The sequence below is a fragment of the Streptomyces sp. CNT360 genome (genome assembly GCF_000424785.1).
On record NZ_KE384245.1, the window covers coordinates 320,812 to 365,178 of the forward strand.

The 44,367-nt window shown below is 72.3% G+C and carries 45 protein-coding genes and 2 pseudogenes (1 of these 47 only partly in view); 32 read left to right on the forward strand and 15 right to left on the reverse strand.

What is annotated here, in order from left to right; translation table 11 throughout:
• The 3 genes in view from H297_RS0130710 to H297_RS39300 are tightly spaced (each overlapping or abutting the next) and all read left to right on the forward strand, a layout consistent with a single transcriptional unit that may run on beyond the window.
• Positions 1-716: the 3' portion of a Nif3-like dinuclear metal center hexameric protein gene (locus H297_RS0130710; RefSeq protein ID WP_027740184.1), read on the forward strand. It extends 214 nt beyond the left edge of the window; the window shows 716 of its 930 coding nt (coding positions 215-930); its start codon lies off the left edge, out of view; it ends in the stop codon at positions 714-716.
• Positions 713-1,456 carry a CT398-like coiled coil hairpin domain-containing protein gene (locus H297_RS43860; RefSeq protein WP_027740185.1) on the forward strand — a complete coding sequence of 248 codons (744 nt, stop codon included), beginning with the start codon at positions 713-715 and terminating at the stop codon, positions 1,454-1,456. Before H297_RS0130710 ends, H297_RS43860 begins: the two co-directional genes overlap by 4 nt.
• Positions 1,453-2,739, forward strand: a complete 1,287-nt coding sequence (locus H297_RS39300; RefSeq protein ID WP_051352304.1) for a bifunctional RNase H/acid phosphatase — start codon at positions 1,453-1,455, stop codon at positions 2,737-2,739. The genes H297_RS43860 and H297_RS39300 overlap by 4 nt, the downstream gene beginning before the upstream one ends.
• Before the next feature lie 12 nt (positions 2,740-2,751).
• On the opposite strand, the gene eda is transcribed toward H297_RS39300, so the two are convergent.
• The 3 genes from eda to H297_RS39305 form a co-directional block, all read right to left on the reverse strand.
• Positions 2,752-3,387 carry a bifunctional 4-hydroxy-2-oxoglutarate aldolase/2-dehydro-3-deoxy-phosphogluconate aldolase gene (eda, locus tag H297_RS0130725; protein ID WP_027740186.1) on the reverse strand — a complete coding sequence of 212 codons (636 nt, stop codon included), beginning with the start codon at positions 3,385-3,387 and terminating at the stop codon, positions 2,752-2,754.
• 67 nt (positions 3,388-3,454) lie between these two features.
• Positions 3,455-4,270 carry a peroxide stress protein YaaA gene (yaaA, locus tag H297_RS0130730; protein WP_027740187.1) on the reverse strand — a complete coding sequence of 272 codons (816 nt, stop codon included), beginning with the start codon at positions 4,268-4,270 and terminating at the stop codon, positions 3,455-3,457.
• Between the two features lie 181 nt (positions 4,271-4,451).
• Positions 4,452-5,921 carry an FAD-binding oxidoreductase gene (locus H297_RS39305; RefSeq protein WP_037795734.1) on the reverse strand — a complete coding sequence of 490 codons (1,470 nt, stop codon included), beginning with the start codon at positions 5,919-5,921 and terminating at the stop codon, positions 4,452-4,454.
• 209 nt (positions 5,922-6,130) lie between these two features.
• Between H297_RS39305 and H297_RS0130740 the strand changes: the two genes are divergently transcribed.
• Positions 6,131-6,700: a Uma2 family endonuclease gene (locus tag H297_RS0130740; protein WP_027740188.1), complete on the forward strand. Its 570-nt coding sequence runs from the start codon at positions 6,131-6,133 to the stop codon at positions 6,698-6,700.
• 79 nt (positions 6,701-6,779) lie between these two features.
• Positions 6,780-7,298: a DinB family protein gene (locus tag H297_RS0130745; protein ID WP_027740189.1), complete on the forward strand. Its 519-nt coding sequence runs from the start codon at positions 6,780-6,782 to the stop codon at positions 7,296-7,298.
• Positions 7,299-7,456: 158 nt separating this feature from the next.
• Here H297_RS0130745 and H297_RS0130750 read toward each other — a convergent pair whose 3' ends face one another.
• Both H297_RS0130750 and H297_RS0130755 read right to left on the reverse strand, forming a co-directional pair.
• Positions 7,457-8,836: a radical SAM protein gene (locus H297_RS0130750; protein ID WP_027740190.1), complete on the reverse strand. Its 1,380-nt coding sequence runs from the start codon at positions 8,834-8,836 to the stop codon at positions 7,457-7,459.
• 173 nt (positions 8,837-9,009) lie between these two features.
• A complete protein-coding gene (locus tag H297_RS0130755; RefSeq protein ID WP_027740191.1) occupies positions 9,010-9,213 on the reverse strand; it encodes a hypothetical protein in 204 nt (67 codons plus the stop codon).
• Positions 9,214-9,467: 254 nt separating this feature from the next.
• Here H297_RS0130755 and H297_RS40605 point away from each other — a divergent pair, with 254 nt between their 5' ends.
• From H297_RS40605 to H297_RS39320, 4 genes are all read left to right on the forward strand, one after another.
• Positions 9,468-10,067: a hypothetical protein gene (locus H297_RS40605; protein WP_027740192.1), complete on the forward strand. Its 600-nt coding sequence runs from the start codon at positions 9,468-9,470 to the stop codon at positions 10,065-10,067.
• Positions 10,068-10,471: 404 nt separating this feature from the next.
• Positions 10,472-11,320, forward strand: a complete 849-nt coding sequence (gene erm, locus H297_RS39315; protein WP_051352305.1) for a 23S ribosomal RNA methyltransferase Erm — start codon at positions 10,472-10,474, stop codon at positions 11,318-11,320.
• Positions 11,321-11,470: 150 nt separating this feature from the next.
• Entirely contained in the window at positions 11,471-11,884 is a 414-nt protein-coding gene (locus H297_RS0130770; protein ID WP_027740193.1) for a nitroreductase/quinone reductase family protein, read from the forward strand.
• Between the two features lie 141 nt (positions 11,885-12,025).
• Positions 12,026-12,544 (forward strand): phosphatase domain-containing protein, encoded by a 519-nt coding sequence (locus tag H297_RS39320; protein ID WP_199787284.1) that lies wholly within the window; start codon positions 12,026-12,028, stop codon positions 12,542-12,544.
• 203 nt (positions 12,545-12,747) lie between these two features.
• Here H297_RS39320 and H297_RS0130780 read toward each other — a convergent pair whose 3' ends face one another.
• A complete protein-coding gene (locus H297_RS0130780) occupies positions 12,748-13,185 on the reverse strand; it encodes a cytidine deaminase (protein ID WP_027740194.1) in 438 nt (145 codons plus the stop codon).
• Positions 13,186-13,198: 13 nt separating this feature from the next.
• Between H297_RS0130780 and H297_RS39325 the strand changes: the two genes are divergently transcribed.
• Complete coding sequence (locus tag H297_RS39325; protein WP_051352306.1) at positions 13,199-15,088, forward strand: hypothetical protein; 1,890 nt, start codon at positions 13,199-13,201, stop codon at positions 15,086-15,088.
• On the opposite strand, the gene H297_RS39330 is transcribed toward H297_RS39325, so the two are convergent.
• Positions 15,051-16,880, reverse strand: a complete 1,830-nt coding sequence (locus H297_RS39330; protein WP_037795735.1) for a hypothetical protein — start codon at positions 16,878-16,880, stop codon at positions 15,051-15,053. The two genes, H297_RS39325 and H297_RS39330, sit on opposite strands and share 38 nt — an antisense overlap.
• A 262-nt stretch (positions 16,881-17,142) precedes the next feature.
• Between H297_RS39330 and H297_RS43035 the strand changes: the two genes are divergently transcribed.
• The 3 genes from H297_RS43035 to H297_RS0130805 all read left to right on the forward strand — a co-directional run bounded on the left by H297_RS43035 (position 17,143) and on the right by H297_RS0130805 (position 19,751).
• Positions 17,143-17,460, forward strand: coding sequence for a hypothetical protein (locus H297_RS43035; RefSeq protein WP_158693775.1), 318 nt, complete (start codon positions 17,143-17,145; stop codon positions 17,458-17,460).
• A gap of 141 nt (positions 17,461-17,601) precedes the next feature.
• Entirely contained in the window at positions 17,602-18,384 is a 783-nt protein-coding gene (locus tag H297_RS0130800) for a helix-turn-helix domain-containing protein (RefSeq protein WP_027740196.1), read from the forward strand.
• Positions 18,385-18,575: 191 nt separating this feature from the next.
• Positions 18,576-19,751, forward strand: coding sequence for a 4-hydroxybenzoate 3-monooxygenase (locus H297_RS0130805; protein WP_027740197.1), 1,176 nt, complete (start codon positions 18,576-18,578; stop codon positions 19,749-19,751).
• Between the two features lie 58 nt (positions 19,752-19,809).
• Here the strand turns inward: H297_RS0130805 and H297_RS0130810 are convergent, their stop codons facing one another.
• The 3 genes from H297_RS0130810 to H297_RS0130820 all read right to left on the reverse strand — a co-directional run bounded on the left by H297_RS0130810 (position 19,810) and on the right by H297_RS0130820 (position 23,291).
• Positions 19,810-21,216: an FtsW/RodA/SpoVE family cell cycle protein gene (locus H297_RS0130810; RefSeq protein WP_027740198.1), complete on the reverse strand. Its 1,407-nt coding sequence runs from the start codon at positions 21,214-21,216 to the stop codon at positions 19,810-19,812.
• 281 nt (positions 21,217-21,497) lie between these two features.
• Complete coding sequence (locus H297_RS0130815) at positions 21,498-22,262, reverse strand: GNAT family N-acetyltransferase (protein ID WP_027740199.1); 765 nt, start codon at positions 22,260-22,262, stop codon at positions 21,498-21,500.
• A 258-nt stretch (positions 22,263-22,520) separates the two neighbouring features.
• Positions 22,521-23,291, reverse strand: a complete 771-nt coding sequence (locus H297_RS0130820; protein WP_027740200.1) for a TetR/AcrR family transcriptional regulator C-terminal domain-containing protein — start codon at positions 23,289-23,291, stop codon at positions 22,521-22,523.
• A gap of 120 nt (positions 23,292-23,411) precedes the next feature.
• On the opposite strand from H297_RS0130820, the gene H297_RS39335 reads away from it, so the two are divergent.
• The 7 genes from H297_RS39335 (at position 23,412) to H297_RS0130850 (ending at position 29,285) form a co-directional block, all read left to right on the forward strand.
• Positions 23,412-24,923: an MFS transporter gene (locus tag H297_RS39335; protein WP_051352307.1), complete on the forward strand. Its 1,512-nt coding sequence runs from the start codon at positions 23,412-23,414 to the stop codon at positions 24,921-24,923.
• Positions 24,924-25,208: 285 nt separating this feature from the next.
• Positions 25,209-25,544 carry a metalloregulator ArsR/SmtB family transcription factor gene (locus tag H297_RS0130830; protein WP_027740201.1) on the forward strand — a complete coding sequence of 112 codons (336 nt, stop codon included), beginning with the start codon at positions 25,209-25,211 and terminating at the stop codon, positions 25,542-25,544.
• Positions 25,544-26,284, forward strand: a complete 741-nt coding sequence (locus tag H297_RS0130835; RefSeq protein ID WP_037795736.1) for a cation efflux transmembrane domain-containing protein — start codon at positions 25,544-25,546, stop codon at positions 26,282-26,284. Before H297_RS0130830 ends, H297_RS0130835 begins: the two co-directional genes overlap by 1 nt.
• A 168-nt stretch (positions 26,285-26,452) precedes the next feature.
• Entirely contained in the window at positions 26,453-26,698 is a 246-nt protein-coding gene (locus H297_RS44690) for a class I SAM-dependent methyltransferase (protein WP_486589734.1), read from the forward strand.
• Positions 26,685-27,035 (forward strand): class I SAM-dependent methyltransferase, encoded by a 351-nt coding sequence (locus tag H297_RS44695; protein ID WP_486589735.1) that lies wholly within the window; start codon positions 26,685-26,687, stop codon positions 27,033-27,035. Before H297_RS44690 ends, H297_RS44695 begins: the two co-directional genes overlap by 14 nt.
• A 578-nt stretch (positions 27,036-27,613) precedes the next feature.
• Complete coding sequence (locus H297_RS0130845) at positions 27,614-27,832, forward strand: hypothetical protein (RefSeq protein WP_027740203.1); 219 nt, start codon at positions 27,614-27,616, stop codon at positions 27,830-27,832.
• Positions 27,833-27,839: 7 nt separating this feature from the next.
• Positions 27,840-29,285 carry a helix-turn-helix domain-containing protein gene (locus tag H297_RS0130850; protein WP_027740204.1) on the forward strand — a complete coding sequence of 482 codons (1,446 nt, stop codon included), beginning with the start codon at positions 27,840-27,842 and terminating at the stop codon, positions 29,283-29,285.
• A 64-nt stretch (positions 29,286-29,349) separates the two neighbouring features.
• Here H297_RS0130850 and H297_RS0130855 read toward each other — a convergent pair whose 3' ends face one another.
• Positions 29,350-30,708 (reverse strand): sulfatase family protein, encoded by a 1,359-nt coding sequence (locus tag H297_RS0130855; protein WP_051352308.1) that lies wholly within the window; start codon positions 30,706-30,708, stop codon positions 29,350-29,352.
• Positions 30,709-30,781: 73 nt separating this feature from the next.
• Entirely contained in the window at positions 30,782-32,176 is a 1,395-nt protein-coding gene (locus H297_RS39345) for an MFS transporter (RefSeq protein ID WP_051352309.1), read from the reverse strand.
• Positions 32,177-32,381: 205 nt separating this feature from the next.
• Between H297_RS39345 and H297_RS39350 the strand changes: the two genes are divergently transcribed.
• The 3 genes from H297_RS39350 (at position 32,382) to H297_RS0130875 (ending at position 34,812) form a co-directional block, all read left to right on the forward strand.
• Complete coding sequence (locus tag H297_RS39350; RefSeq protein ID WP_051352310.1) at positions 32,382-33,656, forward strand: ROK family protein; 1,275 nt, start codon at positions 32,382-32,384, stop codon at positions 33,654-33,656.
• Between the two features lie 166 nt (positions 33,657-33,822).
• Positions 33,823-34,173: a hypothetical protein gene (locus H297_RS0130870; RefSeq protein ID WP_027740206.1), complete on the forward strand. Its 351-nt coding sequence runs from the start codon at positions 33,823-33,825 to the stop codon at positions 34,171-34,173.
• A gap of 402 nt (positions 34,174-34,575) precedes the next feature.
• Positions 34,576-34,812 (forward strand): hypothetical protein, encoded by a 237-nt coding sequence (locus tag H297_RS0130875; protein ID WP_027740207.1) that lies wholly within the window; start codon positions 34,576-34,578, stop codon positions 34,810-34,812.
• Positions 34,813-35,159: 347 nt separating this feature from the next.
• Here H297_RS0130875 and H297_RS0130880 read toward each other — a convergent pair whose 3' ends face one another.
• Positions 35,160-35,633, reverse strand: a complete 474-nt coding sequence (locus H297_RS0130880) for a hypothetical protein (RefSeq protein WP_158693776.1) — start codon at positions 35,631-35,633, stop codon at positions 35,160-35,162.
• A gap of 166 nt (positions 35,634-35,799) precedes the next feature.
• On the opposite strand from H297_RS0130880, the gene H297_RS42285 reads away from it, so the two are divergent.
• From H297_RS42285 to H297_RS43470, 4 genes are all read left to right on the forward strand, one after another.
• A protein-coding gene (locus tag H297_RS42285; protein WP_106959731.1) for an IS5 family transposase occupies positions 35,800-36,610 on the forward strand; the annotation gives its coding sequence in 2 pieces (ribosomal slippage) (positions 35,800-36,225 and positions 36,227-36,610; 810 coding nt in all).
• A 100-nt stretch (positions 36,611-36,710) separates the two neighbouring features.
• Positions 36,711-37,130 carry a hypothetical protein gene (locus tag H297_RS0130895; RefSeq protein ID WP_027740210.1) on the forward strand — a complete coding sequence of 140 codons (420 nt, stop codon included), beginning with the start codon at positions 36,711-36,713 and terminating at the stop codon, positions 37,128-37,130.
• A 350-nt stretch (positions 37,131-37,480) separates the two neighbouring features.
• Complete coding sequence (locus tag H297_RS43865) at positions 37,481-38,005, forward strand: hypothetical protein (RefSeq protein WP_037795737.1); 525 nt, start codon at positions 37,481-37,483, stop codon at positions 38,003-38,005.
• Between the two features lie 55 nt (positions 38,006-38,060).
• A complete protein-coding gene (locus H297_RS43470; protein ID WP_158693777.1) occupies positions 38,061-38,222 on the forward strand; it encodes a hypothetical protein in 162 nt (53 codons plus the stop codon).
• Positions 38,223-38,290: 68 nt separating this feature from the next.
• Here the strand turns inward: H297_RS43470 and H297_RS40615 are convergent, their stop codons facing one another.
• Both H297_RS40615 and H297_RS0130915 read right to left on the reverse strand, forming a co-directional pair.
• On the reverse strand, positions 38,291-38,920 hold the full coding sequence (locus H297_RS40615) for a hypothetical protein (protein WP_051352311.1): 630 nt from the start codon (positions 38,918-38,920) through the stop codon (positions 38,291-38,293).
• Positions 38,921-39,551: 631 nt separating this feature from the next.
• Complete coding sequence (locus tag H297_RS0130915; RefSeq protein ID WP_027740212.1) at positions 39,552-40,241, reverse strand: hypothetical protein; 690 nt, start codon at positions 40,239-40,241, stop codon at positions 39,552-39,554.
• A gap of 262 nt (positions 40,242-40,503) precedes the next feature.
• Between H297_RS0130915 and H297_RS0130920 the strand changes: the two genes are divergently transcribed.
• From H297_RS0130920 to H297_RS0130940, 5 genes and pseudogenes are all read left to right on the forward strand, one after another.
• A complete protein-coding gene (locus tag H297_RS0130920) occupies positions 40,504-40,767 on the forward strand; it encodes a hypothetical protein (protein ID WP_027740213.1) in 264 nt (87 codons plus the stop codon).
• A 550-nt stretch (positions 40,768-41,317) separates the two neighbouring features.
• Entirely contained in the window at positions 41,318-41,449 is a 132-nt protein-coding gene (locus H297_RS44700; RefSeq protein ID WP_486589736.1) for a hypothetical protein, read from the forward strand.
• Positions 41,442-42,562: pseudogene (locus tag H297_RS39370) on the forward strand (response regulator). Before H297_RS44700 ends, H297_RS39370 begins: the two are co-directional and overlap by 8 nt.
• A gap of 136 nt (positions 42,563-42,698) precedes the next feature.
• Positions 42,699-43,985 (forward strand): annotated as a pseudogene (locus H297_RS39375) (serine/threonine-protein kinase); the annotation flags it as partial.
• Between the two features lie 80 nt (positions 43,986-44,065).
• Positions 44,066-44,367: IS5 family transposase (locus H297_RS0130940; protein ID WP_027740214.1), on the forward strand; the 302-nt coding region annotated here is incomplete at its 3' end.

Consider the following 44,367-nt stretch of genomic DNA (forward strand, 5'->3'; position numbering starts at 1 on the left):
ACCCCCTCTATCTGCGCGGCACGACCACCGTCGCCGCCGACACCTTCAAGGGCCGCGTCGTCCACACCCTGATCCGCGCCGGGGTGGCCCTGCATGTCGCCCACACCAACGCCGACACCGCCGACCCGGGCGTCTCCGACGCGCTCGCCTCGGCGCTCGGACTGCGCGTGCTGCGCCCCCTCGTTCCCGACCCGAGCGACCCCGCGGGCCGCCGCGGACTGGGCCGGGTCTGCGCGCTCGACCGCCCGCTCGCCCTCGGCGACCTGGTCGAGCAGGCCGCCGCCTCGCTGCCGGTCACCGCGCAGGGCATCCGCGCCGCGGGCGACCCCGCCGCGACCGTGCGCACCCTGGCGGTGTGCGGCGGCTCGGGCGACAGCCTCTTCGACGCCGTACGCGCCGCGGGGGCCGACGCCTACCTCACCGCCGACCTGCGCCACCACCCCGCCTCCGAGGCCCGCGAACAGGCGCCGCTGGCCCTCCTGGACGCGGCACACTTCGCCACCGAGTGGCCCTGGTGCGAGCAGGCCGCCGCCCAGCTCGACGCGGTCGCCGCGCGCGAGGGCTGGGACCTGCGCACCCAGGTCTCGCGCACCGTCACCGATCCGTGGACCGCGCACGCCCCCTCGCTGCCCGCGGCCTCCCCGCTCGCCGCGCAGGACACGGCCCAGCAGACCGCACCGACCCACCACGACCTCACCCCGGGAGCCCCCAACTGAACGCCGCGCCCGCCGACCAGATCCGCCTGCTCGACGTCCAGGCACTCGACACCCGCCTCGCGCAGCTCGCGCACAGGCGCAAGACGCTGCCCGAGCACGAGGAGCTCCAGAAGCTGGAGGCCGACCACCTCCAGCTCCGCGACCTCCTCGTGGCCGCGCAGACCGAGGAGAGCGACACCGCGCGCGAGCAGACCAAGGCCGAGCAGGACGTCGACCAGGTCCGCCAGCGCGCCGCCCGTGACCAGCAGCGCCTCGACTCGGGCGCCGTCACCAACCCCAAGGACCTGGAGAACCTGCAGAGCGAGATCGCCTCGCTGGCCAAGCGCCAGGGCGACCTGGAGGACGTCGTCCTGGAGGTCATGGAGCGCCGCGAGTCCGCCGCCGGGCGCGCCGCCGAACTGGGCGAGCGGGTCGAGTCCGTGGCCGCCGCAGTCCAGGACACCACCGCGCGGCGGGACGCAGCCCTGAGCGAGATCGACTCCGAGCTGGACAGCGTCCGCAAGGAGCGCGAGACCGTCGCCGCCGCCGTCCCCGCCGACCTGATCAAGCTCTACGACAAGATCCGCGAGCGGGAGGGCGGCGTCGGCGCCGCCAAGCTCTTCCAGCGCCGCTGCGAGGGCTGCCGCCTGGAGTTGAACATCACCGAGCTCAACGACGTGCGCGAGGCCCCCGCCGACACGGTGGTGCGGTGCGAGAACTGCCGCCGGATCCTGGTGCGGACCCCGGAGTCCGGTCTGTGAGGGGAAGCACCTCCGACGGCGGGGCCGCACCGCCCCGCCGTACCTTCGTCGTCGAAGCCGACGGCGGCTCCCGGGGCAACCCCGGTCCGGCCGGTTACGGTGCCGTCGTCCGCGACGCCGCCACCGGTGAAACCCTGCGCGAGACCGCGGAGTTCCTCGGCCAGGCGACCAACAACGTCGCCGAGTACCGCGGTCTGCTGGCCGGGCTGCGTGCCGCCCGCGAACTGGACGCGCACGCCGCGGTGCTGGTGCGGATGGACTCCAAGCTCGTCGTCGAGCAGATGTCCGGCCGCTGGAAGATCAAGCACCCGGACATGCGGCCGCTCGCCATGGAGGCCTCGGCCGTCTTCCCGCCGGACGCCGTGACCTACGAGTGGATCCCCCGCGAGAAGAACAAGCACGCCGACCGGCTCGCCAACGAGGCCATGGACGCCGGCAAGCACGGCCGGCACTGGGAGCCGGCCGCCTCCACCGCGGAGCTGGACACCCGCGCGGGGCCGGGCTCCTCCGCGGGGCCGGACCACGGCTCGGAGCCGGGTGCCGGTTCCGAGCAGCGGGGCGCGGGCTCCGGGGCCGAGGCCGCTTGCGCAGGGCCCGCCGGTACCGAGCCGGGACCCACCGCGCCTGCTGTGCGGGCCGGTTGGGGGCCGGACCTGGGTCCCCCCACCACCCTCGTGCTGCTGCGGCACGGCGAGACGGTGCTCACCCCCGAGAAACGGTTCTCCGGCAGCGGCGGCTCCGACCCCGAACTCTCCGCCGTGGGGCGGCGACAGGCCGCGGCCGTCGCCGAGGCGCTCGCCGCGCGGGGCACCGTCCAGGCGGTGGTCGCCTCACCGCTGCGCCGCTGCCAGGAGACCGCCGCCGCCGTCGCCGGACGCCTCGGCATCGGCGTCCACACCGAAGAGGGCCTGCGCGAGACGGACTTCGGCGCCTGGGAGGGGCTCACCTTCGCCGAGGTCCGCGAGCGGTACCCGGACGACCTGGAGGCGTGGCTGGGGTCGGCCTCCGCCCGGCCCACCGGAGGGGGCGAGTCCTTCGAGGCCGTCGCCCGGCGCGTGGCCCGCTCCCGTGACGAGCTGCTGACCCGTTACGCGGGCCGCACCGTGCTGGTCGTCACCCATGTCACCCCCGTCAAGACGCTGGTCCGCCTCGCTCTCGGGGCGCCCCCGCAGTCCCTGTTCCGGATGGAGCTCGCCGCCGCCTCCCTCTCGGCCGTCGCCTACTGGGCCGACGGCAACGCCTCGCTCCGGCTCCTCAACGACACGGGGCACCTGCGCCGGTAGCGGCGGAGACGGTCAGCGGGCCGTCGCCGCAGCGGCCTCCGCGGCCAGGTCGCGGACCCGGTCCCAGTCCCTGGCCGCCAGCGCGGCCTTCGGCAGCATCCAGGTGCCGCCCACGCAGGCGACGTTGGGAAGGGCGAGGTAGTCGCCGGCGTTCTGTGCCGTGACGCCCCCCGTGGGGCAGAAACGGGCCCGCGGCAGGGGCGAGACGAGCGACTTCAGATAGGCGGTGCCGCCGGCCGCCTCGGCGGGGAAGAACTTCATCTGCGTCACCCCGCGCTCCAGCAGGGCCACGACCTCGGAGGCCGTCGAGACGCCCGGGAGGAACGGCACGCCGGAGGCGTGCATGGCCGACAGCAGGGTCTCCGTCCAGCCGGGGCTGACCAGGAAGCGGGCGCCCGCGCCGACCGCTGTGCGCACATCGTCCGGGGTCAGGACGGTACCGGCGCCGACCACGGCCTCGGGAACCGCGTCGGCGATCGCGCGGATCGCCGCGGGCGCCGCCGGGGTACGCAGCGTCACCTCGATCGCCGGCAGCCCGCCGGCCACCAGCGCCCGTGCGAGCGGTACGGCGTCCTCGGCGTCGTCGAGGACGACGACGGGAACGACCGGGGCGAGATCGAGGACGGAGGAGGCGGCGGGGCTGCTCATGCCCGTATGCTGCCCCGCCTGCGCACGCCACGCAACAGGCGTTGCGCGGTCTGCAACGCCGCCTCGGCTACAGCTCCGTCACCACCACATCCAGCGCCGTCGGTGCCGGCTTCCGCACGCCCTCCGCCCCCTGCGCCCCTTCCGCTCCTTCTACTGTGTACCCGAGATCGCGGAGCGTCCCGGCCAGCTCGGCCGGGGACCCCGGGTCGGCGCCCTCCTCCAGCAGCGCCCGCACCAGACGGCCCTTGGTCGCCTTGTTGAAGTGGCTGACGACGGACCGCTTCTCCACCCCGTCCACGACCTTCGACTGAAGGACCCGCACGGTCGCGGTACGCCGCGCCGCCTCGCCCTTGGGCTTCCACATCGCCGCGTACGCCGACGAGCGCAGGTCCAGCACCAGGCCCTCGCCCGCGGCCTGCGGCAGCACCGACTCCAGCGGGTCCCGCCAGTAGCGGCCCAGCGGGCCGACGCCGGGCAGCTTCACGCCGCCCGACAGCCGGTAGGAGGGGATGCGGTCGTCGATGCGCACGGCGCCCCACAGTGCGGAGAAGACCAGCAGCGAGTCCGCGGCGCGGCGCCCGGCGGCCGCACCGAGATGTGCCAGGTCGAGCGCGTCGTAGAGGACTCCGGTGTAGAGCTCGCCGGCGGGCCTGGTGGGCGCGGTGGGCAGCCGGGCGTTCTTGGCGACCTCGCCGCGCAGCCCCTCGCTGAGCCCCAGCACCTCGCGGGCCTTCTCCTCGTCGGCGCGGCAGAGCGCCACCAACTCCTCCAGCACCGTCTCCCTGGCCCGCGTCAGCTCGGGGAGGGAGAGCGAGGCCGGCTCCAGCGGGCGGCCCGACCCGCCCTCGGCCTTCCCCTCGGACGGCGGCAACAACACGAGCACGGCGCTTCTCCTCGCTCTGGGACACCCCCGGCCCGGAGGCCCGGGGAAGTCGACGACGGTGCGACCGCCAGCGTACGGAACCGTGCTGCTGCCCCCGCGCGGGGCTCACAGCGGGTACCCCCGGCCCGGAACATGAAGCCCCGCCCTCGGCGCACAGCGCGGCACGCCGGGGGCGGAGCACTCACAGCGCGTGCGGGAAGGAGAAGAGCCGGTCGGGATCGTGGAAGGCCTTGATCTTGGCGAGCCGCTCGGCGTTGCTGCCGTAGTAGGCGCGCCGCCAGTCGCGCAGCGCCGGGTCGGGGCAGTTCTGGTAGGCGGAGCCACCGGCCCACGGGCGCATCGCCGCGTGCGTGGCGTCCAGCCAGCCGCGGTGCCCCGCCACCGTCTCGGCGTCGGCGGTGTGCGGCCAGGAGACGGAGTACCGGGCCAGGAACCGCGCCTGGCGGTGCACGAAAGCGGTGGCGTCCGGCCGCGGCCGGTTCACGGCGCCGCCCAGCGCGTCCAGGGCGACCGTGCCCGCCCCGCCGTCCCGCAGCCGGGCCAATCGCTCGACGCGGCCCAGCAGCACCCCGATCCCGTCCACCGGCAGCGGACGCAGGTAGAAGTCGGAGCGGACGGCGTACGGTTCCCGAGGCACCCGCCCCCGCTTCGTACGGCCCGGCAGCGTCCCCCGCTGATGGGCCTGGGCCAGGGACCACCCGGAGACGCCGCCCAGCACCTTCACCGCGTCGAGGAAGGAGTGCCGCCGCAGCGACAGGTCGCAGAAAGGCTCCCCGATCCGGCCGGCCAGCCGGTCGAGGTGGTTCTCCACCTCGCGGCGCGCCCCCAGCGACAGTCCGCTCATCCGCACGCTGCCGGGGCGCCCACCCGCCGGGGCGCTCAGATGCAGTTGCGTCCCGATCTCCTCCGGGGCCACGGGCGCCCACCGCTGCCACGCGCGCACCACCCCGGCGGCCCGCTCCCACGGCCAGGAGAGGAAGAACGTCAGGCAGGCGGGCGCCACATGGGTGCGGAACTCCAGCGAGGTGACGACCCCGAACTGGCCGTTCCCGGCACCGCGCAGCGCCCAGAACAGGTCCGCGTCGCTGTCCTCGGTGACGTGGCGCTCCCGCCCGTCGGCCGTGACCAGCGTGGCACCGGTGAGGCTGTCGCAGGCCGGCCCGTAGGCGCGGGCCACAGCCCCGATGCCACCGCCCAGCGTCAGCCCGGAGACCCCCACCGTGGGCCAGGACGCCGTCGGCACGGTGCGTTTGTGCGCGGCCAACCGGGCGTGCACGTCGATGAGTTTCGCTCCCGCGCCCGCCGTGGCCCGGCGCCCCGCTGCGGTGACCTCCGCCATCTTCTGCACGTCGACGACCAGCCTGCCGGTCCCCGTGGACCAGCCCGCGGAGGAGTGCCCTCCGCTGCGGACGGCCACCGGTATCCGGTGCCGCCGCGCGAACGTCAGGCACTCGGCGACGTCCCCTGGCCCGGTGCAGTAGGCGACGGCCGCGGGGCGTACCGCGTCGAAGCGTGGGTCGGCCGACTTGCGGGCGGCGGCGAAGTCGCGGTCCCCGGGCCGCAGCAGCGTTCCCTCCAGCCCCTCCCCGAGCGCCGCCCACGCCCCCGTACCGACCTCCTGCGCCACGCGTGCCGCACTCGTGCTCGTCATCCCCGCACCCCCCATCCCGCCCGTCCCCGCCCGACGATCATGGCGGCCCCCGGGAGGGACGGGTGCGCCCGGGGGCGGGTTCCGCGCGGTGCCCGTCCGGGATGCGGGGAGTGGGCCACGATCGGGTGAGCGACGATCCGTTCCCCGGCGCCGGTATGTCCGGTCGCCGACAGTGGTGGCGACCAAGGAAAGGGCGTGACATGACAGCCATGGCACACGAGCCGCTTTCGCCGGAGGCGCTCTCGCTGGAGGGCTTCTTGGCCCTGGAGACGCCTGAGGGCTTCCGGGCCGAGTTCATCGAGGGGGAGATCGTCGTGACGCCACCGCCGGACGGGGATCACGCGGACTGCATCAACGTGCTCATGAAGCAGGTGGTGCGGAAAGCCGCAGTGGAGATGGACCTCTCGGGCAACAGGGGGCTCAAGCTGGTCCGAGGAGGCCGTTGCCCGAAGAACTACCTCATTCCGGACTGCACGTTGGCGCCCACTTCCGCGCGTCTCTTCCGAGGCGCTGACTCGTGGATGCCTGCGGAGGGAGTCGCCATGGTCACCGAGGTGACGTCGTCCCGGGCGGATCGCGACCGTGACATCAAGCGCCACTGCTACGCCCTCGCGCGGATTCCCCTCTGTCTCCTGGTCGACCGGGACCGCGGCTCGGTCAGCCTGTTCAGCGAGCCCGACCAGGACGAGTACCAGCAGGTGGTCACCATGCCGTTCGGCAAGGAGATCGCTTTGCCCGCGCCGTTCTCCATGACGCTGGAGACGACCGACTTCGCGTAACGGGAGGTGGGGGGTCACGAGGCGCAGCCAACCAGCGGGCGGGGGCGCTCGCCAGTCAATTGTGGTTACAGTCGGCGGCATGACTGATGTGACCGGGTTTTCCGCGCGTGGAGATGTAGGGCCGCCGATGACGGACGGCGGCGAGAAGGAGACGCTGACGACGTTCCTCGGGTACCTGCGGGAGGCGGTGATCGCCAAGGCCGCGGGGCTCACCGACGAGGTCGGCCTGGCGCCGGGTGTGCCGTCGGGCACCAGCCTGTTGGGGCTGGTGAAGCATCTGACACGGGTGGAGCACAACTGGTTCGTATGGGCCTACGCGGGCCGCGGCGGAGAGCTGCCGCTGGACGACGACGCGCCGCCCGAGGCCGGTGAGAGCGGCGAGGCACTGATCGCCGCCTACCAGGAGGCGATCCGGGCCTCCGACGAGACCATCGCGGCCTGCGACGACCTCGGCCGCGCCGGTGTGCGTTCGATGCGCAAGGGCGCAGCCGGGCCGACGATGCGCTGGGTCCTCGTCCACATGATCGAGGAGACCGGCCGGCACGCCGGTCACGCGGACATCCTCCGGGAGCAGACCGACGGGGCAACGGGCCGCTGAGCCCTCGCCCCAGGGCTTGGAACGAGCCGGTGCAGGCCCGGCCCGCGGGGAGCCAGGCCTGCCTCAGCACGCCGAGTGCAGGCCGGGCTCCGGTCTCTTCCCGCCAGGAGGAGAGACCGGAGCCGTGAGCGGAACGCGCCGCCGGCCCGGTGGCCGCCTCACGCGACGGGCGTGCCCTCCTGCGCCGGGAGCGTGTCCATGAACGAGCTGACGGAGAAGACCGCCCGGCCCGCACCCGCCGGGCCGTACCCGGGCGGGGACGACAGCCCGTGCCGCTGCATCGCGCTGCGGTAGGCGTCCAGCAGCCGGATGTGGTACTCCAGCGGCGCGCCCAGCGGGTTGGTCTTGCCCAGCGGCGTGGTCGGCTCCGGGCACCAGGTGGTGAACCGCGGGGTGATGCCGTGGGACATGAAGAAGTCCAGGCCCTCGGTGGTGGAGGCGACCGCCTCGTCCACCGTCCCGAAGCCGTAGGGCGCGGCCATCTCGACACCGGCGACGAAGTTGGGGATCACGTTGCGCGCCCCGAACACGTCCGCCGAGTCGAGGATGCGGCGGTGCCACTCCTCACGGCCCACGTACCGCTCCTTGCCGGGGCAGTAGAGCTCGAACAGCCGCTTGTCCCACACCTCGAAGTTGGGGTGGTAGATGCTGATGCCGTAGTCGTGGAAGCGCTGCACGTCCTCCTTGGGCAGCGCCTGGGCCACCACCTTGCCGGTCCAGCGGCCGGGGAATCGTTCCTCGATGGCCTTGGCGTACCGGCCGTAGAAGTCCGCCTCGTCCATGCCCTGCACCTTGGAGGTGATCGAGCCACCGGTGAGGGTGTAGGCGCGCGAGGCGCCGAGGTCGTCGTGCTCGGAGATGATCTGGAGCGCCTCCAGTACCTCCTCCACCGGCTTGACACCCGTGTACGGGCGCCCGGCGGCCTTGTGCTGGCGCCAGTTGTGGTTGATGTCGCAGTACTGGCACTCCTCCTTGGCGCCGAAGTACTGGCACACCCGGAAGACGGTCAGGTAGATCAGGTAGCCCCACTGGATGGTGGGGGCCACCTCCATCACGGACTTGCCGTTGGCGAGCGTGTGCCGGTAGTAGTCCGGCATCGGGGGCAGGCCGACGTCGGCGATCCGCTTCCCGTCCAGGTACAGCCCGAGCGCGCCGTCCTCGCCCGCCTGCACGCGGTAGGGGGCGTCGGGGTTCACCCGTACGGAGACGACGGTACGGCGCAGCTCGTACGGCCCCCCGGTGAGGACGATCTCCTCCGGCGGGCGGCGCAGCGCGGCCTCACCCAGCTCAGGGAGGGTCCGGTGGTCGAAGGAGAAGATGAAGTACGACTTCGGCTTGACCTCGCCGGTGGCCTCGTCGGTGGTGTCGCTGAGCGCCGAGTCGTCGAAGGCGATCCCGCCCCGCAGCAGGTCCTCCTTCAGCACGGCCTCCCGCGGGATGTGGGGGAAGCGCTCCATCAGGTCCTCGACCAGGGCGGTCCTGTTGCCATGCTCCTGCTCGTGCTGGGGTGGCCGGCCGGACGGCAGGCGGGACGGCATCGGCAGGGGAGTCGGCGTTGGCGGCATGGGTGATCTGGCTCCTCACTTCACGGCCCGGGGGCGTACTCGACGGTACTCCCGCGTCCGAATGAGCCGCACACCTGCCTCTTGGTTCGGTTTCGGCGGCATGCCGTCCCGGCCGCCCGACCGGCCTTCCCGGCTGCCTCATGTGGTCACTCCCACACCTCGGGGCCGCCGCCGCGCCATTCGATCAGGTTGCCGTCGTCCAGCTGGATGTCGGCGGGGTCGAGGCCGGCCCGGCGCAGGAACTCGATGACGTCCTCGGGCCGGTGGGCGTACCCGAGGCTTTCCGTGTGTGCGGTCACCTTCCGTCCCCCGGTGCCGGACGGAGGGTGCACGACGATGGGTGGGGTCATGTTCCCAGCGTGCGGCCATGGCCAAGGCCTCGCACCTCCTCGGTACGGGGGCCGCCGCCTCGTCCCGCCTGTGTGCCGTATATCGGGTGAAGTGCTGCTACATCCGGAATGTGCCCACGGCAACCGGGGCAGACCCGCACGTGTTCGTGTCCGTCCGCCCGCCCGTCCGCCCGTCCGCCCGTCCGCCCGTCCGCCCGTCCGCCCGTCCGCCCGTCCGTCCGTCCGTCCGCCCGTCCGCCCGGAAGGCGCCCCACATGTCCCAGCGCACCGCTTACGTCACCGTCGCACTTACCGCCGCCGCGCTGCTCGCGGCAGGCGGCACCGCCGCTGCCCACCCCGGGCACGAGGGCGCTCGCGACCAGGGCCATGGCACCTCGCCCTCGCAGCAGGTGCTGCGCCCGCACCAGGTGCGCCCCCAGCAGCACACGCAGCCGCAGCAGAACACCCGGCTCCTGCAGCACACGCAGCCCCAGGAGCAGCCGCCCCCGCAGCCCGAGCCGTACCAGCAGACACCGCACCAGCAGTTCCCGGGTCGGCAGACGCCCCAGACCTCGCAGACGCCTCAGCAGGCTCCAGGCTCCGGGCAGCAACGGCCCCAGGGCCAGCAGACTCAGCGCCCCGAGCAGCAGCCGCGCCCCCAGCAGGCGCGACCCGGGCAGGACGGGCGCCAGCATCAGGCGCGGCCGGAACAGCAGGCGCGGCCGGAGCAGAACGGGCGCCCGGAGGCGGGCCGTACGGACGAGAGTGGGCAGGGGCGGACGCACAGCGACGGCATGCGGGACAACAAGCGCCCGATCAGCGGGCCGACCGGTCTGCTCAATCCGCAGTCCATGGGGCGCATGCTCGCCATGTGACACCGAGCTGCCCGGTGCGCGGCCACCTGAGCCCGCCGGAGGCAGCCACCACGGACGAAGGGCGCGGCCTACGTGGGAGCCGCGCCCTTCCCGTGCGTCAGGGCGCGGTCTGCGGGGGGTGTGAGAGGGAACCGGTCCGGGGAAGCCGTCCGCCCTCCCGGGCTGCGTGGTGAGGGCAAATCCGGTTGGCCGCCCCGGCTGTGCATCCTAGAGTGCCCCTCATGTCTGCCTGTTGTTGCGCATGCGCCTGCGCGGCCTGCGCCTGCGCCGCGTGTGCCGCCATGACGCGGCCCCGCCGCCCCTAGCGGCGGCCGTCTCCTTCGCGGGAAGTTCCGCCGCTTCAGCGCGTCAGCGCCGGGCGGCCCCTCGTGCTGCCCGGCTCCCATCGAAGCCGCGGAGTACCCGTGCCCAGGCACAGCAGCACTCGTTCCACGACCTCACACACCACCTTCCACGGCGGCCGTCACGAACTCGGCCAGAACTTCCTCACCGATCCGGCGACGGTCCGCCGCATCGTCTCTCTCGTCGCCCGTACCAGCGGACCCGTCGTCGAGATCGGCGGCGGTGACGGCGCGCTGACGCTGCCGCTGGAGCGGCTCGGCCGGCCGCTGACCGTTGTGGAGGTGGACGGCCGCACGGCCGACCGGCTCCGGCGGCGCACGGCCGGCTCGACGACCGTGCGGCAGGCCGACTTCCTGCGCTGGAAAGCCCCTCGCACCCCGCACGTCCTCGTCGGCAACCTGCCCTTCCACCACACCACCGCGATGCTCCGCCACATCCTGCACGGCTCCGGCTGGACCGACGCGGTGCTGCTCGTCCAGTGGGAGGTCGCCCGGCGCCGCGCCGGGGTGGGCGGGGCGACGATGATGACGGCCCAGTGGTGGCCCTGGTACGCGTTCGAGCTGGTGGCGCGCGTACCGGCAGGCGCCTTCCGGCCCCGGCCCGGGGTCGACGGAGGACTGCTGACGGTCGCCCGACGCAGCGAGCCGCTGCTGGCCGCGACCACGCGTCGGCGGTACCAGGGGTTCGTGCACAGCGTGTTCACCGGCCGGGGCCGTGGGCTCGCCGAGATCCTCCCGCTCGCGACGCGCGCCCTGTCCCGGCGCCGGGTACGGGCCTGGCTGGATGGGCACGGTCTGCGCCCAGGGACGCTGCCCAAGGCGCTGACCGCACCCCAGTGGGCGGAGCTCTTCCGGCTGGCCGAGGGGGACGGCGGGGCCGACGGAGGTGGCTCAGGCGGGGCGGCCGGATAGGGCAGGCGGCGGAGTCGGGGGGCGTTGTCAGTGCCCGGTGCGAGACTCGTGGTCTCCGTATCCATCATGCTGGCTGCGTGTGGACGGAAAAGGCCCCGCCGCGCCCGACTTCGCGGCGCGGCGGGGCCGCTCGACGAGGAGGTGAGGCGCATGGGGGAGAGCGAGCAGGGCGCAGGAAGCCGGAAGTTCCGGTTCGTGACGGCCCTTCAGCGGCACGTCGTCAATCCGCTGACCACCCGGCTTCCCGGGCAGATCCTGTTGGAGACCACGGGCCGCGTCTCGGGCCGCCCGCGCCGCACCCCGGTCGGCGGGCGCCGCCTCGACGGGCGGTTCTGGCTGGTGGCCGAGCACGGGCGCCGCGCGCAGTACGTCCGCAACATCGAGGCGGACCCGCGCGTGCGCGTCCGCCTGCGGGGCCGCTGGCACACGGGGACGGCCCACCCCCTTCCGGACGACGACGCCCGCGCCCGCCTCGCCTCGCTGCCGCGCCTCAACAGCGCCGTGGTCCGCGCGGCGGGCACGGAGCTGCTGACCGTCCGGGTGGACCTCGACGGAAACGAGTGACGGCTGCGCGCCCGTCGCCGTCACCGGCGCCCGGCCCCGGAACCGGCGACCGGAACCGGTATCGGTACCGGTATCGGTATCGGTATTGCAACGAGGCGGGAGCGAAGGCAAAGGGATGGCACGGGAGCGGAAGGGGGCGCGTTGCGCCGGGCGGTGATCTTCGACATGGACGGCACGCTCTGCGACGTGCGCGGCATCCGTCCGCTTCTCGACGGCCCCGGCGGCTTCCACGCCTTCCACTCGGCGTCCGTCGACTGCCCGCCGCACCCCCGGGTGGCGGCCGCAGCGCGCGAGGCTCACGCGGCGGGCCTCGCCGTCCTCGTCGTGACGGCCCGCACGGTGCGCTACCGCGCGCACACCGCGATGTGGCTCGCCCTCCACGACATTCCCTCCGACGCGATGTGGATGCGCGCCCTGCACGACGGCCGCCCCGACTACGAGGTCAAACGCGGCATCCTCGCGCGCGTGAGAGAGCGTTACGAGCCCGTCCGCGCCTGGGACGACAACCCGCACGTGGTGGCCCTGTGGCGGGAGGAGGGCATACCGACGACGGTCGTCGCAGGCTGGGAGGAGGACCGGCCACCGCGTCGCCGCCCGCAGCGCCACCGGAGAAGCCCGGCCGGGGAACGGTCGCCCGGGTCGCAGCCGAACGGCGCGTGAACGAGGCCGGATGCGCGACGGATGGCGGAAGCTCCCGCACGGTGACGCCCGTGAGCATGGCCCGCAGGGAATCCGCGCCCGGGGCGCCCGCCCGCCACTTCCGCAGGCAGAACACGCGGTGGGACATCCGCCACGGCGGGCGGCCGTCGACACCGCCGCTAGTGCCGTATCGAGCAACGTTTGCCCTGTAACCGGCTGGGGTGTCATGTGCTGCTGAGTGGTGCGCTCTCCTCAGCGTCGAGTTGGTGGTCCGCCCAGACGTAGCTTTCGGGAAGCAGGTCGGTGACGGGCACCGTTCGAAGGCCGTCGTTTGTCCCGACGATGACCTTGAGGGCTGGGAAGTAGTCAAGAAGGACCTGGCGGCAGCGGCCACATGGGGGCACGACACCTCGGTCGCGGTCACCCACGGCGACGATGGTGCCCAAGTCATAGGCACCCTGGGCGGCAGCAGCGCCGATGAGCACCAGCTCCGCGCAGGGGCCTCCGGTGAAGTGATAGGCGTTAACCGCGGTGACGATCCGGCCGTCTCGGGCGCGGGCCGCAGCCGCCATGGTGTGGTTGTCGCCCCGGCAGCGTGTGGCCGCGACGTGTGCCGCTGCCCGGATCAGTTCGTGGTCGACACGGTCGGTCTGTGTGGTCATCTTCTCTGCCTTTATGCGGTGTCAGGCGACCGGCGCGGGCGTACCGCCCCCACCCCGGGACTTCACCGACCGCGACGCCGTCGTCAAGAAGCTCAAGCGCGAGGCGACGCGACCGGCGAAGGGGCGCTCGCGGGCGGCGCTGCTGTGGGGACCGCCAGGCATCGGCTGCACCGTGACGGCGCTCCAGTTCGCGGCCGGGAACGCGGGCCTGTACCCGGACGGTCAGTTCTACATCGACCTGCGGGACGTGGCCCCGGACCAGGCGGTGGAGCCCGTCGTCGTCCTCCGGCGCGTGCTGCGCGAGATGGGGGTGGCTCCCGACGACATGCCGGCCACCGAGACCGGCTGCCGGGACCGCTACCGCCGTCTGACGAACGGGCGCCGGGCTCTGGTGCTGGTCGATCACGCGACCTCGGCCGCGCAGGTGCGGCACCTCGTCCCCAACACGCCGGAACTCTTCCTGCTGGTCGTCGCCTCCGGTGCGCCCTTCGCCCTGGACGCACAGCGTATCGAGGTGCCGCCGCTCAAGAACCGGGACGCGAAGGAGCTGCTTGCACGAGCGGCGGGAGCGGAGCGCGTGGCGCGGGCCCGGACCGCGCTGCCGGGGCTTCTGGAGCGCTGCGCGGGCAACGGGTTCGCGCTGCGGGCCGCGGCGGACGGGCTGCTCGCCGCCCGCACCCCGCTCCCCGGTCCCTCGGCCGGTCCGCCCCCGGGGAACCCGGCGGGATCCCGAGCCGCCGACCCGGTGCGCGACACGGTACGCGCGCTCTGCGCCGAGGTGCCGCCGGAGACGGTGCGGCTCTGCCGCCTGCTCGCGCTCGGAGGCTGGCCCGTGGTGACCGCGCAACTCGCCGGCTGGGCCGCGCAGACGCCACCGCAGGAGGCGTCCCGGATGCTCGCCGAAGCAGCCGACGCGCATCTGATCCAGCGCCTGGACGACGGGAACCACCGTCTGCGCCCCGAGGTGTGCCGCTACTTCGCCGACACGGCGGGCCCGGAGCTCGGCGTCCCCGCCTGCTCGGCCGCCGTCTCCCGCATGCTGACCGGTCTGCTGCACCAGGCGGAGCACGCCGCGCACGCGGCGCTCCCGCAGAGCTGGCGCGTCCCGGACGCTCCCGAGAGCGGCGAACCGTACGCGGGTGAGGCCGAGGGGCTGGCGGCGCTGGTGGCCGGGCGCACGAACCTGCTGCGGGCGGTCTCGGTGGCCGAGGAGTACCACCACCTCGACACCTGCCTGCGGCTGGCCCGGGCACTGTGGCCCCTCGTGCTCAAGGCCGGGTACTGGGCCGAGGCGCTGCCCGCGCTGCGGATCGCCGCCCACTGCGCGGACGAGCGGCGGCCGGGGTCGCGGGCGTCTGCCGGTCTGCACTTCCAGCTCGCCCACTGCCTGGGCCAACTGCAGCGCTTCGAGGAGGCGGAAGCGGAGGCCCGGGCCGCCGCGGCGCACGAACGGCAGGCCGGGCACCTCCTCGGTGAGGCCTCCGGCATCGAGTACCTCGGTCTGCTGAACCTGTACCAGGTGAAGGGCGAGCAGGCCGCGGAGCAGTTCGAGGCGGCGGGGCAGCTCTACCGGCGCCTCGTCACGGAACAGGGTGAGGACCGGCACCTACGCCGTGCCCTCGCTCTCCTGGAGCGTCACACCGGGCGCGCCCTGTGGGTGCAGGGAGAACTGGACGGCTCACGGGCCCGGTTGGAGGCCGCGCGTGCCCACTTCGAGGGGGAGGGCGAGGACTACAACCTGGCCCGTACGCTCACCGACCTCGCGGAGACGGCGCACACCGCGGGGGACGACACGGAGGCGCTGAGGCACCTCGCGGCGGCCGAGGGTCTGCTTCCCCCCGAGGCGGAACCGCACCTGCGGTACCTCACGGACCTGCGGCGGCGCTGCCTGCCGGGCCAGTAACCGGCTCCACGGCCACCGGGTGGCTCCGGCCGGCGACGCGCACCCGGAGCGTCGTGCCCCCCGGCGGCAGCAGGCCGCCGCCCACCAGCCAGGCGTGCAGCGCGGAGGCGTAGGCCGCGGGGTCGGCGTCCGCCCCCTGCTTGGCGGCGAGCCCAAGCAGGCCGTGCCGCCGGGCCGAGACGGTGCAGGTGTGCGGTCCCGTGACGTAGGCGGCGAGCGCGCACTGCGGATACCGCTCCAGCACCTCCGCCGCCCAGGCCGCCGGGCCGCCCAGTCGCGGGTCGTCCCGGTGCCCTTCCCGCACGATCACGTCCGCCACCGCCAGATCAGCCGGGTCACGGGTCTCCTCGTGCACGGCGAGGTGCGTGTCGCCGCCCGCCCCGTACGGGTGCGCGGCGGAGCGTTCGATCCGCACCCGGCGTCCCGCGACCCGGGTCCGCACGTGCAACGGCGCCGTGCGGCGGGGCGGCTCGTACGGCGGGAGGGCCAGGGGCTCCAGCAGTGCGGGAGCGGTGGGCTCGGGCAGCCCCAGGAGCTGGTAGAAGCCGCGGCGCAGCAGCGTCGCCGACTCGCCGGGGGCGGAGCTGGTGAACTCGGCGGGCCCGGCGAGGGGGCGGTGTTCCGACAGCGCCCGTTCCAGTTGTTCGCGCAGCCCGGCATGCGGATCGAGACGCGGCGCGGTCCGGACGAAGTCGGCGAGCGGGGCCTCGGGGTCCAGCCGCTCCTGGCCGGCCGCGGCGAGGACGACGGGGACGCCCAGGGCCGCGGAGTAGTAGGAGACCGCTCCGAAGTCCCCGACCACGAGGTCGGCGGCCAGGAGTGCCTGCCGCCACGCGTGCAGGGGGTCGACCAGCGTCAGCCCGCCGCGCCGGGCCCGGTCCAGCCACGCCCGCACCTGGCCGGGACCGTGGCCGTACCAGATGTTGGGGTGCAGTACGGCGGCCACCCGGTAGTCGTCCGCCGGAAGTTCCGAGGCCAGCCGGGGCAGCAGACTGGGCAGCAGGTCCTCGGCGCCGCCGCTGCCGAAGAACCCCTCCGGGTTCCAGGTGGAGTTCAGTACGACGAGCCGCTGGCCGTCCCGTACCCCCAGCGCCCGCCGGAACCGCTGCCGGTACCGGCGTCCCGCCAGCATCCGGTCGTAGCAGGGGTCGCCCGCGAGCACCGCGGTCTCCGCGGCTTCCGGGCACGCACGTCGCAGCCGGGAGAGCTGCTCGGGGTGGGACAGCACGAGAGCGTCCACATACGGCTTGCCGTCCGCCAACAACCACTCGGGCGCCAGCCCGAAGGTGGGCTCCCGGCTCCCGGCTCCCGGCTCCCGGCTCCCGGCTCCCGGCTCCCGGCTCCCGGCTCCCGGCTCCCGGCTCCCGGCTCCCGGCTCCCGGCTCCCGGCTCCCGGCTCCCGGCTCCCGGCTGTAGCCAGCTTCTTAGTATATCCGACACCGTGGGACAAAACAGCCAATTCGCCTGTCAGGCGGTGCAGTTCGCCGCCGAAGCTGGCGGAGAGTGCGAGGTCGACGGGGGTCGCGAGGGCCTGTTCCCACGGGAGGACGGGAAGGCCCAGTTCGGCGAAGAGCTCCCGGACCCCGCCCTGGAAGGCGGAGGACTCCGTGCAGGTGACCAGCAACTGGACGCGGAAGTCGTCGTGGAAGAGCGGCAGTACGTCCAGCAGGCGGCCGGCCGAGGTGACGTTGTGGACCACGAGCAGTACCCGGCGGGACGCCGTCCGGCTGGTCCACCGCTCGGCGTCCGGCCCCACGGGCACCCGCACGGCCGGAGAATCCGCTGTTCCCACGCGCCCTCCCACCGGCTGCGACGACTCCGGAGTCCCTCCGGTCACCCTAGCCGGGGCTTCGCAGGCACTCGCGGGCGCCCGGTCACCGCGCAGCGGTCGAAGGCCGAGGTCGACCAGAACCGGCCGAGCGCCGTGGGCGCCAGGCGCCGGACGGGCGCGAGGCATCCGTGGTGGCCGATCCCGTGGCCGGGCAGCAGGCCCCGCCGGGTCCCGCCAACGGGCGTGGGGCTGGTGCTCGGTGATCGGTCGGAACCGGCCCGGCATGGAGTCGACCGGGGTGAAGGAGGCGGACAGGAGTGGCCGGTTGACCGGTGCCCTGACCGAGAAGCTCGGCGCGCAGCGCGCCGCCGCCCTGGTGTCGCCGGGCGCCGACGACGGCCGGGCGCAGGCGCTCGGCCCCATGGCGGCGCGCGTGCACGAGGCGTGGGCGGCCGCGGTCACCGACGGCCTCGGTGCGGTCGCTGTCGCCGGTGCGGGCGCCGGCGTGATCGCGCTGGTCTCGGCGCTGCTCGTCCGCGAGGTGCCCCTCGACCCTCCGCCGTCGCCCGCGCCGGCCAAGGCGCCGTCCGGCAGCGCGTAACCCCTCGTCGGTCCCGAGGGCGCCGGGCCGCGCGTGCGGTCGCTGTCGGTATCAGCCGCTCGGCACCGGGGTTCCGGTGCTCGTGGGAGTTGCTGTCCGGCCCGCACCGTGCCCCGCACACCACCGGTAGCCTGACGCGTGATGCCGAAAGGCCGCCAACCTTGTTCCGGGCCCTCGGAGCCGCAGGACGTGCCCAGCGGTGCCGGGTGGCTGCCGCACGGCTACTCGCTGGATTCCCACACCCACGTGGCGGGTCAGCTCGTCTACGCGGCAGCCGGAGCGCTGGCCACCACCACGGAGCGCGGCACCTGGGTGGCCCCGGCCAACCGCGTGACCTGGACACCGCCCGGCTTCGCCCACTCGCACCGCTTCTACGGCCGTACCGACGCGCGCCTGCTGACGATTCCGGTGGCACTGTGCGGCGAACTCAGCGAAGCGCCCAGCGTGTTCGCGGTCAGCCCGCTGCTGCGCGAGGCCGTACTGGTCCTGACCGGTGACCGGCCCGAGAGGCGCCCCGGCGCCCACCGGCGGCTGCTTGCCGTCGTCCTCGACGAGCTGTCCGACACTCCAGAACAGTCCCTCCACCTGCCCGAGCCCGAGGACGACCGGCTGCGCGCCGTCACCGGCCTCCTGCACGCCGACCCCGCCCGGCCCGCGACCCTGGCGGACCTCGGACGCGCTGCCGGGGCCAGCGAGCGCGCCCTGAGCCGCCTGTTCCACACCGAGCTCGGCATGAGCTTCCACCGGTGGCGCACCATCTTGCGTGTCCACCACGCGCTGGCCCATCTGACGTCCGGCATGTCGGTCACCGATACGGCGATGGCCTGCGGCTGGTCGAACCCGTCCAGCTTCATCGACGCCTTCAAGGACGTCATCGGCCAGACCCCGGGCAGCTACCAGGCCGACCTGCGCACGAGCCCGTAGCGCCGTAGCGTCTCGCCGAGGCCCGCGCCGGGCACGCCATGTTGGCGGGTTTCCGGTACACCCGGTCCATTCACCGGTTGGTGACGGCTGAGTGGGGTTCCACAGTGGTGCCAGTCCGTCGTGCCATCCGCACGACACCGCGGACCACGCACTGGCACTGCTGCCCACTTGCTGCAAGGAGCCCGGAGACCATGACCGACACCGGCACGGACACGACCGTGGTGATCGTAGGAGGCGGAGTCGCCGGACTCACGCTGGGCAATTTCCTCCTGCGGAAGGGAATCGGGTGCGCCGTCCTCGAAAAGCACAGCCGCGCTCACGTGGAACAGCGGCAGCGGGCAGGAGCTCTCGACGCCGACGGCGTGCGCGTGCTGAACGAGTGGGGGCTGGGCGAGGCGGTGGAGGGCCGCAGCCACGGCGACTCCGCCTCGGGGATGCCGCTGCTGGTGGACGGCGAGGAGCGGCAGTGGAGGAGCGGCGGTGCCGACGAGGACGACGACGCCGACGGGGTGTTCTGCCCCCAGCAGACCCTTGTGCGCAACCTGATCAGGGTCTTCCTGCGCGACGGCGGTGACCTGCGCTTCGGGGCGCGGGACGTAGCGCTGCACGACATCGACACCGAACAGCCGCTGGTGCGCTACCGGGACGCCGACGGCTCGACGCGGACGGTCAGGTGCGACTTCGTCGCAGGGGCTGACGGCTACCGTGGCATCAGCAGGACAGCCGTCCCCGAGGACGTCCTCACCTGCTTCACCCACGAGTTCGGCTACGCCTGGCTGACCGTGATGGCGGAAGCCCCGGCGGACCCCCCGGCCGTGCTGGCCGTGCACGCGCGCGGTTTCGCCGCACGCATCACGCGCGGCCCGCACGCCAGTCGTCTCTACCTGCAGTGCGCGCTCACCGACACCGTCGAGCAGTGGCCTGACGGGCGCGTCTGGAACGAGTTGGGGGAACGCTTCGGTGAACCCGTGGAGCCCCGGGGCCCGATCACGAGCAAGCAGGTCGTGCCGCTGCGCGGAGTGGTCTTCAGCCCCATGAACTTCGGCCGGCTCCACCTTCTCGGGGACGCGGCCCACCTCATCTCTCCGATGAGCGCACAAGGCATGAGTCTCGCCCTCCACGACGCCGAGGCGCTCGCCCGCGCGGTCGTCCAGCACGTCGAGAGGAACGACTCCTCCCTGCTCGACGGCTACTCCGACACCTGCCTGAACCACACATGGGAGCGCCAGGCCTCCGCAGTCTGGATGACCCAGACCATGCACGACTCGGGTGACCCCGGCTACGAGGGAGAGTTCCGCAAGCAGATCGCCCGGAAGAACCTGGAGACCATGTTGGAGCCGCTGGCGGCGCCTCACCCGGCCTCGTGAGCCGGCAGAGCACTGGATGTCGCACACGGACGGCGATGCCCGCACGCAACGCACTCGTTCAGGAACGGTCTTCTGGTTGCGGCTGGGGCTGGGGCTGGGGCTGCGGGGCGGTGTCGCTGACACGCACGAGGATGCCGATCAGCGCCCAGTTGGCGATGACGGAGGAGCCGCCCGAGGCCACGAACGGCAGGGTCATCCCGGTCAGCGGGATGAGGTTCATGACGCCTCCCGCGACGACGAAGACCTGGAGCGCGAAGGCCCCCGCCAGGCCGACGGCCAGCAGCTTCCCGAAGGGGTCGCGCGCGGCCAACGCCGCGCGCAGCCCCCGCTCGACGACGAGGCCGTAGAGCAGCAGCAGCGCCATCGTCCCGGCCAGGCCCAACTCCTCGGCGAAGGTGGCGAGGATGAAGTCGGAGTTGGCCGCGAAACCGATGAGGTCGGAGTGCCCTTGGCCGAGGCCGGTGCCCTGCACCCCTCCGGAGCCGAACGCCCACAGCGCCTGCATCGACTGCTCGGAGTGGCCGACGACTCCCTGCTTGCTGAGGGCGTACTCGTGCAGGGGGTCGAGCCACGCCTGGACGCGCTGCTGGACATGCGGTTCGAAGGACGCCACCCCCGCGGCACCGGCACCCGACATCAGCAGCCCCACCACGACCCAGCCGGTGCGCTCGGTGGCCGCGTACAGCATCAGCACGAACATCCCGAAGAAGAGCAGCGAGGTACCCAGGTCCGTCTCCAGGACCAGGACGAGGATCGACATGGCCCAGACGGCGACGATCGGGCCGAGATCACGCCCGCGCGGCAGGGACATGCCCATCCAACGGCGTCCGGCCAGGGCCAGGGCGTCCCTCTTCACCATGAGATATCCCGCGAAGAAGACGGCGATGGCGATCTTGGCGAACTCACCGGGCTGCATCCGCACACCGGCGACGGAGATCCAGATCTTCGCGCCGAACATGTTCAGTCCGAGCCCTGGAACCAGTGGCAGCAGCAGGAGGATCAGCGCACCGAACATGGAGATGTAGGTGTAGCGCTGGAGCGTGCGGTGGTCCTTGAGCAGTAGCAGCACGAGGGCGAAGAAGCCCACCCCTACGGCCGAATACAGCAACTGGTTCCCTGCGGCGGCCGCGAAGTGACTGTTCTCGCGGAGGCGTTCGGACTGGTCCAACCGCCAGATGACCACGAGGCCCAGGCCGTTGAGCAACGTCGTGAGCGGCAGCAGCAGCGGGTCGGCGTGAGGCGCCCATCTCCGGGTGACCAGGTGGCCGGCGCCGGCCAGCACGGCCAGCCCCGTGCCGTGGACCAGAAGACTGGCGGGCAACCGGCCGTCGAGGGCCATGCCCACGTTGGCGTAGGCGAACAGCGTGACGACCACCGCGAACCCCAGCACGGCCAGCTCCGCGGAGCGGCGTCTCGATGTGCCGGTGGAGGCGTGCGGTTCCGGGTGGCCGGATGTGTGGCTCATGGTGTGACGAGTCCCCGTTGTTCTGCACCCGCACAGTGGCCGGCCGACCGGACTCCCCGTGACAGGGGATCTCTCGCGCAGGGTCGGGGCGGGGCACGGTCGGGCGCGTGTGAAAGCTGACGTCGGGGCCCGGTACCGCCCCGACGCTGTCCCAGGCGAAGATGCCCGCCGAGATCATCGCGGTTCCCCTTGCGGGCCCTCCGTCGTCCTCGACCGACGGCATACGGTGGCAGATCCGGGCCGGGGACGCCGTGGCGGACCCGCCGACCGCGCGGCTTGGCTCAGGGGTTGATGGCGTGTTCGGTGAAATGGCCGCAGGAACGGAAGCCCAGGCGCTGGTAGACGGGCTCGCCGCCGGCGGAGGCCTGCAGGACCGCCGTGCGGTGGCCTCGGTCGCGGGCCGTGTGGAGTGCGGCGAGCGTGATGGCACCGCCGTAGCCACGTCGGCGGTGGGCGGCCAAGGTGCAGATGTTGTAGATCCCGGCAACCCCCGCGTGCTGGAACACTTCGGCCGAGCAGACGGGACGGCCGTCCGTGTAGCCGACCAGGTAACGGGCCGGGGAGTGCGCGGCCAGTGCCTGCGGGGCGGCCCGGGTGAAGAAGCGGCGGACGGTGTCGGCGGGCGGGGACCAGTTCGCAGCGAGCACCGCGGCGTAGTCGGCGAGGTGTTCGGGCCGACTCACCGTCCGGATGTCCAGCCCCGGGGCGGCAGGCGGCGGCAGGGAGCCGTCCAGTTCGGCCCACATGGCCGTCTCGCGCTCGGCGGCAGGCAGACCTGCCGCCGTCAGACGGGAGGCCAGGTCCGGCGGAGTCGAGGACGGGCCCACCCACCAGGAGAAGTGACGGCCGGTGCGAGCCGTCGTCCGAGCGGTCTCGGCGATGCGGTCCGCAGCGGTGGCGGCGGTGAAGCGGGCGGCGGCGACGATGTTGAAGGTGTCGTCGTCCAGGCCGCTGTCGGCGACCAGGAGGTCACCGGTCTCCGTGACGGTCGCACCGGTCAGGGTCCGATGCAGGTGGCAGGCGTGTTCCGCCACATTCTGTTCCATCCGGTCCGTCAAGCCGGCTTCGTCGCGCGGAGGATCAACCATGGCGCACGATCCCATCACAACGAGGTTCTCCGCGTCTTCGGCCGGTGCCGGGTCCGGATGAGGAGTGCCGCCTGCCGGCCCGCACGCCGTGAACGGGGAACGGAGCGCGGCGGGCGGCTGCTCCGTCGTCGACCGGACGGACCAGCGCCCGTGAACCTGGACGTCCGCAGCATCGTTGCTCGCGCCGAACTCCCGGCGCGGGGCGGGCAGTCCTGCCTAGTCGGCGGTCGCCGGCGCCGTGTGCGGCGGGCCCGGGGGGACGAGCCCCCCGAGCAGCGCCGTGAGCGTGAACTCGAAACGCTCATGCTTCTCGCCGGAGGTCAGCTCCTGGATGTGGGCGACCGTGTTCGGGAAGACGTCGCCGGGCAACATCCGGTACCGCTCGACGAGGTCGTCCCGGTCCAGGACACGCTGGTCGGCGCCGCTGCCGGGGCGGTACCGCAACGAGACCTCGAAACAGTAGGCCGACACGTAGAGGAAAGCGGCATCGATCGCCCACGCGGCGGACTGCGGTGGCACGCCCGCGGCCAGCAGGATCGTCAGCATGCCCTCGCTGAGCCGCAGCGCGTCCAGGCTGTCCGGGGCGGTGGCCAGTGCGGCGCGTGACACCCCGGGGTAGCGCAGGTACTCGTCGCGCAGTGCCCGGCAGATCCCGAGCATCTGTTCCCGCCACCGCGCGGGGTCCGGCTCCGGCACCGGCACCCTGGCGCACAGCTCGCTGATCAGCAGCCCGTCCAGTTCGGCCTTGTTGCGCACGTGCGCGTACAGCGACGCCGGTCCCGTCTGCAACGCGGCGGCGACCCGGCGCATCGTCAGGGCCTCGAATCCCTCGGTCTCGATGAGCCCGAAGGCCGCGTCCACGATCCGCCCCACGGTGAGGGGTGCCTTCCCGGACCGCCCGGTCCTGCCCTGCTCGCCCCAGGCGGCGATCTTGGCGGCCCACTGGTCACGCCTCTCGGTGCGCTCCGGAGCATCTTCGTTGGCCATGGCGACAGCATAACTTGACACGAACAACGTTCCCCAATAGAACGATGTTCGTAAGTGGAACACTGTTCGCCCCGTTCCGTGGGTGGACGAAGCCCCTCTTCCCCTCCGAGAGGAGACCCCATGACCTGCCCACGCGTCGCCCGGAGGCGCCCGGCGTCCGGCCCCGCCGGACCGTTCCGCTCCCTGCGCGAGGCGTGGGTGGCCCTGGCGGGCCTCTCGGCGGTCTTCCTGTTCGAGATGATGAGCAACACCGTCCTCAACGTCGCCCTGCCCACGATCGGCCGCGAGCTGGCGGCGCCGACGGTGGCCCTGCAGTGGGTGACGAACGGCTACTCCGTCGTGTTCGGCGGGCTGATGCTGGTGTTCGGCGTGGTCGCCGACCGGCTCGGGCGGCGCCGGGTCATGCTCACCGGGCTGCTCCTGCTCGGAGCCGCGAGCCTGGCGTCGGCGGCCGTCACCGGTACGGGTCAGCTGATCACCGTCCGTGCGGTGATGGGGCTCGCGGCGGCGATGACCACGCCGGGGACCATGGCCATGGCCTTCCGGCTGTTCGAGGAGGAGGGCCTGCGCGTACGGGCGATCACCCTGATCTCCACCGTCGGCATGGTCGGCCTGGCGATCGGCCCGACCGTGGGCGGCTTCGTGCTCTCCTTCGCCCCGTGGCAGGTCCTGCTGCTGGCGAACGTACCGATCGTGGCGCTCGCGCTCGTCGGCATCCGGATCGGTGTCCCGGTCGACGCCGCCACCGACCTGCACCGCGCGCCCGCGGACCTGCCCGGCGGGATACTGGGCACCGCGACGGTGGTGCTCGCTCTCGTCGCGCCCACCCTGTTCGTGGAGTCGGGCGCGGCGGCGTGGCCACCGTGGGCCGCCGTCGCGGGGGTTGTCGTGGCGGCGACCTTGTTCGCCGTACGTGAGCGGTCGACCCCGCACCCGCTGCTCGACCTCGCGCTCGTCGCCCGGCCCCAGGTCTCCGGCGGCCTCGCCTACAAGGCGGCGTCCGGGCTGGCGAACGCGGGGCTCGCCTACCTGGTGACGCTGCAGCTGCAACTGGACTGGGGCTGGCCGCCCGCACTCGCGTCCGTCGGCATGCTGCCCCAGGTCGTCGTCCTGATCGCGGGCGGCCCGTTCGTCCACCGGTTCGTCTCGCGGGTCGGCATCGACCGTGCCGCCCGGATCAGCACCGGTGCGGTCGTGGCCGGGCTGGCGGTCTACACCTTGTGCGGCAACCTCGGCTACCCGTGGGTGGCGGTCGCGCTGGTGTTCGTGGCCGCCGGGATGCGGGTCGTCGGTGCCGCCGCCGGAGTCGGCGTCCTCAACGGCCTGCCCCGCAACCGCACCTCCACCGGCGCGGCGCTGCTCGACACCGCCGCCGAGGTCACCGCCGCCGTCGGGGTGGCCGTGGTCGGCACCGTGCTCGCCGCCCTGTTCGCCGGTGACGTGGCCTCGGGGCACTGGAGCGCGGAGCAGACCGGTCGGTTCCGGGAGGCGGCCACCGTCTCCGGGACGGTGCTCACCCTCGTGTCCGCAGCCCTGGTCGGCTGGGCGATACGCCGTACCCGTCCCGGTGCCGGTGCCGACGAGCAGCAGCCGGATGCCGAGCCCACCGACGCCCCGGCGACCCGGACCTGACCCGGGCCGGACACCGCGCTCCCGCCCTTGCCGGACGCACGGGACATGCTGCTGTCCGGCAGGGTGCGGATGCGCGACGGGCGTGCCCCGGGACGCGGGACCCGAAGCGGAGGCCGGGGCGCGGAGATACGTCGCCGCGCACCCCCGCCACCGACCCGGTCGGCGGGGCACCGGCGACCCGGCGGTCAGCAGTGGGAACGGCGACGAACCTCTCTGCTTGCCGCTCGACGCCGGACAAGACGATCCAGGATTTCGTGAATTCATGCAAACGTGTACTGTCGTGCCGTGCTTGCTGTCGCCCCCGACGTCGAGGTGCTGGCCCGGTTCGGGCGCGCGCTCGCCGATCCGATCCGCTGCCGCATCCTGCTCGCCCTGCGGGACGCCCCCGGCTACCCCGCCGAACTCGCCGACGCGCTCGGCGTCTCCCGCACCCGGCTGTCGAACCACCTGGCGTGCCTGCGTGACTGCGGCCTGGTCGTCACCGTGCCCGACGGCCGCCGCACCCGCTACGAGCTCGCCGACGAACGCCTCGGCCACGCGCTGGACGACCTGCGCACCGCCGTGGTGGCCGTGGAGACCGACCGGAGCTGCCCGGACGCCGAGGAGAAGGGCTGCTGCTGATGACTGCCGGGGCATCCATGTCCTCCGGGCCCTCCGCGGCCCGGCGCGAGGTGCTCAGCCGCCGGATACGGCTGCTGGTCGCGGCCACGATCACCTACAACGTCGTCGAGGCGATCGTCGCCGTCACCGCCGGTACCCTCGCCTCCTCCACCGCTCTGATCGGCTTCGGACTCGACTCCGTCATCGAGGTCTCCTCAGCCGCCGCGGTCGCCTGGCAGTTCTCCGCCCGGGACCACGCCGTCCGTGAGGCGCGCGAGCAGCGCGCGCTGCGGATCGTCGCCGTCTCCTTCTTCGCGCTCGCCGCCTACGTGGCGTTCGACTCCGTCCGGGCGCTCACCGGCACGGACGAGGTCGAACCGTCCCTCGCCGGCATCGTGATCGCTGCCCTCTCCCTCGCCGTCATGCCGTTCCTGTCCGCCGCTCAGCGCCGCGCCGGCCGCGCACTGGGCTCCGCCTCCGCGGTCGCCGACTCCCGGCAGACGCTCCTGTGCACCTACCTGTCCGCCGTCCTGCTGGCCGGGCTGGCTGTGAACGCCGCACTCGGCTGGTCCTGGGCCGACCCCGTCGCCGCTCTGGTCATCGCTGCCGTCGCCGTCAAGGAGGGCCGCGACGCCTGGCAGGGCAAGAGCTGCTGCGCCTCCCCGGCCTCCACGCCCTCCTCAGCCTCCACGCCCCTCGCCCCCTCCGCGGGAAAGGACGGCTGCGGCTGCGGTCCCGGGTGCGGCCGGTCCTCCGCCTGACGGCGCCCGCCACCCCGAACCGGCACCCGGCCGGGGGCGACTCGGGGCCCCGAGGCCGCCCCCGGCTGTGCGTAGCCTGCGGGGGCGGAGAACGGACCGAAGACCGACGGGTGGCTGGAAGACACGCGGATCTCCTACGACACCGTCGCCGCGGGCTACGCGGACCGGGTGCGCAACCTCCTGGACGAGACACCCCAGGAGTGCGCGGTCCTGGCGCTGTGCGCCGCTCTGGTGCGCGCCCGTGGCGGGGGACCGGTCGCGGACGTCGGATGCGGGCCGGGGCGGATCACGGCTCACCTGTGCCAGTTGGGCCTGGACGCGTCCGGGACCGACCTGTCACCCGGCATGACCGAGGTGGCCCGGCGCGACCACCCGGGGGCTCCGGTTCGACGTCGGCTCCATGACGGACCTTGACCTCGGCGACGGCTCGACCGCGGGGCTCGTCGCCTGGTACTCGCTGATCCACGTCTCCGACACGCAGATCGGCTCGGTCCTGCGGACCTTCCGTCGAGTGCTGCGAGCAGAGGGACTGCTGCTCCTCGGCTTCCATGTCGGGGACGGGACGACGGTGAAGACGGAAGGCTGTGGCGGCCACCCGATGAAGGTCCAGGTCCACCGCCGCCCGCACGGCCGGATGACTGCCTGGCTCGACGGTGCGGGCTTCACCGTCGACGAGCACAGGACGCTCACCTCGGCCGAGAGCACTCTCGGAGGACTCCTCCTCGCGCACCGCCGGCCCGACACCCCGTGAGGCCCCGAGGGCGGGTGCTGTGCGGGGGCGGGCCGGATCGTGGCACTGCGGGGCAGTGCCACGATCCCGCAGGATCGCGCGGCAACGCGCCCTGCCGGGTCTCCGTGTGCCTGGTTGCCCGCAGCGCGTCGGAGAGCATCCGCACGGGGTGGCCCCGCGCCGGACGCACGGTCAAAGATCGGGTATCCGCTGCCGCCGGGTCAATACGGGAACGCAACTGAGGAAAGGCACCACTGGACAGCGGCCTGAACTACGGGCCTGCCCGGACAGCACGCCGCTCGCTGCGTCCGGTGAGGGAGACGCTGATGCGGAAATCCTCCGGCTGCGGAACCCGGCCCTCATGAAGTCAGGACGCAACTGCGGAAAACCGGCCCTTACTGAGCGCATGACCAGGAGCGATGTGGCGACAAGGGACCCGGTCGGCACGGGCCGATCCAGGGACACCGCTGCGGATTCCCCTCTCGGAGGGTTCGTGGAGGCCGCGCGGATGCTGCAACATCACTAGCTGTCAGGCGGCGGCAACCGCCTGACAGCACAGAAGAGTTGCCCGCAGCACGTCCACAACTGGAGATGCAGACATGACCCCTTCGCCCTGCGGAGCCTCCGGGCTCCCGCCGCGCGCCCCGACGGCGACCGAGGCCGTCATACTCGTCGTCATCGTCGTGGCCGCGGCGCTGCCGGCCGCGGCCGGCCTGCCGACCCTCAGCGTGGTCCTCCTGCTCACCGAGGCCCTCTCGCTCGGAGTCCGGCTGCTGCGCTTCCTGCGCGGTACCTCTCCCGGCCTGACGGAGGCCTGAACACCCCATGGGACGCCGTGAGAACCCGATCGGCGAGTGCGGCGAGTCCCTGCGTGCCCTCGCGGTCTGGCTACGAGCCGGCCGCGAGGCCGCGGACCTGACCTACCAGCAGCTCGCCGCCCGCACCGGCCTGAGCGGTGACACGCTCGCGCGCGCGGCGTCGGGCCGCAGCGTGCCGCAGAAGCTGAGCGTGGTGCTCGCCTACGCCCGCGGTTGCGGCATCAGCTCCAGGGAGACCGAACGGCTGTGGAAGCAGGCCCGCCGGGACGAGGCCCGCGCCCAGGGCGCCCTGAGCGGGCACCGCACCGGTATCGACATCAGCCTGGTCAAGGACTTCGCCGACCTCCACACGGCCGTCGTCGACCTCTACCGCGACGACGGCAGCCCACCGCTGCGCAGCCTGGATGCCCGCCTCGGCGGCGTCGGCCGCCTCCCGCACAGCACGGTCGGACGAGTCCTCAACGGACGGTCGAGGCCGACCGAGGCGTTCGTCCTCGCCTTCGCCGAGGCGTGCGGCGTCAAGCAGGCCGCCCTCGCCGAGTGGGGAAGGGCCTGGCGACGCGCCGACCACGACCGGCAGAGCGCCCGCGCCCGGGCCCGGCAGGAGAGACACCCCTTGCGCCCCGATCCTCTTGTCGACCGTCTCATGACCCACAGCCGTGCCTCACCGCGCGACCTGCAGGTCCTGATGAGCGACCTGGAATCGTCCGCGCGCAAGGCCCCGGACCTCAAGCTCCTGGTGCACTTCCCCGATTCGGACAGCGCCGAGGCGCGCCGGGCCGTACGCATGACCCGCGAACTGCTCGTCGACCAGGCGCAACGGCGGGGAGACCTGGCCTGCCCCGGGTGCGGTTGCCTCTCCTTCGGGTACGACAACGCACAGGGGTGGAAGGGAGCCGTCTGTTCCCGGTGCGGCCACCGAGGCACCAGCCCCGCCCCGGCTCACGACGAACGGGAGGGCCTGGAGGGGCAGTCCGACACACCGACGATGCTTCTGCGCCCACCCGGGGACGACCTGCCCGCCACGACGTCCCCGGACACGCCGACCCTCGCGCTGCGTGCACCCCTTCCGCCGCCGCTGCCCAAGCGGGTTCCCGCCCGTTCGTGGCCCCCTCCTGTTCCGGGGCAGCAGGCCCCGGCCATCGACGGCGACTCGTTGCCGACGGTGACAGGGAGAGCTCCGCTCGGCCAGGACGAGCGCTGCGCCCCCGGCAAGAAGTGTGACTGGCTGGGCTGCTGGATCTGCCGGTCCCCCGCGCGACAGGAGCCGTCCACGCCACCGGACCGGACCACCCTCACCACCCGCATCCGGATCAACATCCCGTCGTCGAGACCCGCTCCACCTTCCTCTCGCCGCTCTCTCCCGGGCCCCGGGCGGCCCCGCCCCTTCGACTGGCCACCGGCACCGCCCGACCAGCAGCCCGGTGCCGACTCTCCCCGCCGACCGGGGTGACGTCGGCGCCCTGGCCGCCGATCCCGGAGGCGGCGCGGGATTCGGGGTCTTCTCCGTCAGGAGGTCAGCCGGTGACGGCGGAGCCCGTACGCGCTGTGATGGTGGGGCGGGGCTCGCCGGAGTCGACGATCCGGGTGACGAGGCGCTCGCGCAGAGCGCCGAGGACGGGCTGGACGGACGGGTCCTCGACGAGGTTGGTCAGTTCGTCAGGATCCTGTTCGAGATCGTAGAGGTAGGCGTCCTGGTACTCGTCCGCGCGAAGGTCGTCCCAGGCGTCGTTGGCGGGAGCCGTGACGCCGTACTTCCAGCGGTGGGTGCGCAGGGCGCGGCCCACCTCGGACTCGCTGACCTGCACGAGCACCTCCTGAGGCCAGTCGCCGTCGGTACCGCGCAGCAGCGGGACCAGGGAACGTCCCTGCATCCCGGCGGGTACGGGCACGCCGGCCGCCTCCAGCAGCGTGGGCGGGAGGTCGACGTGGCTGACGAGTTCGGGCAGGCGGACACCGCTGCCCAGGCCGGGGCCGCGCAGCACGGTGGGGACGCGCAGGGAGGCGTCGTGGACGCTGCGCTTGTACTCGTCGTTGCGGGTCTTGAAGTGGCAGCCGTGGTCGGAGGTGAACAGGATGACGGTGCTGTCGAGTTCACCGCGCGTCGTGAGGGTGTCGACGATGCGGGCGAGGACCTCGTCGAGGCGGCGCACCATGCCGTAGTAGCCCGGCAGGTGCTCGGCCCAGTTGCCGCCGCCCGCAGCGGCCAGGTCGGAGGGCACCCAGGGGTCCTCGTACCGGCCGCTGTACCCGGTGGGGGCGGGGTAGTCGTCGCGGGAGTTCTGGTGGTGGGGCTCCAGGAAGGACAGGAACAGGTAGAAGGGGTCGTCCCGGTCGCGGTCGATGAAGTCGGTCGCGGCGGAGCCCAGGGCGTCGGCGCGGTATCCGCCGAAGCTGTGCGGGGCGCCGTCGTTGTCGTACAGGGTGGTCTCGTAGGCGTCGGAGGTGAACTCCAGGAGGTTGGCGGCCAGCCAGTGCTCGTAGCCGGCCCGGTCCTCCTCGGGGACGGGGCCCGAGGTGTGGTCGCCTGCCAGGTGCCACTTGCCGATGTAGCCGGTGTCGTACCCCGCGTCGCGGAAGCACCGGGCGAGGGTGGGGGTGTCGCGGGGCAGGGCCAGGCCGTTGCGGTACACACCGGTGGTCGTCGGGTACTGCCCGGTCTGCAGGCTGGCCCGGGAGGGCGCGCACACCGGCTGGCAGGTGAAGGAGTGCTCCACGCTCACGCCGTCGCCGGCGAGCGCGTCGAGGGTGGGCGTGAGCCCCATGGGGTTGCCGTGCAGGCCGGTGGTGTCCCAGCGCTGCTGGTCGGTGAAGAAGACCAGCACGTTGGGGCGGGGGCGTTCGGCGGAGAGCGAGCCGGTCGGCTGGACAGGCATGAGGATCCTTCGTCGGGGCGGGTCGGGAGACGGGTGGTAGTGGGGCAGGGGAGCGGCGGTGGCCGGCTGCGGATCAGCGCGTGGGGTGGCCGTGGCTGTGACCGCGCGTGTGCCCTGTGCCGGACCCCGCCCGAGGCGAGTTCCGGTTGTCGGCGTCGTCGTGCTCGCGGGTCTCGGACAGCAGCCATGTGGAGAGGAACGAGACGGCTCCGACGGCCGTCAGCAGGAGCGGCAGCGGCCGGCTGGACCCGGCGCCGGCGACCAGCGCCGCCGCCAGTGCCGGGACGAATCCGGCGACCATGGCGGAGGCCTGGGTGGCGATGCCGAGAGCGGAGTAGCGCACGCGGGCGCCGAACAGCTCGGTGAAGAAGGCTCCCTGGATGCCCGACATGCACACGGCGCCGCCCAGCGCGGCCAGTGCCATGGCGGTCCAGGCCGCCGCGGTGGAGCCGGAATCGACGAGCCAGAAGTAGGGGAACGCGGAGAGCGCGACGAAGGCGGACCCGGCCAGGTAGGGCGGCCTGCGCCCGACGCGGTCCGAGAGCGACCCGACCACCGGTATCAGCAGCAGGCCGAGCACGTTGTAGAGGACCACGCCGGTGAGGGCCACATAGGACGGATAGCCCAGCGTGTCGGTGGCGTAGGCGATCACGAACGGCTGGTAGATCTGCGAGCTGCACGCCTCACCCAGACGAGCTCCGAAGGCGAGCACAGTGGTACGCGGACAGGTGCGCAGCGTGGCCACCACGGGGGACTTCTCCCGGACCCCCTCGGAGCGGATCTGCTGGAACTCGGGCGTCTCGGCGATGGTGCGGCGCACCAGCAGGCCCGTACCCGTCAAAAGGACGCTGAGCAGGAAGGGGAGGCGCCACCCCCAGCTGAGGAACTGCTCCTCGGGCAGGGCGGCGAACAGGCTGGTGATGCCGATGGCCAGCAGATAGCCGATCGGCGCGCCGGTCTGCGGGATGCTCCCCCACAGCCCCCGCCGGGTACGCGGCGCGTGCTCCACGGCCAGCAGTGAGGCCCCGGCCCATTCACCGCCCAGTCCGAGTCCCTGCACCATGCGCAGGGCGACGAGGAGGACCGGGGCCCAGATGCCGATGGCTCGGTAGTCGGGCAGCGCACCGATGAGCGCGGTGCCCGAGCCGATGATGAGCATGGTGGCCACCAGCGACTTCTTGCGGCCGATCCGGTCGCCGAGGTGGCCGAAGACGACTGCGCCCAGGGGACGCAGGACGAAGCCGACTCCGAAGGTGGCCAGGGAGGCGAGGGTGCCGAGCACCGGGTCCACGTCCGGGAAGAACAGCTTGTTGAAGACCAGAGCGGCCGAGAGGCCGTACAGATTGAAGTCGTACCACTCCAGGGCGGCACCGGACAGGCTGGCAGCGATGACCTGGCGCATGGACTGCGCAGCGGGCGGGCTGCCGTCGGCGGGCGGCGTGCTCGCCGGAGCGGGCTGGGATGCCATGAGTACCGTCCCTCACGAGCTGTCGTGCAGGTGGTTTCCGGCGCGGGGCTCTGCGTCGGGGCTCGCCGCCGGGTGGTCGGCGACCCGAATTAAGTAAACGTCGTTTATTAAACGGCACGGTTAGGCTGACACCCGCCGACCTTCAGGTCAAGGCCCCCTGTGCACACGACATCCCGGCCCGGGGGGGAGAGGAGCGCGCCGTCCGATGCCAGGCGATGTCGCCACGTCAGCGTCCGCCCGGCGCGTCAACGCGGCCCGCGTCCTGCACGAGCTGCGAGAGCGCCCACCCGAGGGCGGGGAGATGTCGTCCAACGAACTGATGGACGCCACCGGCATGTCCCGGCCCACGGTGCTGGCCGCCGCGGAGCACCTGGTGCACCTGGGCTGGGCCCGGGAGAGTTCGGGCCACTCGGCGGGACGGCCCACCGGACGCGGCCGCCCGTCGCGCTGCTTCTCCTTCGCGGCGCGGGCCGGGCACGTCCTGGGCCTCGACATCGGCGCCCACAGCGTCCGGGTGAGCGTGGCCGACCTGCACGGCACCCCGGTCGGCGAACAGCAGCACCACTTCGAGGACCCGGCCATCGGCGCCGAACAGCGCCTGACCCGCGTCCGCGAGCTGGCCGTCGCCGCAGTGCGGGAAGCCGGCCTGAGCACCGCGGACGTCCTGGCCGTCTGCGTCGGCACCAGCGGCACGGTCGACGCACACGGAGTCGTCCGACGGCGTACCGGCATCCCCGGCTTCCTCGACGTCGACCTGCGCGCCGCCCTCGCCCCGGACTTCACCTCACACGTGTACGTCGAGAACGACTGCAACCTCGCCCTCGTCGCCGAGCGTTGGAAAGGCTGCGCCACCACCGCTCAGGATGTGGCATGCCTACTGGCCGGAGAACGCCTCGGTGTCGGCCTGTGCACCGCGGGCACCCTGGTACGCGGCCATCACAACGGGGCGCGCGACCTCGGGTTCCTCACTCTGATGGGCACATACTCCGACGCCGACGCCGTCGCGGCCACAGCCCGCGACCATGGCGCGCTCCTCCTGGCCGAACTGGCAGCACACGGCGCCGCCCCCGCCCCCGGCACGCCCGGCGCACAGCTCTACGCGCTCGCCGAAGGCGACCCGGGCCGAGTGAGCGCGGCCACCGTCTTCGAGGCGGCCCGCCTCAAAGACCCGGGTGTCACACCGGTCCTGGCCCAGGCCCTGGAGGCGGCAGCCCGGGCGATCGTCACGCTCAGCATGCTGCTGGCCCCTGAAATCGTCGTCCTCACCGGAGCGGTGGCGGCGGCGGGCGACGTCCTGCTCCCGCCGCTGCGCCGCCGACTGGCCGAACTGGCCCCCCACCCCCCACGCGTCGAGGCGTCACCGCTCGGCGAGAACGCCGTGGTCACCGGGGCCGTCCGGCTGGCGCTGGACGCCGCACACACCCACTACCTCGCCCCCCTCCTGCCCGCACCGACCGGCGTGGACGGCGCCGCTGTGTGAGGCGGTCGGCCAACTCCTCCCCGGCCCGGCCCGCGTAGGCGCCGGAGCAGGTCGGGACACGAGCCGGTGCTGGATTGCCTGCACCTGCTGTCTCCAGCGGGACGCCACCGGGACGGCAGCCTCGGACAACGGGAACCGGCACGGTGAGCTGGTCGTCACCCGAAGCATGCCTTCCGTTCTCGTTCTCGGTCTCGACCCCCACGAAGTGCCCGGTATGGACGGGGACGCGATGCGCGCGGTCCTGGACGACGAACTGGCCCGCTTCGGCGCACATGCCATCGACGCTTCCACGACGCTGATCGCGCCGGATGCATCAGCCGCACCCGTGGTGGCCGCGGCACTCGCCGAACAGGACTGGGACGTCGTCGTCATCGGCGGCGGTATACGCAAGTCCGAACCGCTTGTGACGTTCTTCGAGCACATCGTGAACCTGGTCCGACGTCACGCACCAGGGGCCGCCATCGCGTTCAACACCGGCGTCGGCGGCAGCGTCGAGGCGGCCAAGCGGTGGCTGTGAAGCCCAGCCCCTGGGCCGGACCACCTCGACCGCACCGATACCCGGGTCCGCCGCCCCAGAGCCCACCGGCCCGGACGGGGCGGACGTGGGAGTCGAGGGCGCGCCGCTCGGCGAGCAGTACGCGTCGCGTGGGCAACGGCGCCGTCGGTCCTCCGAGCGGACGCCACTGTTCGTGGGGCGTCGAACGCGCCGACGCCCCACGAACAGTGGCGTCCGCCGCAACGCTTCCTCGCGACGCGGCTGCCACACGCCCACCCACCGGGCCACCGCCGATCCGGACCCCGTGAGATTTCTCCTCGGAGCCGTGAACTTTCCCCGCGGGTTGATCATCGGACCTCGGGAAGACGCTACAACCGCCGGCCCGGCCCCCGTCGGCCCGGCACTGCACGTGAGGAGAAATGCATGAAGTCGTGGCGTAAGCCGGTGACCTACGGTCTCGCTGTCGTTGCCGCCGCGGTCGCAGTACCGCTGTCCGCCGGCTCCGCATCCGCCGCGAGCTGGCACGACATCGCCGGCGGTCCCGCCGTGTACTCCAACCTGGCCGAGTGCGAGGCGGAGATCCCCACGGCGAAGGAGCACTACCAGGACGCGCAGTGCACCGACGTCAACGGCACCATCACGCTCTGGGGGCTCTACTGACCGGGTAGCCGCCCACGCGCCCGGGGCCCGCCCTCCTCCCCGAGGGCGGGCCCCGCCTTCTTGCCCGCCGGACCCCCGAAGCGCTGAGCTGTCGGTGACACCGGCCCAGGTAGGCCGGGAGCACACGTGAGGGTGGAGAGCCCATCGGCCCGGCGCCGGGCTTCGGCTGTCGAAGCTGCGGCCGGGGGGAAGCCGCTGCACACCACCCGGGTCCCGGTCGTAGCTCCGCATCGACGCAGCGAAGTCACGCGGTCAGTGGCGCTCGCGGTGCTCTCGTCCCCGCGCCCCAGCGTGTCAGCACGCTGGGACGCACTCCTGCTGAAGCCGGCGTGCAGCGGGGCGGGCAGCTACCGGTGGAAGACGACGCTCGGGCAGGTGTCGGGGTCTGCTTCCACGAACGGTTCGGGCTTGTTCCGGGTGCCGCCGATTTCCAGATACTGCGGTGCGGTGGGCATCCGTTGCTCAGGTGTGCCACGGAGGAAGTCGAGCTTGATCTGGCGGAACTCCTCACCGCCGGTGGTCTCCTCCGTGCGGAACTCCCAGGTCCCCTCGCCCTGGAACCCCTTGCCCGCAGGGCCGTTCTCGCCCAGTTCCTCCAGCGAGATCGCCCACTTCTTCACCCGTACCGTGCCCACCTGAGCGGAACGCCCGTCGGGATACTGGGTGGAGGCGGGCCCGAGAGCGAAGCGCATGCCGTGCGGGCCCTGGCAGTTGCCGTGCAGGTCGCCGGCGCGCACCGTGGTGCTCGGCTTCGGGCACGGGCCCGAAGCGTCGTCCAGGACGGTGCACGAGGTAAGGGAGACCAGAGCGCAGGCGGCCACCGCTGCCGCCTTGCGTGACACCGTGCCGCTCGGCCTTCGCGGGGGACGGCCGAGCCGTGAGTCGTCATGGAAGCCATCGTTTCAGTGCTCGTCCTAACTGATCGTTTCAGAATAAGTTCGGCACACTGGCTTGGCAGTTGGGCTATTGGGCGGCAGAGTTCTGCGAGTGTCGGATGATCTTGTGCCTGATGATCTGTGGGCTCGTGTCGCTCCGCTGCTCCCGCCTCGCCCACCGCGGCGTCGGCGATATCCGGGCCGGCTGCCGGCGGATGACCGTGCAGCTCTGCGCGGGATCGTCTACATGCTGCGCACGGGCATGGCCTGGGCGGACGTGCCGACCGAGACGATCGGTTGCAGCGGGGTGACGTGCTGGCGGCGCCTGCGGGACTGGACCGAGGCCGGCATCTGGCCCCGCCTGCACGAGATCCTCCTCGCGGAACTCCGCAAGGCCGGACTGCTGGACATGGAGGACGCCGCGGTCGACGGCTCGCACGTTCGGGCCCTGAAAGGGGAGGCTCACACCGGACCTTCGCCGGTCGACCGCGGCCGCCGGGGCAGCAAGCACCATGTAATCACCGACCGGCACGGCACGCCCCCTTGCGGTGTCGCTGACCAGCGGAAATCGTCATGACGTCACCCAGCTCATCCCTCTGCTGGACACGATCCCCCGCATCCGCGGCCTGGTGGGCAGGCCACGTCACCGACCGCGGCGGCTGTTCGCCGACCGCGGCTACGACTACGACAAGTACCGTCGGCTCCTCCGCGCTCGCGGCATCACGCCGAAGATCGCACGCAAGGGCGCCGCCCACGGATCCGGCCTGGGCAGGACCAGGTGGGTTGTCGAGCGCACCTTCGCCTGGCTCCACCAGTTCAAACGCCTGCGGATCCGCTACGAGATACGAGCCGACCTCCACCTCGGACTGCTCCAACTCGCCTTCGTCATTATCTGCTTGAGACGACTCCAAACCTCATTCTGAAATGCTCAGTAAGCCGGATCCTTGGTCGGGTGGGGCCCTGCTGGGCCGGCCGCACCTCCTACCGTAGGGAGTCACACGAGTGTGTATAGGGGTGAAGAGCATGACGATATGGGGGTTGGTCATCGAGACGACCGTGGGTGTCGGCGAGCGCAAGCACACGGTGGCGCACGTGGTGGCGCACCTCTCCGGATCTCGTGCGGAGGCGCTCGCAGAGCTGGAGCGGCGGGCTCGGAGCCACTTTCCCGAGCACCCCAGAAGTCCCAAGCGCCGTCGGCTCCTTCGGGAGAGCGACGGGTTCCTCCTTGTCGTTGACGGGGCGTGGCAGTCGTTTGTCACACGGTTCACGATGGCGGAGGTACTGGAGGACTCATACACCCCTGCCGCACCGGAACCTGTGGAGGCGTCGAGCACGCCCGTCGCTACAGCTAGTGAGTCGGTCGAGCAGGTCAAGCAGGTCGAGCGGTACGCAGACGGGGTACCGGTCAAGCCAGCATGGCTTGGGCGCCACGACCTGCCGTGAACGGTGGCGCGAGGCTGGCTCTGCACGGGGCCGCTGACCGGCGCGAGACACCTCGGCCCATTCGGCCTGGCCGTGCTCGTCCTCGACCAGGAGGCCACAGGTCAGCGTGGTGGCGACTCGCGCTCAACGAGAAGCGCACGGTTCAAGGCGGTTCTGGCCACGGAAGAGCGCCCATCGGTCGTCGGCTGCGCTGCCTGACTTGCGCGCTTAACCTTCGCTGAGACGAAGTGCGATCCATCAGGATCTGGTGAGAATCGCTCAGCCTTCGGTGCGACGGGACAGCCGCGGATCCCGGACACGCGGGCGCCCCCACTCTCACATATTCGAACTTCTGTACTATTTTGGTCGGCATGGCACGGATGCACGACCCCGACACCCTCCTCGCGGTGCAGCGGGACTGGCACCGCACGTACGCCGCCCTGGCCGCACGACCCCGGGATGCGACCCGACTGCGCCGGCGCCTGCTACGGCTCTCCACGGCCCTGATGTGGCACCCGGCCTCGGGCGGCGAAGTCGGCCGGGGGCCGCGGCGGGTGGAGCTGTGCCGGGCGGCCCGCCCACGAGCGGGACACGGCGTGAGCGCCGGGCCGCCGGGCGCGGTAGAGGTCCGCCCCTGGCGCCGCGGTGAGGAGCCCGAACCGCGCCTTCACATCTACCCGTATTCCGAGACGCGTGCGCTCAGCATCCGGGTGCAGGGCAGATGGCGCCACGCCGAGGTGTGCTCCCGGGAGGACCGGGCAGGCGGCCGCGTGATCTACAACGTCGAGATCTACCTGACCGTCGGAGGTGTCCTGGGCTGCTATGCCCGTTCCTACCTTTGGGACCCGGCCATCATGCACCCCCCACCACCGGTCCGCGGAGTCATCCACCGCTGAACCCACCTCGGGGCCGGCCGCGGCGCGTATCAGTAGCGGGTGAGACGCTGTGCGCATGGACGAGGCGCAGCGGCGGGTCCACGGCACCGTCCACGACGACCCCTTCCCCCACGCACTCCCCGGCCGCTCCTACTGGGAGTTGGTCGGCGACCCCCTGGAGGACTACTGGTCGAGGTCACCGGCAGCACCGAGGAAGAACTGGCCGACGGCTGCATGATGCGACCGCCGCCCGCGGGAAGGCGGCCCTCGTTCTGCCCCGCTGTCGGAAGGTCGTGGCCCAATTCCTCAGTTGTGCACGTACTTGATGCCCCGTGCCAGGGTGTCGATGTCCTTCATGGCCGACAGCAGGTGGCCTGGATCGAGTGCGAAGGTGGACAAGTGGACTGCTCGTCGGAGTTGCGGTACGAACCATCCGTAGCGGAGTAGAGCGTTGATGGTGCCGTCTTCCTCATCCGTGACGTAGCTCAGGACGCGTATCCCATCGCCGAGGTGCGGGGAGGCGAAGTCCTCGACCGTCGGCTCCTCGACCGCCTCGGGGCCCTGGGGCCCGCACAGTTCCCGTATTTCCTTCCACACCTCTTCCTCGTCCAGGTCCTCGGTGTCGAGATCCCCGATGTGCACGGTGAGGGGCATGTCCATCGGCTGCGGCAGGTGCAGGAAAATGTCGGAGCCCGGCAAGTCGGGGGCTGTATTCTCCGCCGCGTACGTGAGGATCCTCGTCAAAACCTCGATGTGCTCGGCGGTCGGTTGCAGGGCGCTGGAGTCCCAGACCGCCTGGGCCATGACGGCTCCCCAGGCCGCCTCGTCGGGGTACTGCTCCTCCAGCCCGGGGACCGGGAAGACCTGGGGAACCTCGATCCAGATCGAGAGGTCCCGTTCGTCGAAGGTGTCGAGGTAGGGCTCGGGATGGGTCACGGGTACTCCTGGTTCTCGTCTGCGGTATCTCCAGTGCGTCGTCGTCCGCGTCGGCCACGTCCCCGTGAGTCAAGCGGAAGGTGGTCATGACGGCGTCGAATACTTCATCGACGACAAGGCCGTGAACCACTGGATGCCGAACACAAACCATGTCACCTGCGGCCGCTGTCTACGCGTGCTCGCGATCGGTAACAGCCAAGCGGCCGCCTGCTGCGGCTGCCCACGACCCTGATGTGGCACCCGGCCTGGAAGAAGGAAAGAGGTTCTGGGGGCCGCGGGTGGAGCTGTGCTGGGCGGCCCGGCGAGAGCGCGGCCACTGCGTGAGCGCCGGGCCGCGGGACGCTGTTACGACCCCGAGCCGGAGCCGGACGGAGCGGGTACTGCTGACCTACGGCCCACGGCGATCCTTGGTGACGGCCCCCGCCGCCCCGTGCGGTACGAGGTGAAGGCACTGGAGCCGGCCGAACTCCACCGCCTGGTCCTCGCCGCCGTCGACCCGTACGTCGGCCGCGATGTCCTTGCCCGGCGCTCGCCCGCGAGGAAGAGCAACGCCGCGTACTGGCCCCCTGGACGGCTGGGCCGCGGCCGGACAAGAGAGCACCCCCGTAGCGCTGTACGGGTGTAGGGGTGCTCAGGCGGGTGCCGGCTCCCGGCGCAGCGCCGCGAGCGGCGAGCGCCGCCCTTTCTCCACCGCGCGCAGCTGCTCCCAGTCGACCTCGGGGTGGGTGGTGACGATCGCGTCGACGGAGGCGGTGGTGTAGAGCGCGACATCGACGGCCCCGGCCCGGCTGCTGCCGAAGCGGACCTCGATCGACTGCGGGGAGCGGACCCAACCGAGCCGGACCATGTGGTCGAAGTCGGTACGGCGCACTCGCAGACGGGCGGCGGCCTGCTCGGGTCCGAGCGGGGTATCGGCGGCCACCAGATCCGCCAGGTCCTCGCGGCGACAGACCTCGGCCACCTGGTCGGGGTGGTGCAGCGTCCCGTCCGGGTTCACGCTCAGGTCGGCCAGGAGACCGCGGTCGACGAACCGGCGCACCACGAACGCCGTCACGTGCGCCCGCTCGCCGTACGTGGCCCGGTTCGGAGTGCAGAGCGCGTCGGTGATCCGGTCGGCCGCCTCGCCGCCGGAGAGCGGCGAGGAGGGCATCGCGGCCCGGATGGCGTCGGCGTCCAGTGCCTCCACAGCGGCCCGGGACCACCGGAAGGACGACACGTCGGGGGCGGGGACGAGACCGGTGTGGCGGGCCCACCGGAAGGCGGCTGCGTCCACCTTCAGGCGCTTGGCCGCCTGGCTCGCGTCGTACTCGGTTCGTCGCATGAGAGCACTTCTCACTCGTTCACCAGACACGGCGAACAAAACATGACAGAACAACTGAAAAGAGTCAACAGTACCTGCACGTCGGAAAGTTCGACGAAAATCGCCAGCCTGCGCCCGTGTACACCAAGGAAGACACCCACCCCCGTACTGCTGCGAAGAGACCTGCGCCGGGCGGCCCGCCGCGAGCAGGACGCAGCATGAGCGGGCAGCCGGTCGCCGTCTCCAAGGCGCGTGGGTCAGTAGCGGGTGAGACGCTGTGCGCATGGACGAGGCGCAACGCCGGGTCTACGGCAGCGACCACGACGACCCGCACCCCTACCCCCGCCCCGGCCGCTCCTACCGGGAACTGGTCGGCGGCCCCCTGGACGGACTGCTGGTCGACGTCACCGGTTGCAGCGAGGAAGAGCTGGCCGACGGCGCCGCCCTCATCACCGAGATCGGCCAGTACGGCCCCGGCGGCCGCGCCCTGTACGGGCCCCGCCCGGACAACCCCCTGCTGTGGGACTGGGAGGGCGACTCGCCTTGAACACCGGCAGCGGACCAGGGGCGCGGCTGGGCGGGCCTGTGTCCATCCTGGAACAGGAGACGGTCGGGCCGGGGTCGGCCTTCTGGTTTTAACTCCAGGACGAGGTGTCGGGGACGGCGCGGTCGGTTGGTGTCGGGCGCGGCCGTAGTGGTGCCAAAGGTCTGCAGTGGCGGACGCCGGCCCATCTGGCGGGCCCGGAAGGCCATGCCGAGAGGGAAGACGGCACACGGCACACACGCACCCGCTCAGGACAGGGGACCGGCCTGAACGCGTTGCCCGAGCGTTGCCAATCGATCGGCAACGCATCTCCCATTTTCCCTGCTGGAGGAGCCGTTGCCACATACCGCAGTGTTGCCGTGAGGCCAATCTGTGCCCGCAACACCCCAGGGCCTTGCCAAGCTGTGGCGTCACATCCCGCAACACCGCTTCGTCAGGCTCGGAGGATGCCATGGATCGCCCGCTGTTGACCGCCAGATCTGCCCTTGTTCTGTTACTCGCACTCCTGGCCGGACTCGCCGCCGCAGTCTTGACAGCCTGGGCGGGGAGCGGAGTGCCGCACAGCGTGCTGAGCGGCGCCGGCAGCGCAGGGCTGGGGGTGGACTTCTTCAACCGGCTCGTCGCCCCCGAACAACCCGCCCACAGTTCCCACGGCTCCGACCCGGCCGGCGGTGCCCGTGGGTGACCTCGAGCCCATAGCCGAACAGCTCCCCAAAGAGGCCCGGGAACTGGCGGAAGCACTGCGGGAACTCTTCGACGGCCTGGCCGTCTCCGTGCGCCGCTACGCCGCCCGTCGGGCCCGGGACGCCGGCACCTTCTCCCGCTACCTCAACGGCACCCGCGTACCGCCCTGGGAGGTCATCAACGACCTGTTCACTGACCTGGCGGCTCACCGCGGCGCGCCGCCACGGCCCGAGACCATGGAGCTGCTGCGCGCCCTCCACCACCGAGCCGTGCACGCCACCCCCTCACCCAAACACGGGGTAGCCGTGCTGGAGAGACAGCTGGCCGAAGCCGACCGCGAATCCCGCCTCTCCAAGGCCACCGCGACGTCCTGGGCGAAGCCCTCCTGGACCGCCAGCACCGCATCGCCGACCTGGAAGTGCGCCTCAACCAACTCGAATCCGACTGGGGAACCGAACGCGCCCGCGCCAACGCCCTGGCCCAAGCCACCCCCGACCTCGAAGGCCTCCTCCACGAACGCGACGAACTCCAAGAAGAGGTCCGCAGACTCCAGTCCGAAGTACGCGAGACCGAGCTGCGCCGCGCCCAGGCCGAAGAACGCTGCGCACTGCTGGAACGGCAGCTGCGCAGCCTGGAGGAGAGCGCCGAAGCCGAAGAAGAGGCAGAAGAGGGAAAGGGGCTTCCACCATCCGTCTCCGACCCAGGACGCGGGGCCAGGCGCATGCCACGGGTGCTGCTCGTGGACGACAACCACAACAACCGCACAGCGATGACGGCAGTTCTCGATACCCTCGATCAAGAAGTCGTCGCCGTATCCTCCGGCCGGGAAGCACTCAAGGAACTCCTGGACGCGGACGACTTCGCCGTCATCCTCCTGGACCTGCAGATGCCGGGCATGGACGGATACGAAACCGCCGCCCACATCAAACGACGCACCCGCACCCGTGACATCCCCATCATCTTCCTCACCGCCATGGGCCCCGACGACTCCGCCCGCGGCTACGCCGCCGGTGCGGTCGACTACCTCGCCAAGCCCTTCGACCCCTGGGTCCTGCGAGCGAAAGTCGCCGTCTTCACCGGCATCCACCTCGAACGACACCAACGCGGCCACTGACCTTGACAGCGCACCAACGCCGGCACCAACCAACCTCAAAGTTCCTGCCTCAGGAGACGTGCGCCGGCCGCGTGTTGGCGCCCGGTACTGTCAGGTGGTCTGTTCTACGGCCGATGAGGAAGTTAAGGGGGCATGGGTGACTGACGGAACGTCAGCGGAAGTCTTCACTCCGCTCGGGCCCGACGATCCCACGGTGGTCGCTGGGTACCGCCTGGCGGCCCGGCTCGGATCGGGTGGCATGGGCAAGGTCTACTTGTCCCACACCCCGGGCGGGCGCCCCCTGGCCATCAAGGTGATCCGCCCCGAGCTCGCCGAGGCTCCTGAGTTCCGGCGCCGATTCCAGCAGGAAGTGCGGGCCGCCGAGCGCGTCCAGGGCCTCTACACCGCGCCGGTGATCGACAGCGACACCGGGGGAGCGCACCCGTGGCTGGCCACCGCCTACGTGCCCGGCCCCTCGCTCGCCGAGGCGGTGACCGCGCACGGCCGGCTGCCGGTGGCCACCGTGCTCTTCCTGGTCGCCGGGATCGCGGAGGCTCTCCAGATCATCCACAAGGCGGGCATCGTCCACCGGGACCTGAAGCCCTCCAACGTGCTGCTGGCGGACGACGGGCCACGCGTCATCGACTTCGGGATCGCCCGCGCGGCCGACGCCACGTCACTCACCAGCAGCGGAGTCACCGTCGGCACCCCCTCCTTCATGGCGCCCGAACAGGCAGAGGGGCGTCAGGTGACCGGGGCCACCGACGTCTTCGCGCTGGGTCAGATCGCGGCCTACGCGGCAGCGGGTACCCCGGCCTTCGGCGAGGGCACCTCCCACAGCGTGCTCTACCGCATCGTCCACGCCGAGCCAGCATTGGAGACGGTCCCGCAAGAGCTGCGAGAACTGGCCACCCGCTGCCTGGCCAAGGAGCCCACCGACCGACCCGGCCTCGACGACATTCTCCGCATGTGCCAGACGGCGTCCGGCGACACCCAGCTGTGGCGCCCTGGGGACTGGCTGCCGCCCGCCCTGGCCGCGGACATCACCTACCGCGCGGCAGCACCCGCCCCGCCGCAGACCCCACCGCCCACCTACGCTGACACACCCCAGAACCCGCCCCACCGCGTCCCGGCTCCCGGCCCTGCCGACAGCTCTGGAGCAGCCCCGCACACGGCCCGGGTGCCGCCGTCCCAGCCGGCCGGGCAGCAGCCCCCCTCCCCGGCTCCACCACTGGCCGCCGCGCCCACCATGGCGGCACGGCCGGTGAGCCCGCAGCACCCCGCTCCGCCGGCTGGAGGCCCGTACCCGCCGACCGGATACGTCCAGCCCCGTCCGCCGGGACCGTACGGACCGGCCTACCCGCCCCCGTTTCCACCGCGCCGCAGGTGGGACCGAGGCAAGAAGATCGCGGCCGTAGCCATCGCCGTGACCGTGCTCTGGTACGTCCTCATCGTCCTCACCGCTCTCTAGGACTTGTCCTGGCGATCATGTGACTACTTCGTGGTGGTGTCGTTGATGTGGACATGGGGCGGGGAGATCTGACGGATGCCGAGTGGGAACGGCTGCGGCCGTTCCTGCCGGTCAGCAACAGGCGTTGTGGCAGGTGGCGGGACCACCGGCAGGTGATCGACGGAATTCTGCACCGGGTTCGGACCGGTGTTCAGTGGCGTGACCTGCCCGAACGGTTCGGGCCGTGGAAGACGGTCTATGAACGCCACCGGCTGTGGTCGGCCGACGGGACGTGGGAGCGTCTGCTCCAGCAGGTCCAGGCCGCGGCCGACGCGGCAGGTGAGATCGACTGGGACATTGCGGTGGATTCCACCAT

What these genes read in the sequence shown, in the direction of transcription:
- eda (WP_027740186.1), bottom strand. Translation starts at nt 3,387, where the DNA reads ATGAGCAGCCCCGCCGCCTCCTCCGTCCTCGATCTCGCCCCGGTCGTT.
- H297_RS39305 (WP_037795734.1), bottom strand. Translation starts at nt 5,921, where the DNA reads ATGACGAGCACGAGTGCGGCACGCGTGGCGCAGGAGGTCGGTACGGGG.
- H297_RS0130740 (WP_027740188.1), top strand. Translation starts at nt 6,131, where the DNA reads ATGGCACACGAGCCGCTTTCGCCGGAGGCGCTCTCGCTGGAGGGCTTC.
- H297_RS0130745 (WP_027740189.1), top strand. Translation starts at nt 6,780, where the DNA reads ATGACTGATGTGACCGGGTTTTCCGCGCGTGGAGATGTAGGGCCGCCG.
- H297_RS0130750 (WP_027740190.1), bottom strand. Translation starts at nt 8,836, where the DNA reads ATGCCGTCCCGCCTGCCGTCCGGCCGGCCACCCCAGCACGAGCAGGAG.
- H297_RS0130755 (WP_027740191.1), bottom strand. Translation starts at nt 9,213, where the DNA reads ATGACCCCACCCATCGTCGTGCACCCTCCGTCCGGCACCGGGGGACGG.
- H297_RS40605 (WP_027740192.1), top strand. Translation starts at nt 9,468, where the DNA reads ATGTCCCAGCGCACCGCTTACGTCACCGTCGCACTTACCGCCGCCGCG.
- H297_RS0130770 (WP_027740193.1), top strand. Translation starts at nt 11,471, where the DNA reads ATGGGGGAGAGCGAGCAGGGCGCAGGAAGCCGGAAGTTCCGGTTCGTG.
- H297_RS0130780 (WP_027740194.1), bottom strand. Translation starts at nt 13,185, where the DNA reads ATGACCACACAGACCGACCGTGTCGACCACGAACTGATCCGGGCAGCG.
- H297_RS39325 (WP_051352306.1), top strand. Translation starts at nt 13,199, where the DNA reads ATGCGGTGTCAGGCGACCGGCGCGGGCGTACCGCCCCCACCCCGGGAC.
- H297_RS43035 (WP_158693775.1), top strand. Translation starts at nt 17,143, where the DNA reads ATGGAGTCGACCGGGGTGAAGGAGGCGGACAGGAGTGGCCGGTTGACC.
- H297_RS0130800 (WP_027740196.1), top strand. Translation starts at nt 17,602, where the DNA reads ATGCCGAAAGGCCGCCAACCTTGTTCCGGGCCCTCGGAGCCGCAGGAC.
- H297_RS0130805 (WP_027740197.1), top strand. Translation starts at nt 18,576, where the DNA reads ATGACCGACACCGGCACGGACACGACCGTGGTGATCGTAGGAGGCGGA.
- H297_RS0130810 (WP_027740198.1), bottom strand. Translation starts at nt 21,216, where the DNA reads ATGAGCCACACATCCGGCCACCCGGAACCGCACGCCTCCACCGGCACA.
- H297_RS0130815 (WP_027740199.1), bottom strand. Translation starts at nt 22,262, where the DNA reads ATGGAACAGAATGTGGCGGAACACGCCTGCCACCTGCATCGGACCCTG.
- H297_RS0130820 (WP_027740200.1), bottom strand. Translation starts at nt 23,291, where the DNA reads ATGGCCAACGAAGATGCTCCGGAGCGCACCGAGAGGCGTGACCAGTGG.
- H297_RS39335 (WP_051352307.1), top strand. Translation starts at nt 23,412, where the DNA reads ATGACCTGCCCACGCGTCGCCCGGAGGCGCCCGGCGTCCGGCCCCGCC.
- H297_RS0130835 (WP_037795736.1), top strand. Translation starts at nt 25,544, where the DNA reads ATGACTGCCGGGGCATCCATGTCCTCCGGGCCCTCCGCGGCCCGGCGC.
- H297_RS44695 (WP_486589735.1), top strand. Translation starts at nt 26,685, where the DNA reads ATGACGGACCTTGACCTCGGCGACGGCTCGACCGCGGGGCTCGTCGCC.
- H297_RS0130845 (WP_027740203.1), top strand. Translation starts at nt 27,614, where the DNA reads ATGACCCCTTCGCCCTGCGGAGCCTCCGGGCTCCCGCCGCGCGCCCCG.
- H297_RS0130850 (WP_027740204.1), top strand. Translation starts at nt 27,840, where the DNA reads ATGGGACGCCGTGAGAACCCGATCGGCGAGTGCGGCGAGTCCCTGCGT.
- H297_RS0130855 (WP_051352308.1), bottom strand. Translation starts at nt 30,708, where the DNA reads ATGCCTGTCCAGCCGACCGGCTCGCTCTCCGCCGAACGCCCCCGCCCC.
- H297_RS39345 (WP_051352309.1), bottom strand. Translation starts at nt 32,176, where the DNA reads ATGGCATCCCAGCCCGCTCCGGCGAGCACGCCGCCCGCCGACGGCAGC.
- H297_RS39350 (WP_051352310.1), top strand. Translation starts at nt 32,382, where the DNA reads ATGCCAGGCGATGTCGCCACGTCAGCGTCCGCCCGGCGCGTCAACGCG.
- H297_RS0130870 (WP_027740206.1), top strand. Translation starts at nt 33,823, where the DNA reads ATGCCTTCCGTTCTCGTTCTCGGTCTCGACCCCCACGAAGTGCCCGGT.
- H297_RS0130875 (WP_027740207.1), top strand. Translation starts at nt 34,576, where the DNA reads ATGAAGTCGTGGCGTAAGCCGGTGACCTACGGTCTCGCTGTCGTTGCC.
- H297_RS0130895 (WP_027740210.1), top strand. Translation starts at nt 36,711, where the DNA reads ATGACGATATGGGGGTTGGTCATCGAGACGACCGTGGGTGTCGGCGAG.
- H297_RS43865 (WP_037795737.1), top strand. Translation starts at nt 37,481, where the DNA reads ATGGCACGGATGCACGACCCCGACACCCTCCTCGCGGTGCAGCGGGAC.
- H297_RS43470 (WP_158693777.1), top strand. Translation starts at nt 38,061, where the DNA reads ATGGACGAGGCGCAGCGGCGGGTCCACGGCACCGTCCACGACGACCCC.
- H297_RS0130915 (WP_027740212.1), bottom strand. Translation starts at nt 40,241, where the DNA reads ATGCGACGAACCGAGTACGACGCGAGCCAGGCGGCCAAGCGCCTGAAG.
- H297_RS0130920 (WP_027740213.1), top strand. Translation starts at nt 40,504, where the DNA reads ATGGACGAGGCGCAACGCCGGGTCTACGGCAGCGACCACGACGACCCG.